The sequence below is a fragment of the Modestobacter sp. VKM Ac-2979 genome, from assembly GCF_026967995.1.
Taxonomy (GTDB): domain Bacteria; phylum Actinomycetota; class Actinomycetes; order Mycobacteriales; family Geodermatophilaceae; genus Modestobacter.
In genome coordinates this window covers 172,723-228,019 of sequence record NZ_JAPVBO010000001.1, presented here as the reverse complement: position 1 = coordinate 228,019, position 55,297 = coordinate 172,723, and the positions used below count along the sequence as shown (strand labels likewise).

The 55,297-nt window shown below is 74.4% G+C and carries 56 protein-coding genes and 1 tRNA gene (1 of these 57 cut by a window edge); 29 read left to right on the top strand and 28 right to left on the bottom strand.

Features of this window, described 5'->3' with window-relative positions; all coding sequences use genetic code 11:
• Positions 1-350, top strand: the 3' end of a protein-coding gene (locus tag O2W15_RS01105; protein ID WP_269178038.1) for a DNA polymerase domain-containing protein. 607 nt of this gene lie to the left of the window's left edge; the window shows 350 of its 957 coding nt (coding positions 608-957); the start codon falls outside the window, past its left edge; it ends in the stop codon at positions 348-350.
• A gap of 10 nt (positions 351-360) precedes the next feature.
• Here the strand turns inward: O2W15_RS01105 and O2W15_RS01100 are convergent, their stop codons facing one another.
• Positions 361-741 carry a VOC family protein gene (locus O2W15_RS01100; protein ID WP_269178037.1) on the bottom strand — a complete coding sequence of 127 codons (381 nt, stop codon included), beginning with the start codon at positions 739-741 and terminating at the stop codon, positions 361-363.
• Positions 742-936: 195 nt separating this feature from the next.
• On the opposite strand from O2W15_RS01100, the gene O2W15_RS01095 reads away from it, so the two are divergent.
• The gene (locus tag O2W15_RS01095) at positions 937-1,461 is read left to right on the top strand and encodes an AAA family ATPase (RefSeq protein ID WP_269178036.1); all 525 of its coding nucleotides are present in this window, start codon (positions 937-939) and stop codon (positions 1,459-1,461) included.
• Between the two features lie 85 nt (positions 1,462-1,546).
• On the opposite strand, the gene gndA is transcribed toward O2W15_RS01095, so the two are convergent.
• From gndA to O2W15_RS01080, 3 genes are all read right to left on the bottom strand, one after another.
• On the bottom strand, positions 1,547-2,986 hold the full coding sequence (gene gndA / locus O2W15_RS01090) for an NADP-dependent phosphogluconate dehydrogenase (protein WP_036333459.1): 1,440 nt from the start codon (positions 2,984-2,986) through the stop codon (positions 1,547-1,549).
• Positions 2,987-3,068: 82 nt separating this feature from the next.
• Positions 3,069-3,569, bottom strand: coding sequence for a thioredoxin-dependent thiol peroxidase (bcp, locus tag O2W15_RS01085; RefSeq protein ID WP_269161788.1), 501 nt, complete (start codon positions 3,567-3,569; stop codon positions 3,069-3,071).
• A gap of 49 nt (positions 3,570-3,618) precedes the next feature.
• Positions 3,619-4,023: a YjbQ family protein gene (locus O2W15_RS01080; protein WP_269161789.1), complete on the bottom strand. Its 405-nt coding sequence runs from the start codon at positions 4,021-4,023 to the stop codon at positions 3,619-3,621.
• 39 nt (positions 4,024-4,062) lie between these two features.
• Here O2W15_RS01080 and rph point away from each other — a divergent pair, with 39 nt between their 5' ends.
• Both rph and rdgB read left to right on the top strand, forming a co-directional pair.
• Complete coding sequence (gene rph, locus O2W15_RS01075; protein WP_269161790.1) at positions 4,063-4,785, top strand: ribonuclease PH; 723 nt, start codon at positions 4,063-4,065, stop codon at positions 4,783-4,785.
• The gene (gene rdgB / locus O2W15_RS01070) at positions 4,782-5,390 is read left to right on the top strand and encodes an RdgB/HAM1 family non-canonical purine NTP pyrophosphatase (protein WP_269161791.1); all 609 of its coding nucleotides are present in this window, start codon (positions 4,782-4,784) and stop codon (positions 5,388-5,390) included. The genes rph and rdgB overlap by 4 nt, the downstream gene beginning before the upstream one ends.
• Before the next feature lie 4 nt (positions 5,391-5,394).
• Here rdgB and O2W15_RS01065 read toward each other — a convergent pair whose 3' ends face one another.
• The 3 genes from O2W15_RS01065 to O2W15_RS01055 all read right to left on the bottom strand — a co-directional run bounded on the left by O2W15_RS01065 (position 5,395) and on the right by O2W15_RS01055 (position 8,877).
• Positions 5,395-6,021 (bottom strand): hypothetical protein, encoded by a 627-nt coding sequence (locus O2W15_RS01065; protein WP_269178035.1) that lies wholly within the window; start codon positions 6,019-6,021, stop codon positions 5,395-5,397.
• Complete coding sequence (locus O2W15_RS01060; RefSeq protein ID WP_269178034.1) at positions 6,018-8,096, bottom strand: glycosyltransferase; 2,079 nt, start codon at positions 8,094-8,096, stop codon at positions 6,018-6,020. The genes O2W15_RS01065 and O2W15_RS01060 overlap by 4 nt, the downstream gene beginning before the upstream one ends.
• Positions 8,097-8,187: 91 nt before the next feature.
• Positions 8,188-8,877, bottom strand: a complete 690-nt coding sequence (locus O2W15_RS01055; protein WP_269178033.1) for a hypothetical protein — start codon at positions 8,875-8,877, stop codon at positions 8,188-8,190.
• A gap of 138 nt (positions 8,878-9,015) precedes the next feature.
• Here O2W15_RS01055 and O2W15_RS01050 point away from each other — a divergent pair, with 138 nt between their 5' ends.
• Together O2W15_RS01050 and O2W15_RS01045 are read left to right on the top strand one after the other, a co-directional pair.
• Positions 9,016-9,264, top strand: a complete 249-nt coding sequence (locus O2W15_RS01050; RefSeq protein ID WP_269161795.1) for a hypothetical protein — start codon at positions 9,016-9,018, stop codon at positions 9,262-9,264.
• Positions 9,265-9,306: 42 nt separating this feature from the next.
• Positions 9,307-10,227, top strand: coding sequence for a DUF6910 family protein (locus O2W15_RS01045; RefSeq protein ID WP_269178032.1), 921 nt, complete (start codon positions 9,307-9,309; stop codon positions 10,225-10,227).
• Here the strand turns inward: O2W15_RS01045 and O2W15_RS01040 are convergent.
• The 3 genes from O2W15_RS01040 to O2W15_RS01030 all read right to left on the bottom strand — a co-directional run bounded on the left by O2W15_RS01040 (position 10,220) and on the right by O2W15_RS01030 (position 11,712).
• Positions 10,220-10,918, bottom strand: a complete 699-nt coding sequence (locus O2W15_RS01040) for a hypothetical protein (protein ID WP_269161797.1) — start codon at positions 10,916-10,918, stop codon at positions 10,220-10,222. The two genes, O2W15_RS01045 and O2W15_RS01040, sit on opposite strands and share 8 nt — an antisense overlap.
• Positions 10,919-11,044: 126 nt before the next feature.
• Positions 11,045-11,479, bottom strand: a complete 435-nt coding sequence (locus O2W15_RS01035; protein ID WP_269178031.1) for a hypothetical protein — start codon at positions 11,477-11,479, stop codon at positions 11,045-11,047.
• A gap of 152 nt (positions 11,480-11,631) precedes the next feature.
• Positions 11,632-11,712 (bottom strand) — tRNA-Leu (locus tag O2W15_RS01030).
• A gap of 63 nt (positions 11,713-11,775) precedes the next feature.
• Between O2W15_RS01030 and O2W15_RS01025 the strand changes: the two genes are divergently transcribed.
• The 6 genes from O2W15_RS01025 to O2W15_RS01000 all read left to right on the top strand — a co-directional run bounded on the left by O2W15_RS01025 (position 11,776) and on the right by O2W15_RS01000 (position 15,949).
• Positions 11,776-12,057 carry a DUF3618 domain-containing protein gene (locus O2W15_RS01025; protein ID WP_269161799.1) on the top strand — a complete coding sequence of 94 codons (282 nt, stop codon included), beginning with the start codon at positions 11,776-11,778 and terminating at the stop codon, positions 12,055-12,057.
• Positions 12,058-12,140: 83 nt separating this feature from the next.
• Positions 12,141-12,506, top strand: a complete 366-nt coding sequence (locus tag O2W15_RS01020; protein WP_269178030.1) for a GNAT family N-acetyltransferase — start codon at positions 12,141-12,143, stop codon at positions 12,504-12,506.
• A 108-nt stretch (positions 12,507-12,614) separates the two neighbouring features.
• Positions 12,615-13,112, top strand: coding sequence for a DUF427 domain-containing protein (locus tag O2W15_RS01015; RefSeq protein WP_269178029.1), 498 nt, complete (start codon positions 12,615-12,617; stop codon positions 13,110-13,112).
• 31 nt (positions 13,113-13,143) lie between these two features.
• Positions 13,144-13,437, top strand: coding sequence for a metal-sensitive transcriptional regulator (locus O2W15_RS01010; protein WP_269178028.1), 294 nt, complete (start codon positions 13,144-13,146; stop codon positions 13,435-13,437).
• Positions 13,438-13,475: 38 nt separating this feature from the next.
• Positions 13,476-13,682 carry a heavy-metal-associated domain-containing protein gene (locus O2W15_RS01005; RefSeq protein ID WP_269161801.1) on the top strand — a complete coding sequence of 69 codons (207 nt, stop codon included), beginning with the start codon at positions 13,476-13,478 and terminating at the stop codon, positions 13,680-13,682.
• Complete coding sequence (locus O2W15_RS01000; protein ID WP_269178027.1) at positions 13,679-15,949, top strand: heavy metal translocating P-type ATPase; 2,271 nt, start codon at positions 13,679-13,681, stop codon at positions 15,947-15,949. Before O2W15_RS01005 ends, O2W15_RS01000 begins: the two co-directional genes overlap by 4 nt.
• Before the next feature lie 28 nt (positions 15,950-15,977).
• Here the strand turns inward: O2W15_RS01000 and O2W15_RS00995 are convergent, their stop codons facing one another.
• Positions 15,978-16,598: a TetR/AcrR family transcriptional regulator gene (locus O2W15_RS00995; protein ID WP_269178026.1), complete on the bottom strand. Its 621-nt coding sequence runs from the start codon at positions 16,596-16,598 to the stop codon at positions 15,978-15,980.
• 120 nt (positions 16,599-16,718) lie between these two features.
• On the opposite strand from O2W15_RS00995, the gene O2W15_RS00990 reads away from it, so the two are divergent.
• Positions 16,719-17,798 (top strand): EAL domain-containing protein, encoded by a 1,080-nt coding sequence (locus O2W15_RS00990; protein ID WP_269178025.1) that lies wholly within the window; start codon positions 16,719-16,721, stop codon positions 17,796-17,798.
• Between the two features lie 10 nt (positions 17,799-17,808).
• Here O2W15_RS00990 and O2W15_RS00985 read toward each other — a convergent pair whose 3' ends face one another.
• The 3 genes from O2W15_RS00985 to O2W15_RS00975 are packed head-to-tail and all read right to left on the bottom strand — an operon-like array spanning position 17,809 to position 20,373.
• Complete coding sequence (locus O2W15_RS00985; RefSeq protein WP_269178024.1) at positions 17,809-18,588, bottom strand: phosphotransferase; 780 nt, start codon at positions 18,586-18,588, stop codon at positions 17,809-17,811.
• The gene (locus tag O2W15_RS00980) at positions 18,549-19,148 is read right to left on the bottom strand and encodes a histidine phosphatase family protein (RefSeq protein ID WP_269161806.1); all 600 of its coding nucleotides are present in this window, start codon (positions 19,146-19,148) and stop codon (positions 18,549-18,551) included. Before O2W15_RS00980 ends, O2W15_RS00985 begins: the two co-directional genes overlap by 40 nt.
• Positions 19,141-20,373 carry an MFS transporter gene (locus tag O2W15_RS00975; protein ID WP_269178023.1) on the bottom strand — a complete coding sequence of 411 codons (1,233 nt, stop codon included), beginning with the start codon at positions 20,371-20,373 and terminating at the stop codon, positions 19,141-19,143. Before O2W15_RS00975 ends, O2W15_RS00980 begins: the two co-directional genes overlap by 8 nt.
• 218 nt (positions 20,374-20,591) lie before the next feature.
• Between O2W15_RS00975 and O2W15_RS00970 the strand changes: the two genes are divergently transcribed.
• Both O2W15_RS00970 and O2W15_RS00965 read left to right on the top strand, forming a co-directional pair.
• Positions 20,592-21,446 (top strand): aldo/keto reductase, encoded by an 855-nt coding sequence (locus tag O2W15_RS00970; RefSeq protein ID WP_269178022.1) that lies wholly within the window; start codon positions 20,592-20,594, stop codon positions 21,444-21,446.
• A 99-nt stretch (positions 21,447-21,545) separates the two neighbouring features.
• Positions 21,546-22,700: an acyl-CoA dehydrogenase family protein gene (locus O2W15_RS00965; protein ID WP_269178021.1), complete on the top strand. Its 1,155-nt coding sequence runs from the start codon at positions 21,546-21,548 to the stop codon at positions 22,698-22,700.
• A 90-nt stretch (positions 22,701-22,790) separates the two neighbouring features.
• Here O2W15_RS00965 and O2W15_RS00960 read toward each other — a convergent pair whose 3' ends face one another.
• Genes O2W15_RS00960 through O2W15_RS00940 form a run of 5 tightly spaced genes read right to left on the bottom strand, consistent with a single transcriptional unit; the run spans position 22,791 to position 27,324 of the window.
• The gene (locus O2W15_RS00960; protein WP_269178020.1) at positions 22,791-23,870 is read right to left on the bottom strand and encodes an NAD-dependent epimerase/dehydratase family protein; all 1,080 of its coding nucleotides are present in this window, start codon (positions 23,868-23,870) and stop codon (positions 22,791-22,793) included.
• A gap of 29 nt (positions 23,871-23,899) precedes the next feature.
• Positions 23,900-25,717, bottom strand: coding sequence for a PP2C family protein-serine/threonine phosphatase (locus tag O2W15_RS00955; RefSeq protein ID WP_269178019.1), 1,818 nt, complete (start codon positions 25,715-25,717; stop codon positions 23,900-23,902).
• Positions 25,718-25,742: 25 nt separating this feature from the next.
• The gene (locus tag O2W15_RS00950; protein WP_269161812.1) at positions 25,743-26,588 is read right to left on the bottom strand and encodes an alpha/beta fold hydrolase; all 846 of its coding nucleotides are present in this window, start codon (positions 26,586-26,588) and stop codon (positions 25,743-25,745) included.
• Positions 26,589-26,644: 56 nt separating this feature from the next.
• Positions 26,645-27,088 carry a PPC domain-containing DNA-binding protein gene (locus O2W15_RS00945; RefSeq protein WP_269178018.1) on the bottom strand — a complete coding sequence of 148 codons (444 nt, stop codon included), beginning with the start codon at positions 27,086-27,088 and terminating at the stop codon, positions 26,645-26,647.
• A 5-nt stretch (positions 27,089-27,093) separates the two neighbouring features.
• The gene (locus O2W15_RS00940; RefSeq protein ID WP_269178017.1) at positions 27,094-27,324 is read right to left on the bottom strand and encodes a hypothetical protein; all 231 of its coding nucleotides are present in this window, start codon (positions 27,322-27,324) and stop codon (positions 27,094-27,096) included.
• A 167-nt stretch (positions 27,325-27,491) separates the two neighbouring features.
• Between O2W15_RS00940 and O2W15_RS00935 the strand changes: the two genes are divergently transcribed.
• The 4 genes from O2W15_RS00935 (at position 27,492) to O2W15_RS00920 (ending at position 33,963) form a co-directional block, all read left to right on the top strand.
• Positions 27,492-29,279, top strand: a complete 1,788-nt coding sequence (locus tag O2W15_RS00935) for a thiamine pyrophosphate-requiring protein (protein WP_269178016.1) — start codon at positions 27,492-27,494, stop codon at positions 29,277-29,279.
• Positions 29,280-29,282: 3 nt separating this feature from the next.
• Positions 29,283-32,372, top strand: a complete 3,090-nt coding sequence (locus O2W15_RS00930) for an FAD-binding and (Fe-S)-binding domain-containing protein (protein WP_269178015.1) — start codon at positions 29,283-29,285, stop codon at positions 32,370-32,372.
• Positions 32,372-33,511, top strand: a complete 1,140-nt coding sequence (locus tag O2W15_RS00925; protein ID WP_269178014.1) for an enolase C-terminal domain-like protein — start codon at positions 32,372-32,374, stop codon at positions 33,509-33,511. The genes O2W15_RS00930 and O2W15_RS00925 overlap by 1 nt, the downstream gene beginning before the upstream one ends.
• 65 nt (positions 33,512-33,576) lie before the next feature.
• Positions 33,577-33,963: a DUF2267 domain-containing protein gene (locus O2W15_RS00920; protein ID WP_269178013.1), complete on the top strand. Its 387-nt coding sequence runs from the start codon at positions 33,577-33,579 to the stop codon at positions 33,961-33,963.
• Positions 33,964-34,013: 50 nt separating this feature from the next.
• Here the strand turns inward: O2W15_RS00920 and O2W15_RS00915 are convergent, their stop codons facing one another.
• Positions 34,014-36,593, bottom strand: a complete 2,580-nt coding sequence (locus O2W15_RS00915) for an EAL domain-containing protein (RefSeq protein ID WP_269178012.1) — start codon at positions 36,591-36,593, stop codon at positions 34,014-34,016.
• A gap of 150 nt (positions 36,594-36,743) precedes the next feature.
• Between O2W15_RS00915 and idi the strand changes: the two genes are divergently transcribed.
• Positions 36,744-37,295 (top strand): isopentenyl-diphosphate Delta-isomerase, encoded by a 552-nt coding sequence (gene idi / locus O2W15_RS00910; protein WP_269161820.1) that lies wholly within the window; start codon positions 36,744-36,746, stop codon positions 37,293-37,295.
• A 75-nt stretch (positions 37,296-37,370) separates the two neighbouring features.
• Here idi and O2W15_RS00905 read toward each other — a convergent pair whose 3' ends face one another.
• Positions 37,371-38,363 carry an ATP-binding protein gene (locus O2W15_RS00905; RefSeq protein ID WP_269178011.1) on the bottom strand — a complete coding sequence of 331 codons (993 nt, stop codon included), beginning with the start codon at positions 38,361-38,363 and terminating at the stop codon, positions 37,371-37,373.
• Between the two features lie 135 nt (positions 38,364-38,498).
• Here O2W15_RS00905 and O2W15_RS00900 point away from each other — a divergent pair, with 135 nt between their 5' ends.
• The 5 genes from O2W15_RS00900 to O2W15_RS00880 all read left to right on the top strand — a co-directional run bounded on the left by O2W15_RS00900 (position 38,499) and on the right by O2W15_RS00880 (position 43,276).
• The gene (locus O2W15_RS00900) at positions 38,499-39,542 is read left to right on the top strand and encodes a methylenetetrahydrofolate reductase C-terminal domain-containing protein (protein WP_269178010.1); all 1,044 of its coding nucleotides are present in this window, start codon (positions 38,499-38,501) and stop codon (positions 39,540-39,542) included.
• Positions 39,539-40,303 carry a class I SAM-dependent methyltransferase gene (locus tag O2W15_RS00895; protein ID WP_269161823.1) on the top strand — a complete coding sequence of 255 codons (765 nt, stop codon included), beginning with the start codon at positions 39,539-39,541 and terminating at the stop codon, positions 40,301-40,303. Before O2W15_RS00900 ends, O2W15_RS00895 begins: the two co-directional genes overlap by 4 nt.
• An 87-nt stretch (positions 40,304-40,390) precedes the next feature.
• Positions 40,391-41,440, top strand: coding sequence for an NAD(P)-binding domain-containing protein (locus O2W15_RS00890; RefSeq protein ID WP_269178009.1), 1,050 nt, complete (start codon positions 40,391-40,393; stop codon positions 41,438-41,440).
• Between the two features lie 178 nt (positions 41,441-41,618).
• Positions 41,619-42,638 carry an ice-binding family protein gene (locus tag O2W15_RS00885; protein ID WP_269178008.1) on the top strand — a complete coding sequence of 340 codons (1,020 nt, stop codon included), beginning with the start codon at positions 41,619-41,621 and terminating at the stop codon, positions 42,636-42,638.
• Positions 42,635-43,276, top strand: a complete 642-nt coding sequence (locus O2W15_RS00880) for a class F sortase (protein ID WP_269161826.1) — start codon at positions 42,635-42,637, stop codon at positions 43,274-43,276. Before O2W15_RS00885 ends, O2W15_RS00880 begins: the two co-directional genes overlap by 4 nt.
• A 10-nt stretch (positions 43,277-43,286) precedes the next feature.
• On the opposite strand, the gene O2W15_RS00875 is transcribed toward O2W15_RS00880, so the two are convergent.
• Both O2W15_RS00875 and O2W15_RS00870 read right to left on the bottom strand, forming a co-directional pair.
• Complete coding sequence (locus O2W15_RS00875) at positions 43,287-45,674, bottom strand: SpoIIE family protein phosphatase (RefSeq protein ID WP_269178007.1); 2,388 nt, start codon at positions 45,672-45,674, stop codon at positions 43,287-43,289.
• A gap of 172 nt (positions 45,675-45,846) precedes the next feature.
• Positions 45,847-47,052 (bottom strand): PucR family transcriptional regulator, encoded by a 1,206-nt coding sequence (locus tag O2W15_RS00870; RefSeq protein ID WP_269161828.1) that lies wholly within the window; start codon positions 47,050-47,052, stop codon positions 45,847-45,849.
• 146 nt (positions 47,053-47,198) lie between these two features.
• On the opposite strand from O2W15_RS00870, the gene O2W15_RS00865 reads away from it, so the two are divergent.
• Positions 47,199-48,131 carry a proline dehydrogenase family protein gene (locus O2W15_RS00865; protein ID WP_269161829.1) on the top strand — a complete coding sequence of 311 codons (933 nt, stop codon included), beginning with the start codon at positions 47,199-47,201 and terminating at the stop codon, positions 48,129-48,131.
• 54 nt (positions 48,132-48,185) lie between these two features.
• Positions 48,186-49,811 carry an L-glutamate gamma-semialdehyde dehydrogenase gene (pruA, locus tag O2W15_RS00860; RefSeq protein WP_269161830.1) on the top strand — a complete coding sequence of 542 codons (1,626 nt, stop codon included), beginning with the start codon at positions 48,186-48,188 and terminating at the stop codon, positions 49,809-49,811.
• Between the two features lie 76 nt (positions 49,812-49,887).
• Here pruA and O2W15_RS00855 read toward each other — a convergent pair whose 3' ends face one another.
• Positions 49,888-50,436 (bottom strand): gluconokinase, encoded by a 549-nt coding sequence (locus O2W15_RS00855; protein ID WP_269178006.1) that lies wholly within the window; start codon positions 50,434-50,436, stop codon positions 49,888-49,890.
• A 56-nt stretch (positions 50,437-50,492) separates the two neighbouring features.
• On the opposite strand from O2W15_RS00855, the gene O2W15_RS00850 reads away from it, so the two are divergent.
• Positions 50,493-51,668, top strand: coding sequence for an MFS transporter (locus O2W15_RS00850; RefSeq protein WP_269178005.1), 1,176 nt, complete (start codon positions 50,493-50,495; stop codon positions 51,666-51,668).
• A gap of 25 nt (positions 51,669-51,693) precedes the next feature.
• On the opposite strand, the gene O2W15_RS00845 is transcribed toward O2W15_RS00850, so the two are convergent.
• The 3 genes from O2W15_RS00845 to O2W15_RS00835 are packed head-to-tail and all read right to left on the bottom strand — an operon-like array spanning position 51,694 to position 53,637.
• Complete coding sequence (locus O2W15_RS00845; RefSeq protein ID WP_269178004.1) at positions 51,694-52,065, bottom strand: hypothetical protein; 372 nt, start codon at positions 52,063-52,065, stop codon at positions 51,694-51,696.
• A gap of 14 nt (positions 52,066-52,079) precedes the next feature.
• Complete coding sequence (locus tag O2W15_RS00840) at positions 52,080-52,874, bottom strand: enoyl-CoA hydratase/isomerase family protein (protein ID WP_269161834.1); 795 nt, start codon at positions 52,872-52,874, stop codon at positions 52,080-52,082.
• Between the two features lie 37 nt (positions 52,875-52,911).
• A complete protein-coding gene (locus tag O2W15_RS00835; protein ID WP_269178003.1) occupies positions 52,912-53,637 on the bottom strand; it encodes a GAF and ANTAR domain-containing protein in 726 nt (241 codons plus the stop codon).
• Between the two features lie 433 nt (positions 53,638-54,070).
• On the opposite strand from O2W15_RS00835, the gene O2W15_RS00830 reads away from it, so the two are divergent.
• Entirely contained in the window at positions 54,071-54,724 is a 654-nt protein-coding gene (locus O2W15_RS00830) for a GAF and ANTAR domain-containing protein (protein WP_269178514.1), read from the top strand.
• A 435-nt stretch (positions 54,725-55,159) separates the two neighbouring features.
• On the opposite strand, the gene O2W15_RS23935 is transcribed toward O2W15_RS00830, so the two are convergent.
• Positions 55,160-55,297, bottom strand: a 138-nt coding sequence (locus O2W15_RS23935) for an LGFP repeat-containing protein (protein WP_442928867.1), incomplete at its 5' end; no start/stop codon positions are given.

The window sequence follows — 55,297 nt, the reverse complement described above, 5'->3', positions numbered from 1 at the left end:
CCACCGCCTACGTGGTGGCCGAGCGGGGTGGCCGCGTGTTCGTCGACTCGACCCGTTCGGGCCGGGGCACGGTGGCGGCGGCCTACAGCCCGCGGGTGCGGCCCGGTCTGCCGGTCTCGGCGCCGGTGGGCTGGGAGGAGCTGGACGACGTCCGGCCGGGGGACGTCACCGTGCGCACCGCGCGGGAGCGGATCGGGGACGGCGACCCGTGGGCGGCGGCGCTGCCCGAGCCGCAGCAGTTGCCCGCCGATCTGGTCGCCGAGGGGCACACCATCCCGGTCGCCCGGGTGGCCGCGATGCACGAGGGCAAGCGGCGCGCCCGCGCGAAAGCGGCTGAGAGCGGGTCGTGAGCGGGTGGCCTCAGCGGGCCGGATGGCCCAGGTCGACGACGCAGAAGAGGTTGCCGTCGGGGTCGGCGAGGACCACGAAGTCCGGGTCGTCCGGGTAGCCGTCCCAGTCGACCCGCTGGGCGCCCAGTCCGACGAGGCGGTCGACCTCGGCCGTCTGCTCAGCCCGGTCGGCGACGTGCAGGTCGAGGTGCGACCGCGGGTGGGCCGGCGCCGGTGTGACGCTGATCTGCAGGGCCAGTCGGGTGCCAGGGGCACCACCGGGTGGGGCCAGGACGGTGGCGCAGCCGCCGAAGCCGCCCTCGAGCAGTTCGTGGCCGAGGGCGCGCCGCCAGAACTCCGCGGCGCGCTGGACGTCGGTCACCCCGAGGACCACCTGACCGAGGGAGAGCACCGGGCGATCCTGGCACGCCGGCTCCGACCGGTCACGTGTGCCAGGTCGGAGCCGACCTCCGACTGGCCTGGCAGCACCGGACGGCTCCTTCCGTCGGACCCCGGTTGGCCGTGCGGCCCGGCGTGCCAGCCGAGGCCGGGGACGTGGCGAGCCTGACCGGGCGGGTGGGCGCAGTCGGGCTCGTACGGTGGCGCGGTGATCCTCTGGCTGCACGGGGCGTTCGGTGTCGGGAAGTCCTCGGTCGCGGCAGAGCTGCACCGCCGCCGGCCGGAAATGGTGCCGTACGACCCCGAGCTGGTCGGGTACCTGCTGCGGCGGTCCCTGCCGGTCCCGACCGGGGACTTCCAGGACCTGGCGGAGTGGCGAGAGCTCGTCGTCGCAACGGGCGCAGTGCTGGACGATGCAGGTCGCCGTCTGGTGCTGGCACCGATGACGCTGCTCCAGGAGCAGTACGCCGGTGAGGTGTTCGCCGGGCTGGCTGCCCGTGGGGTCGAGGTGCGACACGTCCTGCTCGACGTCGCCGATGACGAGCTGTCCCGCCGGATCCGCACCGATGCGGCTGAGCCGGGCGCACGATCGTGGCGGCTCGAGCGCGTTCCTGCGTACGAGGCCGCCCGGCCGTGGCTGGTCTCGGCGGCCGACCTGGTCGTGGACACCACAGCCAGGACGGTCGAGCAGGTGGCCGACGAGGTGTCGGGCGCGTTGCCCGCCGCGCGGTGATCGCCGGGCTCCCGGTGCAGTGGCCGGGCTCGCCCTGCAGGACGAGCCCGGCGACCGGGGCGCGAGCCCGGCGATCATGCGTGGGTCAGCTGGTCTGCACCTCGCGGCCGTCCTCGCCCCACATGGTGTGGAAGTTGCCCTCGCGGTCGGTGCGCCGGTAGGTGTGGGCGCCGAAGAGGTCGCGCAGGCCCTGGATCAGCGCGGCCGGGAGCCGCTCGGCGCGCAGGCCGTCGTAGTAGGCCAGTGCGCTGGCGAAGCCGGGCACCGGCACCCCGTGCCGCGCCGCCCCCGCCACGATCTGCCGCCAGCTCTCCTGGCCCTCGCTGACCGCACCGCGGAAGTAGTCGTTGGTCAGCAGCGTGGTGACGTCGGGCTCGTCGGTGAAGACCTGGCTGATCCGGTCCAGGAAGCGCGCCCGGATGATGCAGCCGCCGCGCCAGATCTTGGCCAGCGCGGCCCGGTCGATGTCCCAGCCGTGCTGGTCGGCGCCCTGGGTGATCTGGTCGAACCCCTGGGCGTAGGCCACCACCTTCGAGGCGTACAGCGCCTGGCGCACCGACTCGATGAAGGCGTCCTTGTCGGCCACCTGCTCGTCCCACTCGCGGTCGGGCCCCGGCAGCACCCGCTGCGCGGCCTGCCGCTGCTCGCGGTGCCCGGACAGTGCCCGGGCGAAGACCGCTTCGGCGATGCCGCTGACCGGCACCCCGAGGTCCAGCGCCGACTGCACCGTCCAGCGACCGGTGCCCTTCTGCTCGGCCTCGTCCAGCACGATGTCGACGAACGGCCCACCGGTCTCTGCGTCGGTGTGCCGCAGCACCTGCGCGGTGATCTCGATCAGGTAGCTCTCGAGGTCGCCCTCGTTCCAGCTGGCGAAGACGTCACCGATCTCCGCGGGCGTCAGCTCCAGCCCCTGGCGCAGCAGGTCGTAGGCCTCGGCGATGAGCTGCATGTCGGCGTACTCGATGCCGTTGTGCACCATCTTCACGAAGTGGCCGGCGCCGCTGGCCCCGATGTGGGTGCAGCACGGCTCGCCGTCGACGACGGCGGCGATCGACTCCAGCAGCGGGCCGACCAGCGCGTAGGCCTCCTTCGAGCCGCCGGGCATGATGCTCGGCCCGTTGAGCGCGCCCTCCTCACCGCCGCTGATCCCGGTGCCCATGAAGTGCAGGCCCCGGGCGGTGAGCGCCTCGGTGCGGCGGATCGTGTCGGTGAACAGGGCGTTGCCGCCGTCCATCAGCACGTCGCCCTCGTCCAGCAGCGGGGCGATCTCCTCGATCACGCCGTCGGTGGCCGCACCCGCCTGCACCATGACGATGATCTTGCGCGGGCGCTGCAGGGCGCCGACGAACTCCGCCATCGACCCGGTCGGCACGAAGTCGCCCTCGCTGCCGTACTGCTCGACGAGGGCGTCGGTGCGCCCTCTGCTGCGGTTGTGCAGCACCACCTGGTGGCCGTGCCGGGCGAGGTTGCGGGCGAGGTTGGCGCCCATGACCGCGAGCCCGGTGACGCCGATCTGATCACTCATGCCACGACCCTGCCCGAGCCGGGCCCGGCTGACCAGCGCCGTCCCAGCCCCTGGACAGCACGGGGCCAGAGGGGCGGGGCTCTCAGGCGATGCCGAGGTCCCGCATCAGCTTCGCCACGTGCCCGGTGGCCTTCACGTTGTAGGCGGCCTTCTCGATCCGGCCGTCCGCGTCGACGACGAAGGTCGACCGGATGACCCCGACGACCTCCTTGCCGTACAGCTTCTTCGGGCCGTAGGCGCCGTAGGCCGTCAGCACCTGCTTCTCCGGGTCGGAGACCAGCGTGATGGACAGCTCCTCCTGCTCCCGGAACCGGCTCAGCTTCTCCGGGACGTCGGGGGAGACGCCGATGATGTCCAGCCCGGCCTCGGCCAGGTCCCCGGCCGCGGCGGTGAAGTCGACGGCCTGGGTGGTGCAGCCCGGGGTGAGCGCGGCCGGGTAGCAGTACACGATGACCCGCCGACCGCGGAAGGACGACAGCGAGACGGGCGTGCCGTCGGCGTCCGGGAGGGTGAACTCCGGCGCCGGGTCACCGGGCGCGAGGCGGACGGGGGCGGTGTCGATGCCGCGGTCGGTCTCGGTCATGGGGTGGATGGTGCCGCAACCGACCGTCGGTTCCCAACCCGGCCGCCGGTCAGCCGGGCAGGAAGCTGAACCGCACGTGCCGTGAGGGGTTGTCGACGTTGGTGTCGACGAAGCAGATGCGCTGCCAGGTGCCCAGGGTCATCCGCCCCTCGAGCACCGGCACGGTGGCGTGCGGCGGGACGAAGGCCGGCAGCACGTGGTCCCGGCCGTGCCCGGGAGCGCCGTGCCGGTGCCGCCAGCGGTCGTCGCGGGGGAGCAGCTCGTCGAGCTGGGCGAGCAGGTCGTCGTCGCTGCCGGCGCCGGTCTCGATGATCGCGATCCCCGCGGTGGCGTGCGGCACGAAGACCTGCAGCAGGCCGTCGCTCTCGCCGCGGACGAACTCGGCGCACTCGTCGGTCAGGTCGACGACGGAGGGCACGCCCCCGGTCCGGACGGATCGCAGCTCGGAACGCATGGGGGAGAGGGTGACACGGCGGCACTACCCTCGGACCACGTGACCCGCCCCGACGGCCGCGCGGCCGACCAGCTCCGCCCGGTGACCATCACCCGCAACTGGCTCGACCACGCCGAGGGCTCGGTGCTCGTCGAGTTCGGGCGCACCCGCGTGCTCTGCGCGGCCAGCGTCACCGAGGGCGTGCCCCGCTGGCGTCGCGGCTCGGGGCTGGGCTGGGTCACCGCCGAGTACTCGATGCTCCCGCGGGCCACCCACACCCGCAGCGACCGCGAGTCGGTCAAGGGCAAGGTCGGTGGCCGCACCCACGAGATCAGCCGGCTCATCGGCCGGTCGCTGCGGGCCAGCATCGACCTGGCCGCGCTGGGGGAGAACAGCATCGCGCTGGACTGCGACGTCCTGCAGGCCGACGGCGGCACCCGCACCGCGGCGATCACCGGCGCCTACGTGGCCCTCGCCGACGCGGTGAGCTGGCTCGGTGAGCGCGGCAAGCTGGCCAGCGCGACCCCGCTGCCGAACTCGGTGGCCGCGGTCAGCGTCGGCGTCATCGACGGCGAGCCGCGGCTCGACCTCGCCTACGAGGAGGACGTCACCGCCGGCACCGACATGAACGTCGTGTGCACCGGCACCGGCGGCTTCGTCGAGGTGCAGGGGACGGCGGAGGGCGCCGTCTTCGATCGGGCCACCCTCGACGAGCTGCTCGACCTGGCGGTCGCCGGCTGCGCGGAGCTGACCCTGGCCCAGCAGGTGGCGTTGTCGGCGTGACCCAGCTGCTGCTCGCCACCCGCAACGCCGGCAAGCTCGCCGAGCTGCAGCGGCTGCTGGCCACCGCCGTCCCCGGGGTCGAGGTGCTCGGCCTGCGCGACGTCGCGGAGTACCCCGAGGCCCCGGAGACCGGGGCGACGTTCGAGGAGAACGCCCTGCTCAAGGCCCGGGAGGCGGTCCGGTACACCGGGCTGCCCGCGGTCGCCGACGACTCCGGGCTGACCGTCGACGCGCTCAACGGGATGCCGGGGATCCTGTCCGCGCGCTGGTCCGGCCGGCACGGGGACGACCCGGCCAACACCGCCCTGCTCCTCGGACAGCTCGCCGACGTGCCCGACGAGCGGCGCGGCGCGGCGTTCGTCTGCGCCGCCGCGCTGGTCACGCCCGACGGCGGCGAGCACGTGCTGGAGCGGCGCTGGCGGGGCACGGTCGTCCGGGAGCCGCGGGGCAGCAACGGTTTCGGCTACGACCCGGTGTTCGTGCCGGCGGGCCACACGGTCACGTCGGCGGAGCTGGAGCCGGCGGAGAAGGACGCGATCAGCCACCGGGGGCAGGCGTTCGCCGCGCTGCTGCCGGTCATCGGCGAGGTGCTCGGCGGGCGCTGAGCCGTCAGCGGCGCTGCATCCAGTCGATGAACCACAGCGAGAACGCCGCCAGCAGCGGGTGGAACGCCAGCACGAGGAACGCCGCGAGCACCCGGTCGGAGCGCCAGTAGTTGCGCAGCCGCACGCCTCGGCTCCAGCCGCGGCTGCGGTCGACGCTCAGCGCCCGCTGGGCGACCGCGGCCTCCTCCTCCGCGGTGAGCGGGCGGGAGTGTGCCGCCTGCCAGGCCTCGACCCGGGCCCAGCCGGGCGCGACCCCGCACCCCAGGGCCAGCAGGGCTGCGCCGCCGAGCAGTGGCAGCAGGGCGTCCGGTTCCAGCACGACCAGGCCGGCGGCCGCCGCGCCGGCGGCGAACCCGGCGACGGTGACCGCACCCAGGCAGAAGACCAGCCCGAACGCGACGAGCAGGATCAGGTAGCCGGGCAGCAGCACGTCGTGCAGTGACCGGTCGGTGGCGAGCAGGACGACGGTCTCCACCGCGAGCACGAGCGCGCAGGTCAGCAGCACCCGGCGCATCGGCACCCGGGGCGGCCCGGCCGCGGTGGCCAGCCGCATCCGCGACTCGGCGTGGCTCTCCGCCTCGGCGGGTGAGGCATCCGGGCGCAGGACGGCCAGCGGATCGGCGGCGGTCATGCCCGGTCCTCCGGCGTGGTGTCCGGTGCGGGGGGTGGCACGGGCACGGTGTGCGGGTCCATCAGCCGGACGACGTCCCGTACGACCGGCGGCGTCGCGGTGGCCGGGGCCGGCGCCGGGCGGACCGTGGCCGGGCCGTCGTCCATGCTCGGCACGTCCTCGACCTGGACGTGGCTGGACAGCCCGTGGTCCGTCTTCTCCCAGTAGAACGGGTTGACCACGAGCTGCCACAGCGCCTTGTACGAGGCGACCGAGTGCAGCAGCCAGTAGAGCGGGGAGAGCAGCGCGAACGGCACCAGGCCGTACGTGCGCCGCTTGAAGCCGGCCAGCAGCGACAGGTAGATGATCACGCCGTTGCCGAGCAGCAGGTTGGCCAGGCTGACCTGGACCAGCCACTCGGGCAGCGCGGGCGTGAGGGCCCCGGGCCACAGCAGCTCGACCGCCAGCATCGCGTACAGCCACGGGGCGGCCAGGAACATCAGCGGGGTGCCGCCGATGAGCAGCGCGAAGCCCGCCGTCTGCCGCGGGCCGACGCTGCGCAGCAGCCGCCACGGGTGCCGGGAGTGCACCAGGACGGTCTGCATGTAGCCCTTGATCCAGCGGCTGCGCTGCCGGATCCAGTTGCCGACGGCCATGTTGGCCTCCTCGTACGTCGTCGAGTTGACGACGGCGACGCGGTGGCCGCGGGCGGAGGCGCGGATGCCGAGGTCGGCGTCCTCGGTGACGTTGTAGGGGTCCCAGCCACCGAGGTCGCGCAGCATGTCGGTGCGGAAGTGGTTGCTGGTGCCGCCCAGCGGGATGGGCAGCCGCAGCTTGTCCAGCCCGGCCAGGGTGTAGTCGAACCAGGAGGAGTACTCCAGGGTGAACATGCGGGTGAGCAGGTTCTCCCGGGCGTTGAAGTAGTTCAGCGCGGCCTGCACGCAGACCAGGTCGTCCCCGCCCTTGCGGAAGGCGATGAGCGACTTCTTCAGCTGGTCGGCGTCGGGGCGGTCCTCGGCGTCGTAGATGACCACGTACTCGCCGCGGGCGAAGGCCAGCCCGACGTTGCAGGCGCGCGGCTTGGTCTTGGGCAGCGAGTGCGGGACGACGACGATGCGGACGATGTCCGGTGGCGCGGCGGCCAGTGCGGCGGCGAGCGTCTCCGGGTCGTCCTCCTCCAGCAGGAGCAGGATCTCCAGCTTCTCCCGGGGCCAGTCCAGGTCGGCCAGGTTGCGCATCAGCAGCCCGACGATCCCGGCCTCCTTGTAGACCGGGACGAGGATCGTGTAGACGGGCAGCTCGGCGTCCTCCAGCGCGGCGACCTCGGCGGCGGTGACCTGCTCGACGGTCTCCCAGGCGGTGCCGACCGTGCTGATCAGCGCCTTGGCGCCGACGGCGAGGGCGACGGCGACGTTCACCGTGCCGACCAGCACCAGCATGGTCAGCGAGGGGTCGAGCACCAGGCCGGTCACGGTGGCGACGAGGAGGGCGAGCGCGCCGGCGACCTGCGGCCAGACGAACACCGTGGACGCCGACTCGTCGGGCCGGCGTTCGGCCAGCGCGCTGACCGCGTCGTGCACCAGCTCCTCGCGCCACACGGTGCGCAGTGCCCGCTGCACGTCCCAGTCGGTGGTGACCACCTGGCGCACCCGCGGGATGCCGGTGCGCTGCACGACCACCTCGGCGATGTGCGCCGACGGTCGGCCGGCGGTGGCGACGACCACCTGGGGGAGGCCGTCGCCGTCCTCCTCGACGCGCAGCGGCACCCAGGTCTCCCGGGCCAGCATCGCGGCGGGGAAGCGGCGGGCCAGCTCCTCGTCGACGTCCACCGGGTCGACGAACGCCAGGTCGGCGCCCCAGACCGCGGCCAGACCGACGTAGAGCTCGCGCCGGGTCACCCAGCCCTTGGCCAGGACGACGGAGCCCAGTGGTGCGCCCACCCGTTCGTGCTGCGCCAGGGCCTCGGCGAGCTGGGCCTCGGTGAGCACGCCCTGCTCGACCAGGACGGTGCCGAGCCGCTCGGGCGCGGCGTGCCGGCCACCGGCACGGCGCGATGCCAGGCCGGGCGTGGCGCCACGGGGCGCGGGAACCGTCACCCCGGGGTGGTCGGCACCTGCGCCGTCCAGCTGAGCCCGGCCGGGGGAGGGATCACCCGGTCGGGTGAGCCGGCGACCCGGCGCCCGGGGGTCACCAGGGCTGCTCGGCCAGCACTGCGTGGCCGTACCCGACGATCAGGAACGGGTGGCGATCGCGGGCCGTGCTCCAGGCGTCCTGCCAGTCCTCGCCAGCGGTGTCCGCGTAGTAGCCGCCGTCGACCGTGCCGGGACTCGCTGGTCCGACCGGTGCGTCCGACGGACGGAAGCTCGCCTCGATGAACGTGCCGTCGCCGTCCGCACTCCACAGCCGGACGCCGATCACGTCGGTCACGGGCCGACGGTTCGCGCGCATCCAGTCGACGTCCACGCCGGTGCCCCAGTCGTTCCCCTGGACGAACCAGTCGATGGAACCCCACCCCTGTTCGTCCAGTGCCTCCTCGAACGAGTCGAGCCCGTCCAGGCCGCCGAACGCCGCGTCCGGTCCGGCCTCCAGGGGGAAGCCGGTCGTGATCGTCAGCCCGCACGTGGACCGGTGGGTGTCGTGGATCTTCCAGTTGTCCGTACCGGCGGTGCACCCGGTGTCGATCCGGGTGCCCAGCTCGTCACCGGCGCCGAGGTGGTCGGCGATCGCGGTCAGGCCGCCCGTCATGTGCGCGACGAGACGCTCGCGGTCGGCAGCGAGCGGCTCCTCGGTGGGGTCCAGCAGCTCGGGGTCGCCGCACCCGGTCAGCAGGGTCAGCACCGCCAGGGTCGTGGCCGCCCACGGTGCTCGCTGCGACATCGCCGGTCTCCGCTCCGGCGTGCCCCGCGGCCCGCCTCAGCGGGCATCCTGCCGGTCCGCGGCGCGGTGTGGCGGGACGCCGTTACGGTCGGGTCCCAGCGGCCGCGCCGGGCGGCCGGAGGAGTGGGGGAGGGCCCGATGGCGGACCTGGAGGCGCTGCGCCGGTTCGGGCTGGTGCTGGAGATGGCCGAGGCGGCCGGGGACGGCGACTGGCGGGCCTGGACGAAGGTGCTGGGCGGCCTGGACGAGGACACCCGCGCGGACGTCGTCCGGCAGTCGTCGCTGGTGATCGCCATGCTCTGCGAGCGGGAGGCCGAGCGTCGTGGCATCACCCGCGACCAGTTCCTGGCCCAGTTCCGTGCCGAGGCGATGGACTCCCTCGGCTGAACTCCAGGCGTGCCGAGCCGTCCGGGCGGGCAGGGCATAGGGATGCGGATCACAGTGGACGACGTCCGGACGCTGACCTTCGACGACGGGACGCCGGTGACCGCCGCGTCCGCGATCGCGCCGCTGGGCGAGGGCTGGCTGGTCGCCCCGGACGACTCGACGATCGCCGCCTGGGTGCGGCCGGGCGGGGTGACACCGGTGCGCGTGCTGCCGCCGGTCGAAGGGCTCGACCACTTCAGCGAGCCGGCGGGCACCAAGCACCTCAAGCCCGACCTGGAGGTGGCCTGCCCGGCCGAGGTGGACGGTGAGCCGGCCGTCCTGCTGCTGGGGTCGGGGTCGACGCCCCGGCGGATGCGCGGGGTGCTGGTGCGGTTGGAGGACGGCGAACCCGTCGTGCAGGCCGGCGAGCTCGGTCCGCTCTACGCCACGGTCGGGCAGCTGCTGGAGGTGCCGGCAGAGCAGCTGAACCTGGAGGGGGCCAGCCGGCACGGGGACACCGTCCGCTGGTTCCACCGGGGCAACCTCGCCGCCGGGGCGGGGCCGGCCAGCGTCGACGTGCCGCTGGCCGACCTGGTCGCCGCCGTGCTGGGCAGGGCCGGCGTCGATGCGGTGCCGGTGTCGGCGCCCCGGTCCTACGACCTCGGCCGGGTGGCCGGTGTGGGGCTGGCGGTCACCGACGCGATCGCGCTGCCCGACGGGCGGACCCTGCTCTCCGCGGCCGCCGAGGACACCCCCAACGCGGTCGACGACGGGCCGGTCGTCGCAGCGGCCCTCGCGCTGGTCGACGGCGAGACGGTGCTCGACATCGCGGCGGTGCCCGAGGTCGAGGGCCGGGTGCACAAGGTGGAGGGGCTGGCGCTGCGCGAGGTCGAGGACGCCCGGGTGCACGTGCTGGCCGTGGTGGACGACGACGTCCCGGGTGCGCCGTCGGTGCAGCTGGAGCTGCGGGTCGAGTTCAGCTGAGCCCTCCCGCCCCGGGCGTGGCCGGGTCGGCTCCCTCCGCGCGGCGTCCCTCCAGGAAGTAGGCGCCCAGCGCCCCGGCCAGGGTCGCGAACACGGCGACGGAGTAGACGGCCAGGGCGACCTCCAGGAAGCGGGCGAGGCCGTGGTCGGTGTCCAGCAGCGCACCGGTGATGGTGGCCATGGCCGCGTCGTGCAGCGCGGGGCCGTAGGTGTCGTAGGCCCCCACCACGTAGAGCAGCTGACTGCTGGCCAGGACGACGACGCCGGTCACCGCGGCGAGCCAGCCGATCCGGTTGGTGAGCAGCCGGCCGGCCGACCGGGAGCCGCGGATGGCGGCGGACAGCACGCCGCCGACGCGGGCGGTCCGCAGCAGGGTGAGGGCGCGGGCGAAGCGGAGGAACGGCAGTGCCAGGAAGATCAGCTGCCACCAGTTGCGCAGCCAGAAGCGGCGCTGGCTGGGCGCCCGGACCGCCCGGAAGACGAACTCGCTGACGAAGACCGCCCAGCAGATCCAGCCGAGGACGCTCAGCGTCGTCACCAGCCAGGGCTCCCGGGCCAGGGCCTGGCCCAGGACGATCAGCACGAACACCAGGCCGAGCACGCCCATCGGCCGGTCGAGCTTCGTGGCCAGCCCTTCCGTCTCGACCGAGGGGTCGGCGGGGCGTCGGCGGATCGTGCCCGTGTCGCGCATGGAACAGCCCCTACCCACCTGCGGCCGGAGGGCGCACCTCGGTGTCCGGCACCCCGACGGCTCCCGGGAACGAGGCCGCTCGACCCCCTCGACGTGGGGGCGGTCAGCCGAGCGTCGGCAGCGCGCTCACCGGACCGGATCGAGCATGCGATCGAAGACGGCGCCAGTGCCCTGAGCCTGTACGTACTTGCCTGCCACGTCGACGGCCCAGTCCCGCCGCGACCACGTCGTCGGGCGGTAGAGGCCCAGCGCGGTGTTGAGGAGGACGTCACCCACGTAGACGAGAGCGAACACGGAGTTGACGGCCTTCTGGCCGCGCAGCCCCTGGGAGGCGGCGACGCCGTAGGCCGCGCCCCACATGGTCCCGAGCGCGAAGTGCGTGACGTAGTTCAGACGTCGTCGACCGCTTCGTGTCCTGGGACGGGCCGGGGTGACCTTCTCGGCGAAGTCGGCCGGGGCAAGGCTCTCGTCCCGCTTGGTGAGGGGCATCTCCACGAACTCCTGGAAGGCCGTCATCACGACGGTCCCGCCCACGCCCGCGACGACGCCGCGTCCGATCATGCTCGACATCGAAGGCCGTTGTGTCCGCATGCACGGCGCGTACCCGGCTGCGCCGCAGACACACGAACTGTCATCGGGAGCGGGGCAGCCCCGGACACCGTCCGGGTGATCCGCGTGCTCACACAGCCCGTCCGGGCCAGGAGGCGTCCACGTGCGGGAGAGGGGAGTCGAACCCCTACGCCCGAAGGCACCAGATCCTAAGTCTGGCGTGGCTGCCGTTACACCACTCCCGCGTTGGGGGCAGTGTAGGAGCCTCCCGCTCGGCCGCGGTCGGACCGATCTGGCAGGCTGTCGCCGTGCCGAGGACCCCCGAGCAGATCCAGCAGGAGATCGACGCCGCCCGCGAGTCCCTGGGGGCGACCCTGGACGAACTGGCGTTCCGCACGAACCCGCAGCGCCTGGCCGACCAGGGCAAGGCGAAGGTGCAGGAGTTCCTACAGAGCCCGCCCGGGATCGCGATCGTCAGCGTGGTCGGCCTGACCATCACCTTCGTCGTGACCCGGAAGGTCGTCCGCCGCGTCCGGGGCACCGACCGCCGACGGGTCGAGCCCGTGGTCACCTACCGCCGGGTGCGCTGACCCCGGACGTCGGCGTCCGCCGGGCCACGGTCCGGGACGCTGACGCGGTCACCGCCGTCTTCCTCAGCTCGCGGGCCGCGGCCATGCCCTGGCTGGCGCGGCCACACTCCGACGACGAGACCCGCTGGTGGGTCGAGCACGTCGTGCTGACGCAGCACCGCACCTGGGTGGTGACCGACGAGGACGACGTCCTGGGCTTCGCCGCCGTGGGCGCCGGTCACCTGGAGCACCTCTACCTGCGCCCGGACCGGCGCCGTCAGGGGATCGGCTCGCTGCTGTTCCGGCAGGTGCAGGCGGCCGAGCCCACCGGGTTCACCCTCGTCGTCTTCGCGCGCAACACCGCGGCCCGGGCGTTCTACGAGCGGCACGGCTGCCGGGTGGTCAGCGCCGGGAACGGGAGCGGGAACGAGGAGCGCGAGCCCGACGTCACCTACCGCTGGGCGCCCTGAGCCGGGTGCCGACGTCGAGTGTCGAGTCGTGCACGCCTCACCTGCGGGGGAGACGTGCACGACTCGTCACTCGGCGAGCGCTGACGGGTGAGGCGCACACTCGGCGGCGTGTACCCACCGCCCCGTGACCGCGTCGGACCCGGCCAGGAGTCGGTCTGGAGCTACCCGCGCCCGCCGTCGGCCGAGGTGACCGGACGACGCCTCGAGCTCACCCTCGGCGGGCGGGTCATCGCCCGCACCGACCGGGCCGTGCGGGTCTGCGAGACCAGCCATCCGCCGGTCTTCTACGTCCCCCGGGACGACGTGGCGGCCGGCGTCCTGGAGCGCGGCGCCGGCTCGTCGTGGTGCGAGTTCAAGGGGATGGCCACCTACTGGGACGCCGTCGTCGACGGCGTGCGGCACGACTCGATCGCCTGGTCCTACGAGCAGCCCACGGCCGGCTACGAACAGCTGCGCGGCGCACTCGCCTTCTACCCGAGCCGGCTGGACGCCGCGACCGTCGACGGCGAGCCGGTACGGGCGCAGGCCGGTGACTTCTACGGCGGCTGGATCACCGACGAGGTGGTCGGCCCGTTCAAGGGCGAACCCGGCACGCGCGGGTGGTGAACCCCTACCCCCCAGGGGTATGCTCAACGGCATGACGGGCTACGCCAGCGACAAGGACCAGGTGCTCGCGCGCCTCAAGCGGGTCGAGGGCCAGGTCCGCGGCATCGCGCGGATGGTGGAGGACGACACGTACTGCATCGACGTCCTCACCCAGGTCTCGGCGGCCACCAAGGCCCTGCAGGCGGTCGCGCTCGGCCTGCTCGACGACCACCTCGGCCACTGCGTCCGCGACGCGGTGGCCAGCAGCGCCGACGACGACGGTGCCGCCGCCGACGCCAAGATCGCCGAGGCCTCGGCCGCCATCGCCCGGCTCGTCCGTTCCTGACCCCGCTCCCTGACCCAGCTCCCGAGGAGAGAACCACCGTGCAGACCCTGGACTTCACCGTCACCGGCATGACCTGCCAGCACTGCGTCGCCTCCGTCACCGAGGAGGTCACCGAGCTCTCCGGCGTGCAGGAGGTCGACGTCGACCTGGCCACTGGCCGGCTGCGCGTCGTCGGCGACGTCACCACCGACCAGGTGCAGGCCGCCGTGTCCGAGGCCGGCGACTACACCGCCCAGCCGGCATGAGCGCCGGGCCCCAGGCGGAGCCGTCTGCAGCCGGGGGCCCGGCCGCCGGAGAAGAGGTCCGCCTCGACATCACCGGCATGACCTGCGCGAGCTGCGCCAACCGGATCGAGCGCAAGCTCAACAAGCTCGACGGCGTGCAGGCCAGCGTCAACTACGCCACCGAGGCCGCGACCGTCCGGTTCGACCCCGCCCGCGTCGACCCCGACCAGCTGGTGGCCACCGTCGCGGCCGCCGGCTATTCCGCCGCACTGCCGGCACCGCCGGTCACCGAGGACGACGCCGGGGCCCCGGACGAGGTGGCCCGGACGCCGGAGACCGCGCTGCGGCAGCGGCTGCTGGTCAGCGCCGCGCTCACCCTGCCGGTGCTGGTGCTGTCCATGGTCCCGGCGCTGCAGTTCGACAACTGGCAGTGGCTCGCGCTCACCCTGGCCAGCCCGGTCGCGGTGTGGGGAGCCTGGCCGTTCCACCGCGCCGCGGTGGTCAACGCCCGGCACGGGGCCAGCACCATGGACACCCTGGTCTCGATCGGGATCAGCGCCGCGTACCTCTGGTCGCTGTGGGCGCTGTTCCTCGGCGACGCGGGGATGCCGGGCATGCGGATGGAGTTCACGCTCCTGCCCGAGCGCGGCGCCGGCACGCACGAGATCTACCTGGAGGTCGCCGCGGCGGTCACCGTCTTCCTGCTGGCCGGCCGCTGGGCCGAGGCCCGCGCCAAGCGCCGCTCCGGTGCCGCGCTGACCGCGCTGCTGGAGCTGGGGGCCAAGGACGCCGCCGTGCTGCGGGACGGGCGCGAGGTGCGGGTGCCGATCGGCCAGCTCGTCGTCGGCGACCGCTTCGTCGTCCGGCCGGGGGAGAAGGTCGCCACCGACGGCGTCGTCGTCAGCGGCAGCTCCGCGGTCGACCTGTCGATGCTGACCGGCGAGAGCGTGCCGGTCGAGGTCTCCGCCGGCGACCGGGTCACCGGTGCGACGGTCAACGTCGGCGGCCGGCTGGTCGTCGAGGCGACCCGGGTGGGCACCGACACGACGCTGGCCCAGCTCGGCCGGCTGGTCACCCAGGCGCAGAGCGGCAAGGCGCCGGTGCAGCGGCTGGCCGACCGGGTCTCGGCGGTCTTCGTCCCCGTCGTCCTGGTCATCGCGGTGGCCACCCTGGTCACCTGGCTGGTCGTGACCGGCGACGTCACGGCGGCCTTCACCGCCGCGGTCGCCGTGCTCGTCATCGCCTGCCCGTGCGCGCTGGGCCTGGCCACGCCCACCGCCCTGCTGGTCGGCACCGGCCGTGGCGCCCAGCTCGGCGTGCTGATCAAGGGCCCGGAGGTGCTGGAGAGCACCCGCCGGGTCGACACCGTGCTGCTGGACAAGACCGGCACCGTCACCACCGGGCAGATGAGCCTGGTGGAGGTCGCCGGGCACCCGGAGACGCTGCGGCTGGCGGCCGCGGTGGAGGCCGGCTCCGAGCACCCGATCGCCCGGGCGATCGTCGCCGCCGCCGGTGAGCTCCCCGAGGTCGAGGGCTTCGCCAGTCAGCAGGGGATCGGTGTGCAGGGGCGGGTGGACGGCCGGGACGTCGTCGTCGGGCGGGCATCGGCGATGCCCGGCCCGGTGCCGGCCGACCTGGCCGCGGTGGTCGAGCGGGCCGAGCAGGCCGGGCAGACCGCCGTGCTGGTCGCCGTGGACGGCGCGGTCGCCGGGGTCTGCGTCGTCGCCGACACCGTCAAGCCCACCAGTGCGGCGGCGATCGCACGGCTGCGGGAGCTGGGGCTCGCGCCGGTGCTGCTCACCGGTGACAACGCCGGTGCCGCCGCCGCGGTGGCCCGCTCGGTCGGGCTGGACCCCGACCGGGGCGAGGTCGTCGCCGGCGTGCTGCCCGCGGGCAAGGTCGATGTCGTCCGGGAGCTGCAGGCCCAGGGTCGGGTGGTCGCCATGGTCGGGGACGGCGTCAACGACGCGCCCGCGCTGGCCCAGGCCGACCTGGGGCTGGCGATGGGCTCGGGCACCGACGTCGCCATCGAGGCCAGCGACCTGACCCTGGTCCGGGCCGACCTGGACGCCGCGGTCGACGCCGTCCGGCTGTCCCGGCGGACCCTCGCGGTGATCAGGGGCAACCTGTTCTGGGCCTTCGCCTACAACGTCGCGCTGGTGCCGCTGGCCGCCCTCGGGTTCCTCAACCCGCTGCTGGCCGGGTTGGCGATGGCGGCGTCCTCGGTGCTGGTGGTCACCAACAGCCTGCGGTTGCGGGCCTTCCGGTCCAGCGCGCCGGCGGCCTGAGGCCGCCGGCGCGGGTCAGGAGGCCGGCTCAGGCGGTGCGGCGGGCGGTGACCAGCGGCAGGACGACGTCGGTCAGCACCTCGTCGGCGAACTCGGGGGAGACGGGCTCCCCGCCGAAGAGCCAGCGCTGCAGGATCGGCGAGCTCGCCGTCGAGGCGACCGCGGTGCCCAGTGCCGCCGGAGAGACCTCGCCGCGGGCCTCGGCCCGCTCCCACACCTGGCGGAACGCCGAGCCCCAGACCTCCATCGGGCCGCTGTGGAAGGCCTCGCGCAGCTCCGGCTCGTGCGGCAGCGCCGACAGCAGCGACAGCGTGGCCGCCCCCAGGGGGCCGTTGACCGCATCGACCAGCCAGTGCAGCAGGAGCCGGAGGTCGCCCTCGAGCGAACCGGTGTCGGGCGGCTCGATCGACGTCTGGCTCAGCTCGGCGACCGCGTCGGCGACCAGCTCGGACTTGGTCCGCCAACGGCGGTAGATCGTGGCCTTGCCGACCCCGGCGGCCGAGGCGACGGCGTCCATGGTCAGGGCCGCGTAGCCGGACTCGGCCAGCACCTGCAGGATCGCCTGCCGGATGGCCCCGTCGCGGGAGGGGTCACGAGGCCGCCCGCCGCGACCGGGGCGTGCAGCATCGGCGGGGGGCAGGGGAGGCACACCTGGGACACTAGCCGAGTTGATCTTCAATGGCGTGTGACCTCCCCCGTGCTGGGGACGGGCGGGACCCGGCCCGCGCGCCTGCGTGTTCGTGGGGTCACCGTCGGTCATCCTGCAGGCGTGAACGAGCCTGTGGACGTCGTTCGTCCCTCCTGGGAGACCCCCCAGCGTGCCCGCCGGCTGCTGCTGGCCAGCACGCTCAGCCACGTGCTGCCCAGCATCTCCCGGATCGCCGGCGCGATGGGGCTGCGGATCGGCACCGCCCCCGGACTCCTCGACATCGTGGACGACGAGGGTGGCCGGCGGATCGACCGGCTGTTCCAGCGGCTGGCCCGGGAGCTCACCGCTGCCGAGACCGAGGCCGTCCGGGTGACCGCCGACCCGCCCAGCGACGGCGTCGCCCTGGCCACGCGGCTGCTCACCGCACCCACGCTCGCCGTCGAGCTGGCCCGCCGCGGGGTGACCGTGGAGATGGCGCTGCTCACCGATGCGGAGCTGTGGCCGGTGTACCAGCCGATCATGTCCCTCACGACCGGCGGGATGGTGGGCCACGAGGCGCTGCTGCGCGGCCGGGTCGACGGGCGCGAGGTCGGCGGCGGCGACCTGTTCTTCCTCGCCGAGCGGGCCGGCTGGCTGCGTCGGCTGGACCGGGTGGCCCGGGAGGCCGCCATCCGCGGCGCGGCCGGGTGGCTGGGCAGCGCGGACCTCTACGTGAACTCCGACCCGGCGGCGGTCCACCGGCCCTCGGTGTGCCTGGCCAGCACCGAGCGGGCGGTGCACGACAGCGGCATCGACCCCCGGCAGCTGGTGTTCGAGGTCGTCGCCTCGCACGCGGTGATCGACCACGAGCACCTGCTCTCGGTGCTCGAGCACCACCGGTCGCTGGGCTGGCGGGTCGCGCTGGACGACGTCGGCGTCGGCTGGTCCAGCCTGGCGCTGGTGAGCGTGGTGCGCCCCGACGTCGTCAAGCTCAGCAAGACCCTGGTCTCCCGGCTGCAGGAACCCGGTGCCCAGGCCATCGCCCGGGCGCTCACCGAGCTGACCCACCTGCAGGGCGGGGTCGTGGTGGCCGAGGGCATCGAGTCCGAGCGGATCGCCGACCAGGCGCGCGCGGTCGGGGCCGACCTGGGTCAGGGCTGGCTGTTCGGCCGCCCGGTGCGCCCCGAGCCCGAGGCCGAACCGGAGCTCGTCTTCGCCTGAGGGGGGCGGTTCAGCCCAGCGCCGCGGCCCAGTCGTCGGTGTGGGCGGCCAGGTGGTCGGCTGTCCGCTGCCAGTACGGCCCGTCCTCGGTCCAGATGCGCGCCCATGGTCGCCGGCCGTTCGCCGCCCCGGAGCGGAGCAGCTCGACCATCGCCGTCACCCGGCGGTGCAGCATCGGCACCAGTGCTGCGCGCCCGGCGTCGTCCAGGCCGTAGCCGTCCACGACCGCACGCAGCCGCGGCAAGGTGGGTGCGAGCGGTCGGTCCGCCCGCAGAGGCACCGCGGTCTGCGCCGTGTAGGCCAGGTCCCACAGCCGTGAGCCTGGTCCGGCGGCGTCCCAGTCGATCAGCGCCCACCCGGCCGGTCGGCGTACCAGGTTCCACGGCGCCGGATCGTGGTGGACGACGAGGTCCTCGCGGTCGGCGGGGATGGCTGTCTGCCACACCGCGTCCGGAGGTGGGGCGAAGTCAGCCGCGGCGTCGTGGAAGTCGCGCAGCAACCGCCCGACCGCGCCCAGGTCCGTGGTGCTCCATCGGGGATCGGGAGAGCCGGCCTCGCCAGCGAGGAACTGCAGCACCTGTCGCCCCTGCTCGTCGCGCCCGAGCGGGCGGGGCGCGCCAGGGAAGCCCACGGCGTGCAGGTGCGCCAGGAGGGCGTCGACGGAGTCGGTCCAGGGCCCGGCCGGGCGGCGGACGGTGTCGCCCACGCGCACCACGCCGCTGCTCGCGTTGGTCGGCAGCGGCTCCTCGGTCACGGGCAGCCGGTGTTCCAGCCGGTCAGTGCCTGCCACTCGTGGTCGAACCCGAGCGTGCCGTACCGGCCGGTGGCGAGGGGGAGCAGTGCGCCCTGCTCCGGGCCGAAGCCGATCCAGCGGGCGGCGAGGACCCGCAGCACGTGGCCGTGCGCCACGAGGGCGACGTCCCCGTCGGCCAGCAGCGGGCGGGCCTTCTCCAGCACCCGGTCGACCCGTTCGGCCACCTGCGCCAGCGTCTCGCCCGGGGTCTCGCCGGGGATCGTGCCGTCGTGCCACAGCGACCACGAGCGGCCGACCCGCTCGCTGATCTCCGGCGTCGTCAGCCCCTCCCAGCCGCCGTAGTCGACCTCGACGAGGTCCGGTTCCAGCTGGGCGTCGATGCCGCCCTCGAACAACCCGGCGAGCTCGGCGGTGTGCCGGGCCCGGATCAGCGGGCTGACGAAGGCGTGCGTGATCTCCCGCTGCCCGAGCACCGGGCGCAGCCGCCGGCCGTCGTCCTCACCGTGCGGCAACAGCGGCAGGTCGGTCAGGCCGGTGTGCTGCCCGCTCGCGCTCCACTCGGTCTGCCCGTGCCGGACGACCACCAGCTCACCCACGACGTTCCTCCCCTGCGGGGACCGGTACCGGTCCCGCCTCGCTTGCTGCCTCGGTCCGGCCACCGGCGGATGCCGTGCCGGCCACGGCCATGACGATCACAGACCCCAGGATGACCAGCAGCGGCGCACTCCAACCACCGCTCGCCTCGTGCACGGCGCCGATCACCAGGGGTCCGGTCGCGGCCACGACGTAACCGCCACCCTGCACCATCGCCGAGAGGCGGCGGTTCTCGGTCAGGTCCCGGGACCGGCGCACGATCGCGATGAAGACCACGGTGATGCCACCGCCCTGGGCGATCCCGGCCAGCGAGCACCACAGGGCCCACAGCGACGGGGCGGTCAGCAGCCCCAGCGGCAGCGCCGCCCAGACGACGGTGACCGCCAGCAGCACCATGGACGGGCGCTTCCACCAGGCCACCAGCGCCGGGACGGCGAAGGCGCCGACCACGGCGAACACCTGGAACAGCGCGGAGCTGGCCCCGGCCGCCGCCCGGGTCATCCCGTTCACGTCGGCCAGCAGGGTGGGCAGCCAGGCGGTCGCCCCGTAGTAGCTGAACGCCTGGCCGGCGAACGCCAGCGTCAGGCCCCAGGCCGCCGGCTGTCGCCAGACCGAGCGGCCGGGCGCGACCGGTGCCGGCGGGGGCGGCGCGGTGCCCGCCGCCTCGGCCGCGGCGGTGCGGGCGACCTGCTGGCGCAGTGCGGCGGTCCAGACGGTGGCGGCGACGACGACCAGGAGCCCCCAGGCGGCCAGCGCCACCTGCCAGCCGACCAGGTCGGCGAGTGGGGCGGTGAGGGCGGAGGTGAGCGTGGAGCCGATGTTCAGCGCCGCCGTGTAGGCAGCGGTGACCACGTTGGTGGCGCCGGGGAAGTCGCGGCCGATGACGACCGGGACGACGACGTTCCCGACCGTGATGGCCAGGCCGATGACGACGGTGCCCGCGATCGCGGCAGTGGGGCTGCCGAGTGAGCGCAGCAGCGTGCCGGCGAGCACCCCGGCCATCGACACGACGACCGCGCGGTGGACCCCGGTGCGGGCGATCAGCAGCGACGCCAGCGGGGCGGCCAGCCCGAAGCAGAGCACCGGGATGCTGGTCAGCAGCCCGATCGTGCCGGTGGAGACGCCCAGGTCGGCCCGCATGGCGTCGACCACGGGGGCGATCGCCACCAGCGGCCCGCGCAGGTTGAGTGCGACCAGCACCACCCCGGCCAGCAGGAGGAGCGGCACGGCCGTCGTCCCGGCCCGCCCCCTCGGTCGCGCCAGACCGCTTCGTTGCACCGGTCCACCTTCCTCCAGCTGCAGGTGCCGGTCGACGGCGGGGGACGGCGGGTGGCACCGGTCACAGTCGGGTGACCCGGGAAGGGTCGACGACCGGAACACCTTGTGCACAACGAGTCCCGCAGGCACGGCCGCGGGCACCGGACACCCGATGCGCAGGAGGACCCATGACCACCGCCACCACCCCGCTCACCTTCGACCTCGGTGGGGACCTGACCGTCCACCGCCTCGGCTACGGCGCCATGCAGCTGACCGGCCCCGGTGTCTGGGACCAGCCGGCCGACCGCCCGGGCGCGATCGAGGTCGTGCGGGCCGCGATCGAGGCGGGGGTCGACTTCATCGACACCGCCGACTCCTACGGTCCGCAGGTCAGCGAGCAGATCATCGCCGAGGCCGCGTTCCCGTACCCCGACGGGCTCGTCATCGGCACCAAGGCGGGCCTGACCCGGACCGGCCCCGGCGTGTGGCCGGTGTCCGGGCGCCCGGAGTACCTCACCCAGCAGGTCGAGCTCTCGCTGCGCAACCTGAAGGTCGACCGGATCGACCTCATCCAGCTGCACCGGATCGACCCGCAGGTGCCGCTGGCCGACCAGCTCGGCGCCTTCGCCGACCTCAAGGAGCAGGGCAAGGTGCGGCACATCGGCGTCTCCGAGGTCTCCGTCGACGAGCTGAAGGCGGCCCGCGCGATCACCGAGATCGTCAGCGTGCAGAACCTGTACAACCTGACCAACCGGCAGTCCCAGGACGTGCTGGAGTACGCCGAGGCCGAGGGCATCGCCTTCATCCCGTGGTTCCCGATCGCCACCGGTGACCTGGCCAAGCCCGACAGCCCGGTCGCGGCCGTGGCGGAGGAGCTCGGCGCCACCCCGTCGCAGGTCGCGCTGGCCTGGCTGCTGCAGAAGTCCCCGGTCATCCTGCCGATCCCGGGCACCAAGTCGGTCGACCACCTGACCGAGAACCTCGGCGCGGCCCAGCTCACCCTCTCCGCCGACGAGATGGCCCGCCTGGACGCGCTCGCCTGACGAAGGCCCCCGTTCTCCTCGCACGCTCGGGGCGAGCCTCTGGACGGGGCCATGGACCCCCGGTCGCGCTGTGCGCGGCCGGGGGTTCAGCATGTCGGCATGGACAACGATGTCTTCCGCCAGGTCAAGGACGCCGTCCGCCAGCTGGTCCGGGAGGTGGTCGTCCCCCGCGAGGAGGAGATCGACCTCGACGACCGGATCCCCGACGAGCTGCGCAGCGCCGCCGCGGAGATGGGCCTGTTCGGCTACGCGCTGCCCGAGGAGCACGGCGGCCTCGGCGTCACCATGAGCGAGGACGTCCAGCTGGCCTTCGAGTTCGGCTACACGACCCCGGCGTTCCGGTCGCTGTTCGGCACCAACAACGGCATCGCCGGACAGGTGATCGCCAAGTTCGGCAACGAGGAGCAGCAGAAGACGTACCTGCCCCGGCTGGCGGCCGGTGAGCTGATCGGCTCGTTCGCGCTCACCGAGGCCGAGGCCGGCTCCGACCCGGCCGGGCTGCGCACCGCCGCCCGCCGGGACGGCGACGGGTGGGTGATCAGCGGCGGGAAGCGCTACATCACCAACGCGCCGATCGCCGACCTGTTCGTCGTCTTCGCGCGCACCGACCCGGCCGAGCGCGGTGGCCGCGGCATCTCCACCTTCGTCGTGGACGCGACCGCCCCCGGGGTCACCGTCGGCCCGAAGGACAAGAAGATGGGCCAGTCCGGCGCATGGACCGCCGAGGTGTTCTTCGACGACGCCCGGGTCGACGCCGATGCGCTGATCGGCGAGGAGGGCCGCGGCTACGCCAAGGCGCTGACCGTGCTCTCCCGCGGCCGGCTGCACATCGCCGCGCTGTGCGTGGGGATGGCGCAGCGGGTGCTCGACGAGTCGGTCGCCTACGCCGCCACCGCGAAGCAGGGCGGGGCGCCGATCGGCCGGTTCCAGCTGGTGCAGGCGATGCTCGCCGACATGCACACCGAGCTGCTGGCCGCCCGCAGCATGGTCATCGACGTCGCCGCCCGGTACGACTCCGGCGAGGACACCTCCGTCGGCCCCTCGGCGGCGAAGCTCTTCTGCAGCGAGATGGTCGGCCGCGCCACCGACCGCGCCGTGCAGGTGCACGGCGGGCTGGGCTACCTGCGGACGACACCGGTCGAGCGCTTCTATCGCGACGCCCGCCTCTACCGGCTCTACGAGGGCACCAGCGAGGTGCAGAAGGTGATCATCGGCAACGCGCTGCTCCGCGCCGCCGGCATGCCCCGCAGCTGAACGTCGTAACCCTCGCGCCGTTCCCGCCGCTCTCCCGCTGCTGCAACGGCGGGGGAGCGGCGGGAACGGCGCACGAGTGATCGGTATCACCTACGCGGGCGTGTGCTCGGGGCCGGTGCCGGGGTGCAGCAGCGGGCCGGTGTGACCTTGCCCCGTGCTCAGTGCGGCCACGAACTCGCGCAGCAGGTCGCCGCCGTTGTGCCGGGCCCGCCAGTCCAGCTCGATGCGGGCCCGGGTGGTGTCCAACGGTGGCACCCCCATCCCCAGGTCCAGCCAGCCTGGCTCGATCTGCAGCAGGTGGGCGAGGAAGGCCGCCTGCATGCCGGTGCGCAGCACGACCGCCGGCACCGGCACCCGCCGCGCGCCCAGCGCGCCGGCCAGCCCGTCGGCGTCGAAGTTGGGCGGGGCCGTGAGGTTGAACGCGCCCGGTACCCGGCGGTCGATGATCCGGGAGATCGCGTCGGCGACGTCGTCGGCGTGCACGAACCCGAGGTGCAGGGAGCTGGGCAGCGGCAGGGGGAGCAGCTTGGCCACCGCGCCGGGCAGGGCCCGCGCGGCCGGGAAGAAGACGGGGCCGAGGAAGTACCGGCCGATCTCGCTGGCCGCGTCGGGCTGCAGCACCAGCGTCGGGCGGGTCACCGAGACGGTGACGTCGGGGTGCGCTGCGTCGAAGTCCCGCACGAACTGCTCGCACTGCACCTTCTGCCGGCTGTACTGGGAGCTGGGGACGCCGGTGGCGGGCCAGTCCTCGCCGACCGGGTGGGTCTGCGGGCCGGCGGCGTACGTGCCGATCGAGGACATGTGCACCACGTGCCGGACGCCGGCGGCACCGGCGGCGGCGAGCACCCGGCGGGTGCCCTCGATGTTGACGGCGTGCAGCACGTCGGGCTCCCGATCCGGGATCAGCGCCCAGGCCAGGTGCACGACGACGTCGACGCCGTCGAGGAACTCGGCCAGCACCGGCTCGCTGTCCGGGGAGCCCAGGTCGGCGCGGAACCACCGCACCCCGGCGTAGGGCTCGGTCTCCGGTGGGCGGCGGCGGGCCAGCCCGCGCACCTCGGCCACGCCGGTGTCGGCGAGGGCGCGCAGCAGCGCCGTCCCCACGTTGCCGCTCGCGCCGGTGATCGCCACGGTCATGCCCGGGAGGAGTCCGCTGTTCAGCTCAGCCATGCCCCGGCGCTACCCGCGCGACCCCGTCGTCACCCGTCGCCGGTCGAGCGGGCCGGACCGGGAGGGCGCGGTCGGTCCTCCGGGTGGAACCGCACCGCGATCAGGGCCACGTCGTCGGTGACGTCCGCGGGCACCAGCCGGGCCAGCAGGGTGTCGCACAGCTCGTCCACCGGCCGCTGCCCCAGGTCGGCGACCGCGGCCTGCAGCGCGGCCAGCCCCTCGTCCAGGTCCGCCCCGCGCCGTTCGATGAGGCCGTCGGTGTACAGCAGCAGGGTGGCGTCGTCCGGCATCGCCGCCTGGTGACCGGTGCGGGCGACGTCGGCCTGGACGCCGAGCATCAGGTCGGGCCGGGTGTCCAGCACCGTGCTCGTGCCGTCGGGGGCCAGCAGCAGCGGCGGGGGGTGGCCGGCGCTGGCCCAGCGCAGCAGGCGGGTCGGGCTGCCCGGCAGGTCGGGCCGCCGCTCGATCCGTGCCAGCAGGGCGGTGGCGAGGGTGCTGACGTCGAGCCCTCGCGCGGTCCGCTCGGCCCGGCGCAGGACCGCGGGCAGGTCGCCGTCGTCGTCGTAGGCCAGGGCGCGCATCAGCCCGCGCCACTGGCCCATCGCCGCGGCCGCGCGGCTGTCGTGCCCGACGACGTCGCCGATCACCAGGACCGTGGACCCGTCGTGCTGCTGGAACGCGTCGTACCAGTCGCCGCCGACCTGGGCGCCGTGCGCGGCCGGCTGGTAGCGGACGGCGACGTGCAGGTGGTCCGGCTCCGGTGGCGGGGTGAGCAGCGCCTGCTGGAGCCGGTCGGACAGCGCCCGCTCCTGGGCCGCCTGCTCCTCGAGCCGGCGCAGCTCGGCTCCCTGCGCGGCGGCGGCCCGCCGGTCGGTGAGGTCGCGGAAGGAGACCACGACACCGGTGACGGCGCCGTCCTCGACCGTGGGCACGGCGACCAGCTCGACCGGCACCGGGGTGCCGTCACGGCGCCAGAACACCTCGTCGTCGGCGACCACCGGGACACCCGTGCGCAGTGCCCGCCAGGTGGGGCACTCCTCGCGCGGGTAGGGGGAGCCGTCGCGGCGGTGGCGGTGGATCAGCGCGTGCTGCTCACCGCCGAGCTGCTCCTCCCGGCTGTGGCCGGTGATCCGGATGGCCGCCGGGTTGACGAACTCGACCCGGCCGTCGGTGTCCAGCCCGTAGATGCCGTCGGCGGTGTTGGCCAGCACCTTCTCCGACAGCTCGAGCGCCCGGGACAGCTGCGCCTCGACCGCGCGGAGGTGGGCGAGGTCGGCCGAGCGGGCCGCGTCCAGCCGGCGCAGGGCCTCGGCCTCCTCCTGCGCGGCGGTGGCCTGGGCGGCGGTGTGGGCGGCGGCCAGCCGGTCGGTGACGTCCGTGCCGTTGGGCAGGAGGTAGGCGGTCCCGGTGGCCTGGTCCTGGACCAGCTGCAGGGTCAGGTCCAGCGTCCGCTCGCTGCCGTCGGCCTGGAACCAGGGGGTCTGTGCGCGCACCGGGGCGCCGCCGGCCGCCACCTCGGCGCACCAGGCGCGGACCCGCTCGGCCACCGCGGTGCTCCCGCTCCACCAGCCGGTGGCCCAGAACGGCCGACCGACCTCCTCGGCCGGGGTCAGGCCACTGCCCTCGAAAGCCTGCCGGTTGGCGGCGAGCAGGGTGCCGTCGGTGCGGCAGATCGCGAGCAGGGCGAGGCTCGTGTCGTCCAGGGCGTGGAACCAGGCCGGCGCGCCGCCCACGGCGACAGCGCCGTCGGCCGGTGGGCTGGGCTGGGGGATGTCGATGAAGGGCTCCTGGTCCGGGTGGGGGTGTGACTGTCGGCTGCTGCTCAGGACGAGCATGCCGGGACCCACCGACGAACGGTGCGGACGGGGCCGGTCAGCGGGGCGGCGTCCCGGCCGTGCGCACGTGTGCGGTGACGAGCTCCGCGGTCCGCTCGGCGGCGAGTTCGGGGATCCAGTGGCCGACGTCCTCGAGCACCTCCAGCGCGTACGGGGCGGCGACGAACGAGGCGCTCGCCTCGGTCGCGGTCCGGCCCAGGAAGGGGTCGCGGGCGCCCCAGAGGTGCAGGGTGGGCACCCGCACCGTGCCCACCGGGGCGCCGCCGGCGAGCGGCAGGGCCCGGTACCAGTTCAGCGCGGCGGTGAGCGCGCCCGGCTCGCGCATCCGCTCGACGTAGCGGTCCACCAGCTCGGCCGGCAGCCCGCCCTGGCGCAGCGTCCGGCGCAGCACCGCGCCGCGGCCGGCCAGCAGCACCGCCTCCGGGACGGCGGGCAGCTGGAAGAACCCGACGTAGGCCGACCGCACCCCCTGGTCGCTGTGGCCCAGCGCCTGGCTCATCGCCGCGGGGTGCGGCACGGACAGGGCGGTCAGCGTGCGCACCCGCCAGGGGTGCCAGGCCGCCAGCGCCCACGCCGCGATCCCGCCCCAGTCGTGGCCGACGACGTGCGCGCTGGGCAGGCCGGCGGCGTCCAGCATCGCCAGGACGTCGTCGACGACCGTCCGCAGCCGGTAGGCCGAACGCCCGCTCGGCCGGGCACCGGGGGAGTACCCGCGCTGGTCCGGGGCGAGCGTGCGCAGCCCGGCCGAGTGCAGGGCCGGGCTCAGCCGGTCGAAGGCACCGGCGTCCTGCGGGAACCCGTGCAGCAGGACGACGGGCTCGCCGTCCGCCGGCCCGGAGTCGCGGACGTCGAAGACGAGGTCGCCGTGGCGGAAGGTGTCCATGCCCGGCTCACTGCCCGCTCCGCTCCCGCCTCACGCCGGGTCGCCGGATCAGGCCCTCAGGAGGCGTCCGGGTCGATCAGCGCCAGGCCGGAGGTCGGGTCGTGCCGGCGCTGGAGGTGGCGCGCGCCGGTGGTGACCACCAGCTCAAGGGTCGGGCGGGTCACCGCACGCAGCAGGTGCCCGCCCACGGTGGACCCGTCCCGCCGGCCGCACACCACGTGCGCGTGCACCTGCCAGCCGCCCTCGCCGTCCCGGGTGATGTCGCCTGCCAGGGTCAGCACCTCCACCTGGTCGGGCACCGGGATCTCGTCGTACTCCTGCTCGTCGAGGTCGTAGTACCCGACCGTCGCCGAGGAGAAGGCGCCGATGCCGGTGAAGGAGCTGCCCGGCAGGTCGTTCTGCTCGGCCCAGCCGGTGAGCCCGCCCACGACCTCGTCGCCGGTGTCGAAGACGACAACGTGCTGTCGGGGCGGGCCGTCGGTGAGCAGCGTCGTCCGCATCCGGGTCAGCTGCCCAGGCGGGCCTTGAGCATGGCCTTGCCCTGCTCGCCGCCCTTGCGGCTCTCGTTCTGCGCCTTGCGGAAGAACTCCGCCAGCTCGGAGTCGCCCGCGCGCTCGGCGTCCTGGACGTAGGTCTCCAGGCGGAGCGCGTTGTCCAGGCTGGCCTGGGTGAACCAGAGCAGGTTGTAGTCCTTGTCAGCGGTGCCGGTGACGTTGCCGGCCTCGTGGGTGCTCATGGCGTGGTCCTCCGTTCCGTGTGATCTGGACCACTCATCCCTACCCCGAGATCTCCGCACAAGCAACTGACCGCGGTCGGCCCGATTTCGGGCCCGTCGTCGTTTTCTGTCCCGGGTCAGGGGTAGGCGGCCGGTGGACGATGAAGTCGACGCGAGGGGATCTCGCCATGAGTCGCACTGTCGCTGACGTCCTGCTGGAACGACTGACCGAGTGGGACGTCGAGAAGGTCTTCGCCTATCCGGGGGACGGGATCAACGGGATCCTGGCCTCCTTCGGGAAGCAGGACCGCCTGCAGTTCATCCAGTCCCGGCACGAGGAGATGTCCGCCTTCGAGGCGGTCGGCTACGCCAAGTTCACCGGCCGCGTCGGGGTCTGCCTGGCCACCTCCGGTCCGGGCGCCATCCACCTGCTCAACGGTTTGTACGACGCCAAGCTGGACCACGTGCCGGTCGTCGCGATCGTCGGGCAGACCGACCGCAGCGCCATGGGCGGTTCGTACCAGCAGGAGGTGGACCTCCTGTCGCTGTTCAAGGACGTCGCCCACCACTACGTGCACGTGGTCAACGTGCCCGAGCAGCTGCCCAACGTCCTGGACCGGGCCATGCGGACAGCAGCGGCGGAGCACGCGCCGACGGCGATCATCATCCCGGCGGACGTGCAGGAGCTGGAGTACAGCCCGCCGACGCACGAGCACAAGATGGTGCCCTCGAGCGGCGTGCACACCTCCACGCCGAGGGTGACCCCGGACGACCCCTCGATCCGCGCCGCGGCCGACCTGCTCAACGCCGGGGGCAAGGTGGCGATGCTCGTCGGGCAGGGCGCCCGGGGTGCCCGCGACGAGGTGGTCGAGGTCGCCGACCTGCTCGGCGCCGGGGTGGCCAAGGCGCTGCTGGGCAAGGACGTGCTCCCCGACGACCTGCCGTTCGTCACCGGGTCGATCGGGCTGCTGGGCACGCGTCCCACCTGGGACATGATGAAGGACTGCGACACCCTGCTGACCGTGGGCTCGAACCTGCCCTACAGCGAGTTCTTCCCCGAGTACGACCAGGCCCGCGCCGTGCAGATCGACCACGACGCGAAGTACATCGGGATGCGCTACCCCTACGAGCTCAACCTCGTCGGCGACGCGGCGGCCACGCTGCGCGCGCTGGTCCCGCTGCTGGAGCGCAAGCAGGACCGGTCCTGGCGGGAGGGCATCGAGGACGACGTCCGACGGTGGTGGGAGACCATCCACATGCGGGCGATGACCGACGCCGACCCGGTCAACCCGATGCGGCTGTTCTGGGAGCTCAACGACCGGTTGCCCGGCAACGCGATCCTCACCGCGGACTCCGGGTCGGCGGCGAACTGGTACGCCCGGCACCTCCGGTTCGGCCCGGACAACCGGGGATCGCTGTCGGGGACCCTGGCCACCATGGGCCCGGCCGTGCCCTACGGGATCGGTGCCAAGTTCGGCCACCCCGACCGGCCGGTCATCGCCTTCGCCGGGGACGGCGCGATGCAGATGAACGGCCTGGCCGAGCTGATCACCATCTCCCGCTACTGGCAGGAGTGGACCGACCCGCGGCTGGTCGTGGCGGTGCTGCACAACAACGACCTGAACCAGGTGACCTGGGAGATGCGGGCCATGGGCGGGGAGCCCAAGCTCGCGGAGTCGCAGACCCTTCCGGACGTCTCGTACGCGGCCTTCGCCGCCGGGCTGGGGTTCGAGGCGATCACCGTCGACGACCCCGAGCAGGTCGGCCCGGCCTGGGACCGCGCGCTGGCCGCCGGGAAGCCGGCGGTCATCGACGTGCTGTGCGACGCGGACGTCCCGCCGATCCCGCCGCACGCCACGCTCGACCAGATGACCGAGACCGCGAAGTCGCTGTTCAAGGGCGACGAGAACGCCTGGGGAGTGGTCAAGCAGGGCGCCAAGACCAAGATCCAGGAGTTCCTGCCGCACCGGAGCTGAGCCGTGGCCACCACCGACCTCCCCGATCCGCACACCGTGTGGCCGAGGCCAGCCGGCGAGCAGGACGTCGACGTGGTCGCGCTGGAGGCGGAGCTGGCCCGCCGGGTCGACGGCGAGGTCCGCTTCGACGCCGGTACCCGGGGCGCGTACTCCACCGATGCGTCCAACTACCGCACCCCGCCGCTGGGTGTGGTGGAGCCCCGCACGGTGGAGGACGCCGTCGAGGCCGCGGCCGTCTGCCGTGAGCACCGGGTCCCGCTGCTGTCCCGCGGCGGTGGGACCAGCCTGTCCGGCCAGACCACGAACGCCGCCGTCGTCCTGGACTGGAGCCGGCACTGCAACCGGCTGGAGTCCGTGGACGTCGAGGGCAGGACCTGCGTGGTGGAGCCGGGCATGGTGCTCGACCACCTCGACGACCAGCTGGCCGAGCACGGTCTGACCTGGGGGCCGCAGCCGGCCACCCACTGGACCTGCACGGTCGGCGGGATGCTCGGGAACAACGCGTGCGGCTCGTCGGCGCAGGTCTACGGCAAGGCCGTGGACAAGGTGTCCCGGTTGGAGGTGCTCCTCGCCGACGGCACCCGGATGTGGACGGGCCCCACGTCGGACGAGGAGTACGCCCGCGTCGTCGAGGCCGGTGGGCGCCCGGCCGAGGTGTACCGGGGTCTCCGTGCGCTGCGGGACGAGCACCTGGCGCAGATCCGGACGGCGTACCCGCAGATCCCGCGGCGGGTGTCGGGCTACAACCTGGACTCGCTGCTGCCGGAGCACGGCTTCGACCTGGCCCGGGCGCTGGTCGGCAGCGAGGGGACGCTGGTGACCGTCCTGCGCGCCGAGCTGCAGCTCGCCGAGCTGCCCCGGCACCGACGGCTGGCCGTGCTCGGGTACCCGGACGTGGTGACCGCCGGCCGGGAGGTCACCCGGGTGCTGCCCTGGCGGCCGCACCGGCTGGAGGGCGTCGACGACGTCCTGCGCCGGAACCAGGCCGAGGAGGGGATGAACCCGCGGGCACTGGAGAAGCTGCCCGAGGGGGACGGCTGGCTGCTCGTCGAGCTCGCCGACGACGACCCCGACGAGCTCGGCCGGCGGTTGGACGGGCTGGTCGCCGACGTCTGTGCGGCGCCGGAGCCGCCGTCGGTCCTCGTCCTGGACGACCCCGCGGAGCAGGCAGACCTCTGGGCCTTCCGCGAGGCGGGGCTGGGCGCGACGGCGCACCCGCCGAGTGGGCGCGACACCTGGCCCGGCTGGGAGGACTCCGCGGTCGCGCCGGAGGACCTCGGGCCCTACCTCTCGGAGCTGCGGGACCTGCTGGACCGGCACGGGCTGACCCCGGCGTCCACGTACGGGCACTTCGGGCACGGCTGCGTGCACCTGCGCATCCCGTTCGAGCTGGGTTCCCCCGGCGGCGCCACGGGCTACCGGTCCTTCCTGGAGGAGGCCGCGGACCTGGTCACCCGCTACGGCGGGTCGCTGTCCGGCGAGCACGGTGACGGCCAGGTCCGCGGCGAGCTGCTCGCCCGGATGTACCCCCCGGAGCTGATCGGCGCCTTCGAGCGGATGAAGGAGCTGTTCGACCCGGAGAACCGGATGAACCCGGGCAAGGTGGTCCGCCCGCGGCCCCTGGACGCGGACCTGAGGCTCACCACCGAGTACCCGGCGTGGCAGCCGGAGGTGGCGTTCGGCTACCCGGAGGACGGCGGCTCCTTCGCGCAGGCGGCCGCCCGCTGCGTCGGCGTGGGCAAGTGCCGGGCCACGCTCGGCGAGGGCGCCGAGGGTGCGGTGATGTGCCCGAGCTACCAGGTGACCGGCGACGAGGTGCACTCCACCCGGGGTCGGGCCCGGCTGCTGTTCGAGATGCTCCGTGGCGACGTCGTCCGGGACCGGTGGCGCTCGACCGCCGTCCGGGACGCCCTGGACCTGTGCCTGGCCTGCAAGGGGTGCAAGAGCGACTGCCCGGTCGACGTCGACATGGCGACCTACAAGGCGGAGTTCCTCTCCCACCACTACGCCGGCCGGGTGCGCCCGCGCACCCACTACTCGCTGGGCTGGCTCCCGCTGGCGGCCCGCGTCGCGGCGCTGGCCCCCGGGGTGGTGAACGTGGCCACCCAGACGCCGGGTCTGCGCCGGCTCGTGCAGGCCGCCGCCGGGATCACCCCCGAGCGGGAGCTGCCGCTGTTCGCGCCCGAGCGGTTCACCCACTGGTACCGGGAGCGTGGTCCGCGCGGGGACGGTCGGCACGGTGAGGTGCTGCTCTGGCCGGACACCTTCACCGAGTTCTTCCACCCGGCCATCGGTCGGGCGGCGGTGACGGTCCTCGAGGACGCCGGCTTCCGGGTGCGGCTGCCGGAGCAGGAGCTCTGCTGCGGGCTCACCTGGATCTCCACCGGCCAGTTGGACGTGGCCTCCCGGGTGCTGCGTCGCACGGCGCAGGCGCTCGGCCCCGCGGTGCGGGACCGGCTGCCGGTCGTCGGGCTGGAGCCCAGCTGCACCGCGGTGTTCCGGGCCGACGCGCCCGAGCTCCTCCCCGACGACGACGACGTCCGCCGGCTCGCCGAGAGCACCCGGACCCTCGCGGAGCTGCTCGCCGAGCGGGCCCCGGACTGGTCGCCGCCACCGGCCGAGCGCACGGCGATGGTGCAGACCCACTGCCACCACCACTCGATCATGGGGTTCGACGCCGACCGCGAGCTGCTGCGCAAGGCCGGGTTCGACGCGGACGTGCTGGACTCCGGCTGCTGTGGACTCGCCGGCAACTTCGGGTTCGAGCGCGGCCACCACGAGGTGTCGATGGCGTGCGGGGAGCAGGTGCTGCTGCCGGCCGTGCGGGACGGCGATCCCCGCGCGGTGGTGCTGGCGGACGGCTTCAGCTGCCGCACCCAGATCGAGCAGGGCGACACCGGACGGCGGGCGGTGCACTCCGCAGAGGCGCTGGCCGGCCTGGTCGAGGGTGCCCGCCTGGCCGAGCACCCCGAGCAGGTGCTAGCCGGGCGCCCGCGGCCGCCCGGCCGGGTCGCCCAGGGTGCGGCCCTGGCCGCCACGGCTGCGCTCGGCGTCGCCGCGGCGGCCACCGGACTGCGGCGGGTGCGCGGCTGATGGCCACGGACCGGGGCCCGGCCGCGCACAGCGGGACGTCGTCCGACCCGCGGGTCGACGCGCTCGAGGTCGCCGTCTACCGGCTGCCCACCGACCGGCCCGAGGCGGACGGCACGCTGAGCTGGGACGCCACCACCGCCGTGGTGGTGCACGCCTCCGGCGGCGGCAGCACCGGGGTCGGCTGGACCTACGCCGACGCCACGGCGGCCGCCGTGGTCCGCAGCCTGCTCACCGAGGTGGTCGTCGGCTGCCCGGTGCTCGACCCCCCGGCAGCCGCGTTCGACATGGCCCGCGCCGTCCGCAACGCGGGCGCGCCGGGCCTGGTGGCGATGGCGATCTCGGCCGTCGACGTCGCGCTGTGGGACCTGAAGGCGCGGCTGCTCGACGTCCCGCTCACGGGCCTGCTCGGTGCGGTGCGCCGGGACTCCGCGGTCTACGCCAGCGGGGGGTTCACCACCTACGACGACGCCGCCACCCGCGACCAGCTCGACGGCTGGCTGGCGCGCGGCCACGACCAGGTGAAGATCAAGATCGGGGAGTCCTGGGGGACGGCGGTGCCCCGGGACCTCGCGCGCACCCGGCTGGCCCGCGAGGTGCTGGGGGACGACGCCGCCCTGCTCGTCGACGCCAACGGTGGCTACACCGCGAAGCAGGCGGTCCGGGTCGGTCGGGAGCTCGACGACCTCGGCGTCGTCTGGTTCGAGGAGCCGGTCTCCTCCGACGACCTGGCCGGGCTGCGGCTGGTCCGCGAGAGCCTCGACTGCGACGTCGCCGCCGGGGAGTACGGCGCCCGGTTGCCCGACTTCGCGGCCATGTGCGGCGCCGGGGCGGTCGACTGCCTGCAGGTGGACGCCAGCCGCTGCGGCGGGGTGACCGAGTGGCTGCGGGCCTGTGCCGTCGCTGCCGGGCACCAGCTGGAGGTGTCGTCGCACTGCGTGCCCACCCTGCACGCGCACCTCGGGCCGGCGACGCCGAACCTGCGGCACCTGGAGTGGTTCCACGACCACGAGCGGTTCGAGCGTCGGCTCTTCGACGGCGTCGTCGAGCCGGTGCACGGTCGTGTCCGTCCGCCGGGTGAGGCGCCCGGCCTCGGGCTGACGGTGCGCACCGAGGACGTCGAGGACCTCCGCATCGGCTGACCGGTGCGGTCCGGTGCCCGCGGACCTCGCGGGCGCGTCATCCGAGGAACGAGGAGGAACGACCGATGCAGGAACACGAGTTCGTCTCCGCCGTGCAGCAGTCCGCCCGCATCCCCGACCACGAGCACGCCGTGCAGGCGGTCCGGGCCACCCTCATGGTGCTGGGCCAGCGGTTGTCCACCGAGGCGGCCGACCTGGCGGCGCAGTTGCCAGGAGGGCTGGCCGAGGCGGTCCCGACCGACGGGTCGGTCGAGCGCTTCGACCTGGCGGAGTTCTACCGCCGGGTGGCCGACGCGGAGGGCCAGGGCTGCACCCCCGAGCAGGCGCGGCAGCACGCCCGTGCGGTCACCGCAGCGCTGCGGGAGGCGGTGGGGGCGGAGTACCTGCACGTGCTCGACCAGCTGCCCGCCGACTACGGCGACCTGACGCACACGGAGAACGCCCAGCACTGACCGGGCAGCCACCGTCGGCGGCCTGGCTCACCGCCCGCTGCGGGTTCCGATCACGCAGCGGGGACGGTGGCCGGCGCCGGCTCGGGCAGCACGTGGGAGAAGACCGACGTCGGTTCCCCGGCCTGGTCCCGGACCACCGAGACGCGCACCAGCACCGGCACCTCGTGGCCGTCGGCGTGCCGGAAGCGGGTGGAGAGCTCGGTGACGCCGATGAACTCGGTGAACAGCCCACCGACCGCCGCCTGGCCGTCGGCCGGGGTCAGGTCCTGGACGCGGCGGGCGCCGAGCGCCTCGGTCGTGGTCCCCAGCAGCGCCGCGAACGCCTTGTTCACCCGGACCAGCGAGCCGTCCATCCGGGTCAGGGTCATGCCGATCGGGGCGTCGTCGAAGGCGTGCCGGAACATCAGCTCGCTGTCGGCCAGGTCGCGCCGCGCCTCGACCGTGGCGGTCACGTCCCGGGAGACCGAGAGGACCTCCCGCACCGTGCCGTCGTCGGCGACCAGCCGCCGGGTGTCGCTCTCCAGCCAGCGGACGCTGCCGTCCCGGTGCAGCACCCGGTGCACGCCGAGGCCGTCGGCGTAGCGGGCGGCCAGCTCGGGGTCCGCGCGGACGCGCGCGAGGTCGTCGGGGTGGAAGAACTCACCCACGGACCTGCCGACCAGCTCCTGCGGCAGCCAGCCGAGGATCGGCCCGCTGCTGGCCGAGGCGTAGGTGATGACCCGCTCCGGGGTGGTCACCAGGACCAGTTCGTCGTTGCCGCCCAGTGGCAGCACGGCGTCGGTGGCCAGCGGTTCGGCCAGGGTGCGGGAGGTGAGCAGTCCGGCGAGCCGGGGCGAGGCCGGCTCGGGGCGGCCGAACAGCCAGCCCTGCGCCGAGTCGCAGCCCATCGACACCAGCTGCTGTGCCTGCTCGGCGGTCTCGACGCCCTCGGCGCAGACCCGGCGGCCCAGGCTGTGCGCCGCCTCGATGACCAGCCGGACCAGCACCGCGTCGGCGGTGTCGCTGGCGACCCGCTCGATGAACGAGCGGTCGATCTTGACCAGGTGCACCGGCAGGGCGCGCAGCAGCGTCAGCGCGGAGTGCCCGGCTCCGAAGTCGTCCAGGGCCAGTCGCACGCCGAGGTCGCGCACCTGGCTCAGCCGCGCTGCGGTGGCGGTGAGGTCGGTGATCGCCGCGGTCTCGGTGATCTCCAGGCACAGCCGGTCCGGAGCCAGCCCGCTGTCGGCCAGCGCCCGGGTGACGTCGTCGATGAAGCCCCGCTGGGCCAGCTGCACCGGGGAGACGTTGACGGCCACGCTCGGGGGCATCCCGGAGGGGCCGGCCGGCCAGCCCGCGGCCTCCCGGCACGCCGTCTGCAGCACCCAGCGCCCGAGGTCGACGACCAGGCCGGTCCGCTCGGCGAGCGGGATGAACTGGTCGGGGGCCACCCTGCCCAGCTCGTCGTCCTCCCAGCGGGCCAGCGCCTCCACCCCGGTCACCTGACCGGAGGGCAGCGTGACGACCGGCTGGTAGTGCAGGGAGAGCGAGCGCGACTCGATGGCCAGCCGCAGCCGCCGTTCCATCCGGTGCCGGGCCCGCACCGCGTCGGTGGTCTCGGTGTCATCCAGCAGTGCGGTGTCGAAGTGGGCCACCCGGCCCCGCCCCAGCGACTTCGCCCGGAACATCGCCAGGTCGGCCCGGTGCAGCAGCTCGTCCGGCGAGCGCACCTCCATCGAGCAGCTGGCCACCCCGACGCTCGCCCCGAGGCTGGCCAGCTGTTCGGCGTCCCGGTGGGCGCCGCGCGGGAGGACGACGAACGGCGCCGCCGCGGTCAGCACGATCCGCTCCGCCAGCGCGGTGCTCTGCGCGGTGGTCAGCGCCGGCGTCAGCAGGGCGAACTCGTCGCCGCTGAGCCGGACGACCAGGTCCTCGCTACGGGCGACGGTGCGCAGCCGGTGCGCGAACTCGGTCAGCACGTCATCACCGGCCGCGTGACCGAGATGGTCGTTGACGTCCTTGAACCGGTCCAGGTCGATGACGAACAGCACGGCGGAGGACCCCGGGCAGACCGCCTGCCGCAGCCGCTCGAGCAGGAGCAGCCGGTTCGGCAGGCCGGTGAGGGGGTCGTGCAGGGCCTGGTGGGCGTACTCCTGGGCGAGCTGTTCGAACACGGCCGTCACCGGTGCGACGCCCAGTCGGCCGTCGGGCCAGGAGACCAGCACGCCGTCGAGCAGGTCCTCGCCACCGGAGCGCCGTTGGATGACGGCAGCAGCCGCGCGGGCGACGGGGCAGTCGGCGGGGTACCGCAGCGTCTCCGGTGGTGCGGCGTCCCGCACCCGGCGGCGCTGCTGCAACAGGCGGCCGTAGCCCAGCCGGCCGGTCATGGACAGCTCGAACCACGATCGGCTGACCAGCACCGGGTCGCCGGGCCCGTCGACGACGACCCAGCGGAGGGTGGCATCGCGCCGGAACAGCGCGTCGACCGAGGCCATCGTCGCGCCACCGGGCACCCGGTGGACGGGCTGCGCGAGCTCGCGGAGGGTGCCGCCGGCGTCGGTGCGGGCCAGATCGGCGGAGAGCGCGACCTGGAGTGCTCCGTCGGGGAGGGCGACGTCGGCGAGTGCGGCGGTCGCCGTCGCGGTGCTGCTCATCCGTGCTGGTCCTCTCGGGTCGCCGGCCATGGTGACGCCGACGAGTGTGCAGATGATCGCTGTGCGTGACGACGCCCTCTCACCCGTCCGAGTCGATCTTGATCGACGGTCCTCTGCGCGCGATGGACCCGCGTCGGGGATCATGGGGGTGTGGTGGCATCCCCGACGGCAGAGCTGATCGTGCTGGTCGACGAGGACGGGGCGGAGATCGGCACCATGCCGAAGCCGCTGGTGCACACCGGCGAGACGCCGTTGCACCGCGCGTTCTCCGCCTACCTCTTCGCCGACGACGGCCGGCTGCTGGTCACCCGCAGAGCGGAGGACAAGGCCACCTTCCCGGGGATGTGGACCAACACGGTCTGCGGGCACCCGGGGCCGGGTGAGGACGACCTGCAGGCGATCGCCCGACGCGCCCGCTTCGAGCTCGGGCTCGACGTGGCCGACCTGCGCCCGGCGCTGCCCTCCTACCGCTACCGGGCCGAGTTCCGGGGCGTCGTGGAGAACGAGATCTGCCCGGTCTACGTCGGCCGGTTCACCGGCACGCCGGCACCCGAGCCCACCGAGGTGGGGGAGTGGGAGGTGCTGGACTGGGCCACCTTCCGCGACCGCCAGGAGACCCAGCAGTACGACGCGTGGTCGCCCTGGTGTCGCGAGCAGGCCCGCCTCATCGAGGCCGCCGGGCTGCTCCCCGTCGCCGGGTGACCGCGACGGCCGCGCTGCGCAGCCCCCTCACGAGGCTCGCCCGTGCGAGCGCGGGCGAGCCTCGGGAGGGGGCTGTCAGCAGGCGTTGACGACCAGGCGGACGGTGCAGCCGTCGCCGGAGTCGTCGGCCGGCGACGCGGTCAGGCTGTCGACCGAGCGGCGGGCCAGCCACAGGCCCATCCCGCCGACCCCCATGTCCCCGTGCGCCGGTCCGTAGCCCACCAGCGGGTCGTCGAAGGCGGTGCCCCGGTCGGTGACCGCGCACAGCAGCCGCTCCGGCGTGCACCACAGCCGCACGTCGACCGGCGGCACGCCGTGCTCGGAGGCGTTGGCGGTCACCTCGTCTATGGCCAGCACGAAGTCCTGCGCGGCGTCCGGGGACAGGGCGCTGTCGGCCAGCACCCGGTTCAGAGCCCGGCGCAGCGCCCGCATGTCGTCGAGGTCGACCATGGACAGCGTGGGCTCGGTCTCCTCCAGCGGATCGGGGATCGTGGCCCGCTGCACCTCGCGGAGGATCTCGTCGGGCGCCCGGAAGTCCGGGCTGCGGACGACGCCCTCCTCGGTCAACAGCCACGGGTGGGTGGCCCGGGCGACGGCGTCGACGTCCGGGCCACCCTCGACGGGCGGACCGAGCAGGCAGATGTGCTCGACCGGGCGCTCGGCGAGCACGTGGTTCAGCAGGGCCTCGGTCTGCAGCCACATCGCCGGATCGGCGTCCGCTCCGCCGGGCCCGGTCACCAGGTGCAGGCGGCGGCCAGCCACCGGGGCGCACTCGTCGACCAGCCCGGTGATCGCCGCGAGGACGGCCGGTGGTCGGCCGTCGACCGGCTGGGTCGGGGCGACGTGCACGTCCCCGGCCTCCCGCAGGGCGGTCACCAGCGCACTCGCCACCTTCTCGGGGCAGGCGATCACCACCGGCTCCCCGGCGGCCAGGGCCTTCCGGAGCACCGGGCCCACGACCCGGGTCAGGTCCCTGCCCGGCTGGAGCACGTGCCCCACGTGCCGGTACCCCTGGTGCTCGACCCGCTGGTGCTGGGGCGTCTGGTGCTCTTGGTTGCGCTGCGTCACGGGTCACCTCCTCGTCGTCTTCTCCGACTGAGCCCCCTGTGCCCGAAGACGGTGATCGGGACACATCGGTGCCTGCGCGGCCACACAGCGGGCGCCCAGGGTTTCGGCCGGGGTGCGCCGGGTCAGCGACCAGGGGTGGGCGCAGCGGAGCAGAGGAGCGCCATCCGCGCCGAGGAACGGCCCGGTTGCCCCAAGCGGATGGTCTTCGGGCCGTGCGGCGGGGTGCGCGACGACGGGGGTTGTGAGCTGGCGCCGCACCCCTGCGTCTTCCTGGCCCCGCCGTTGCCACGCTGGACCGAGCCGACCCCGTCGGCGCCGCTGCCTCCACCGGGTGGCCTGCTGGACCGGGCCCGGATCGGCCCCGTCGTCCTCACCGACCTGACGGTGCGCCCGTTCGACCCGGCCTCGGTGCGGGCGGTCGTGGCCGCGTTGGCGCCGGTCAGCGACGGGCTGCTGGTCGGGGAGCACCAGAACCGGCCCGACCTCCCGCCCACGCTGATGGCCCAGGAGGTGCTGGGCGCCGGCGGTCGGCCGTGGACGACGCTGGCCTGCCGGGACCGCAACCGCGTGGTCCTGGAGCAGGAGCTCGCGGGCCTGGCCGCGGTGGGCGTCGACGGGGTGCTCTGCGTGACCGGCGACGGCCGCGGCCCGGGCGTGCGGCCCGGCGTCAGCTCGGTGTTCGACCTCGACGGCACCCGGCTCGCCGCCCTGGCTGCCGCGGCCGGGCTGACCGCGGCGGTGCCGGAGTCACCGGATGCGCCGCCGGTACCGCTGCGCCCGCAGCGGGTCGCCGAGAAGGAGCGCGCCGGCGCCCGGCTGTGCGTGCTCAACCACGTGGCCGGCCCGGCCCGGCTCGCCGCCTTCACCACCGCCGCCCGGGCGGCGGGGGCGACCCTCCCGTTCCTCGCCTCGGTCGCCGTCTACACCGACGAGCGCTCCGCGCGGGTGCTCCAGGCCTTCCCCGGCCTGCACCTCGACGACGCGGCCGTCGAGCGGGTGCTCGCCGCCCCCGACCCTGTGGCCGCCGGCATCGAGTCCGCGGTCGGGGAGGCGCGGGCCCTGCTCGCCGTGCCGGGCGTGGTGGGGGTCAACCTGTCCGGGCTGGCGTCGGCCGGCGGGCCGGCAGCGGCCGCAGCAGTCAAGGCCGAGGTGGCCACCAGGATCCGGGAGGGCACGTGAGCGAGATCGCCAGCGAGGCGATGGAGTCGGAGTTCGGCACGGTGGCCGGCTGGACCGAGGAGGCGGTGCGCGCGCTCGGGCCGGAGCACGCCGTGCCGGCCGGCTGCCGGGGCAGCGGCAGCGAGGGTGCGCTGCGCTGGCTGGCCGACGCGCTGGCCCTCCGCGCCGGGGACCGGGTGCTCGACGCCGGCGCCGGGGTCGGCGGGCCGGCCGGCTGGCTGGCCGCCGACCGGGGGGTGCGAGCGGTCTGCGCCGAGCCGATGGTCGAGGCCGTGCACGCCAGCCGCGCGCTCTTCGGGCTGCCGTCGGTGGTGGCGCTGTCCCAGGCACTGCCGCTCGCCGATGCCTCCTTCGACGCCGCCTGGACCCTCGGCGTGCTCTGCACCACCGAGGAGAAGCCGGCGATGCTCGGCGAGCTGGCCCGCGTGCTGGTGCCCGGCGGCCGGCTCGGGCTGCTGGTGTTCGTGGCTGAGGCGCCGCTGCCGCCGCCGCTGCCGGAGGGCAACAGCTTCCCGACCCCCGCGGAGGTCGACGCCCTGCTGGCCGGGGCGGGCTTCGCGGTCACCGGCACCGCCGATGCCGATCTCGGCGACAGCCCGCCGGAGTGGCAGCGACGGGCCGACGCGGTCGACGCCGAGGTCCGGCGCCGGCACGGGGACCACCCGGCGTGGGCGCAGGCCGAGGAGCAGTCCGGCCGGGTCGGCCGGCTGCTGGGCTCGGGTGCACTGCGGCCCCGGCTGCTCACCGCCGTCCGCAGCTGAGGGAGGAGCCTCTCCGCCGCACCCCTCGCAGGAGAGGGCCGGGCGGCACCGTGGCATGCGACGGGCCTCTGCGGTGTTCGGCCGGGCGTGCACAACGACGTGGTGGTGATCGGTGCCGGTCAAGCCGGGTTGGCGGCGGCGCATGCGCTGCGGCGGGCCGGTGCGGACTCCGCCCTCCTCGACGGGAACGCCGGGCCGGGCGGCGCCTGGCAGCACCGCTGGCCCTCCCTGCGGCTGGACGCGGCCCACCGGATCCACCCGCTGCCCGGCCTGCCCCTGCCCGCTGCCGACCCGGCGGCACCGGCCAGTCAGGTGGTCGCCGACTACTTCGCCGACTACGAGCAGCGCTTCGACCTGCCCGTCCACCGGCCGGTCGCTGTCCGGTCGGTGCGCCGCACCGCCGAGGGGTTCGCGCTGGACACCAGCGCAGGGGAGTGGACGGCGCACGGGCTGGTCAACGCCACCGGCACCTGGACCCGGCCGTTCTGGCCGACCTATCCCGGGCGTGAGCTGTTCGGTGGTCGCCAGCTGCACGCCGCCGACTACCGCGGTGCCGAGGAGTTCCGCGGCCGGCACGTGGTCGTCGTCGGCGGCGGCACGTCGGCGGTGCAACAGCTGATCGAGATCAGCGCGGTCGCCGACACCACCTGGGTCACCCGGCGCGAGCCGGTCTGGCGCAGCGGCGGGTTCGACGAGGACGCCGGCCGGGCCGCGGTGGCGCTGGTCGACCAGCGCGTGCGCGCCGGGCTGCCCCCGGGCAGCGTCGTGGGCGTGACCGGGCTGGTCGAGACCGACGCGGTGCTCGCCGCCCGGGCCCGGGGGGTGCTGGACCGGCTGCCGGTGTTCGACCGGCTCACCGCCGACGGGGTGGTCTGGAACGGCGACCCGGGGCGCTTCGTGCCGGCGGACGTCGTCCTGTGGGCCACCGGTTTCCGGCCGGCGCTGGAGCACCTGGCGCCGCTGCACCTGCGGGCCTCAGGCGGGGGCATCGCGATGGACGGGACCCGGGTGGTCGCCGAACCCCGGCTGCACTTGGTGGGCTACGGCCCCTCGGCGAGCACGATCGGGGCCAACCGGGCCGGCCCGAGCGCGGTGCGAGAGCTGCTCCGCACGCTGCGGGGCGACGTCGCGGCCTGAGCAGATGGTGCCAAAGGGAGCCGGTCAGTCCGTCACCCATTGGGACTACAAAGAGTCATTGCACGACTACGCTTCCGTACTGTTCGGGGGGAGGGCACCCCGAGCACCGGCACCCACGCCGATGACGTCCCCAGCGCACCGCGAGTCCGACCCCCGCGTCGGAGACAGGAGCGCCGACGTGGCGTCGGTCCCCAGCACACTCCCCAGCCCCACCCGCCGGACACGTCGTGACCCGTTCCGGTCGGTCGGCGTGCGGCGCACCACCCTCTGCGGCGTCGCGATGGTGGCCGCCTCGTCCCTCGTCCTCGTCACCGCGGGCAGTGCCCAGGCAGCGCCAGCGGCGACCGCCGTGCCCCTCGGCACGGCAGAGCCGTTCGCCGTGTTGTCCGGATCGTCGTTCTCGAACACCGGGCCCACCGTGATCGCCGGGGACATCGGCGCGTCCGACCCCTCGATGGTCGGCACCACCTCGATCGCGCTCACCGGCACCAACCACGGCAACGACAGCGTCACCGCCAGCGCGAACGCCGCCCTGACCAACGCCCTGGTGTCGGCCGCCGGCCAGGGACCCGGTGACACCATCTCGGCCGACCTGGCCGGACAGACGCTCACCCCCGGCATCTACACGTCGCCCTCGGCGATCAGCATCGCCGGCCCCACGCCGCTCGTCCTGGACGGCCAGGGCGACCCCAACGCGGTCTTCCTGTTCCAGGCGGGGTCCACGCTCATCACCCAACCGGGCACATCGGTCAGCCTCGTCAACGGGGCGACGGCGTGCAACGTCTTCTGGCAGGTCGGCAGCTCGACCACGCTGGGCGTGAACTCGGTCTTCCGGGGCGTCGTGCTGACCCTGACGGACACCACGATGAACACCGGCGCGACGCTGGAGGGCTCGGTGCTCTCCAGCGGTGCGGTGACCCTGGACAGCAACACGATCATCCGGCCGGCCTGTGCGACACCCCCCACGACGCCGCCCACGACGACGCCGCCCCCGACGACGACGCCGCCCACCGCGACGCCGACCGACACGCCCGCACCCACCGCGACGCCGACCGGTACCCCCACACCCACCGCGACGCCGACCGGCACGACGGAACGACCCACCTCCTACGGCCAGGTCGGCCGGGTGCCGGTCGGCTCCGTGGACACCGGTGACGGCAGCAGCACCCCCCAGGGGTCGACGTCGACCACGCCGTGACCTCCGGCCGCGCGGCCGGAGCACGCCGGCGACCGGTTCAGCTGCGCCTGGTCGGCCTGGCCGCGCTGGTCGCCCTCGGGGCGACCGGTTGCGCCGGTGGGACGCCGACCGCGCCCTCGGCCGGAGCGGCGGCCACCTCGACGTCGGCCGGTTCGGCTGCCACCCCCGAGCTGCCCGCCGTGCTGACGGCGTCCGTCCCGGTACGGGTGCAGATCCCGGCCATCGGGGTGGACTCGGAGCTGATGGACCTCGGCCTGCAGGCCGACGGCACGATGGAGGTGCCGGCCGGCGGTTTCCCGGCCGGCTGGTACACCGGGGCGCCGACGCCTGGGGAGCGGGGGCCGGCGGTGCTGGCGGGCCACGTCGACTGGGGTGGCGCGCCCGGGGTCTTCGCCGAGCTGCGCGACGTGGTGCCCGGCGACGAGATCACCGTGTCCCGCGCCGACGGGAGCACGGCCGTGTTCGCCGTGCGGGAGGTCGGGCAGTACGACAAGGACGACTTCCCGACCGCCGCCGTGTACGGCGACCTCGACCACGCCGGACTGCGGGTGATCACCTGCGGAGGGGTGTTCGACGAGCTGGCCGACAGCTACCTGGACAACACCGTCGTCTTCGCGGACCTGGTACCGCCCGCCTGACCGGTGCCGGTCAGGCGGGGCGGTCCTGCGGGTTGAGCCGCACGGCGACGAGCGCGACGTCGTCGTCCGCGCGGTCGGGGAGCATCCGGGCCAGCAGCTGGTCGGCCAGCTCGCCGACCGGTGCCTGCCACACCCGGCCGAACTCCTCGCGCAACCTCTCGACCCCGGTGTCGAACAGCTGGTCCCGGCGCTCGACCAGACCGTCGGTGTAGAGCAGCACGGTCGACCCGCGGGGGATGGTCCGGACGTGGTCCTGGCGCTGGGCCGTGGGTTCCACGCCGAGCAGCAGGTCTGCGCGGGCGCCGTCGTACACCTCGATCTCCCCGTCGGGGCCGGCGACCACCGGCGGCAGGTGCCCGGCGTTGGCCCAGCGCAGCCGGGTGACCCCGCGCTGGACCTCGTCGTCGGTCTGCTCCAGCCGGGCGACCAGCACCGACGCCATCGTCTTCAGCTCCAGACCGGCCATGGCCCGGTCCAGTCGCCGGAGCACACCGGCGGGGCTGTCGTCGCTGTCGTAGGTGATGCCGCGCAGCAGCCCGCGCAGCTGGCCCATGCAGGCGGCGGCCTCGGTGTCGTGCCCGACGACGTCGCCGATCACCAGCACCGTGGCGCCGTCGGGCTGCTGGAACACGTCGTACCAGTCGCCGCCCACCTGCGCCTCCCGCGCCGCGGGTACGTACCGCACCGCGAAGTCCAGGTGGTCGGGGTTCGGTGGCTCGGACAGCAGGCTGCGCTGCAGGGTCAGCGCGGTGCGGGCCACCCGCCGGGAGCGGGCGTACAGCGCCTCCAGCAGGTTGTTGCGCAGCTCGCCGGCCTCGGCCAGCTCCGCCGGCGTCCAGGGCTCGGCGCGGTTGCGCACCGTCTCCCGCCAGCGGTCGAAGGACTTGCGCGGCGAGAGCCGCACGGAGTCGCCCTCCCGCTCGGCGATCGCCTTGTTGTGCGGGTCGCCGCCCCAGTCGACCGAGTGCACCTGTTCCGCGCGGGTCCAGATGACGTACTGCCCCTCGGGCAGCGGCAGGGCCAGCACGCCACAGGCCAACTCGGCCGGGGCGTCCAGCTGGGGCGCGACCAGGGGCAGCCGATCGGTGCTGACGACGTCGCTGGACTGCCGTCCGGCCCAGCGGGCCAGCACACCGGCCGTCTCCGGGGACAGTGGGACGCCGGCGCTGCCGGAGTGCCCCTGCAGGTTGACCACCACCGAGGAGGCCGGGACGACGTCGAGCAGACCCGGGCGGCCGAGCATGGTCTCCGCCAGCGGCCGGTCCTCGTCCAGCGCCGCAGCGGTCAGCCACGCCATCGTCGAGCGCACCCGCAGGGCCCGCCGGTGCTCCTCGTCCTCGGTCCGGTCGACCAGCCGCAGCGACAGCGCGGAACCCAGGAACTCCGCCGCAGCCCTGGTGGCATAGGGCGGGGCGTGCGGGCCGGTGTAGTGGTGACAGGCGATGAGCCCCCAGAGCTTCTCCCCGCGCATCAGCGAGATGGACATCGAGGCGCGCACGCCCATGTTCTGCAGGTACTCGCAGTGGATCGGCGAGACGCTGCGCAGCGTGGCGTAGGTGAGGTCGAGCGGCTGACCCGTCGCGGGCAGGTCGACCGGTTCCAGCGGCGACGGCGTGTAGTCGACGTCGGAGATCAGCCGGATCCAGCTCTTCTCGTACAGCGCCCGGGCCTGGGCCGGGACGTCCGAGGCGGGGTAGTGCAGCCCGAGGAAGGAGTTGAGCTCGGGGAGCTTCGCCTCGGCGACGACCTCGCCGTTGTACTCGGCGTCGTAGCGGTAGACCATCACCCGGTCGAAGCCGGTGAGCGCCCGTACCGCCTCGGCGGTGATGTCGAAGAGGCCCTGCAGCGAGCCGGCCCGGTTGAGGTCGGCGATCGTCCCGCGCACCGCCTGGTAGGTGTTCGGGAAGGAGAACGGCCGCGGACCGAAGGCAGGCTCGAGCTCGATGACCAGCGTGCTGGCCGAGGGGGTCACCGCCTGGTCGCTGAGCGGCGGGGCGGCTGCCGCGTCGGGGACGACGCTGCCGTCGGGGGCGTGGGTCGCCCGGTGCAGGATCGCGTCGACCGGGCAGGGGGTGCCGTCGCAGTCCAGGATCAGCTCGACCGGGTTGCGCTCGCGCAGGTCGCCGAACGCGCTGGCCGACCGGGCGATCGCCTCGGCCGGCGCCAGTCCGACGACGTCGGCGAGGGGACGCCCCAGGGCGTCGTCCCAGGCGATGCCGACGACGTCGGCGAGGTTGCGGGACACCTGACGGACCACCATGTCCGGCTCGCTGACCGCCAGCAGCACACCGCGGGGCTGGATGCTGCCGGGCACGTGGATCGGCTCGCGCTCGCAGTTGCTCAGGTCGACGGGCTCACCCGGCGCCAGCCAGGGACCGGCCTGTAGTTGGTCCGTCATGCGGAGGCCCCGTTCGTCGCCGGAGTGGAGGGCCGCCGCGTCTCGACGGGCTGGTGCTCTGCCGGCGCCCCGGTTCGCGGGCGGCGCGGCACGTCGGCGTCGTCGGCCACGCGGTCCCCGTCGGTCGTGGCGTCGTTCCCGGACCGGGCAGACGCTCGTCGAGCAGAAGTCATCAGCCTGTTGAGCTTAGGTCACCGTTGCGGCGGGCGAGTTCCGGAACCGGGTTCGTGGATGTGAGCCGCGCCGCACGCACGCCCAGGTGCAGCAGCAGCCGGTCGGCGCCGTCGGCGAGGTCGAGCCCGGTCAGCTCGGAGATCCGGCCGAGCCGGTAGTAGAGCGTCTGGCGGTGGATGCACAGCTGCGCCGCCGCGCGCTGCGGGCTGCCGGCGCAGTCCAGCCACACCTCGGCGGTGCCGGTGAGCACCGGGTCGGCCAGCAGGCGGGCCAGTGCGGGGTCCGGTCCGGGCAGCGCGGCCACCTGCCGCCACGGGCCGAGCTCGGACCAGGACGCCGCCGGGGCGAGCCGGGGGTCGACGGCGGCGACCCGCGCCGCGGTGCGCGCCTCGTGCCACTGGGCGGGCAGCTCCAGGCAGCCGCGCCGTGGCGCGGCGACGCCGGCCGTGCTACCCGCAGGCAACTGCCCCAGGGCAGCCGCACTCAGCGCCCCGGCCGGACGGGCGTCGGCGTCCCCGGGCAGGGGGAGCAGGACCGCCACCGCCGCGGCAGGCCCGCCGCCGGAGGGAAGGACCGCGCTGACCGCCCCGGCCCCGGGCGGCGTCCAGTCGGTGGGCAGCCCCGGCGGAGCCGGGTGCAGCGCCACCAGCGTCACCGTCGTCCGGTCGCCCCCCAGGGCGTCGGTCAGCTCCCGCAGCGACCGCCCGGGGGCGTTGCCGGTGAGTGCAGCGCGCAACGCCGCCGACAGGTCGGCGGTGCCGGGCCGGCCCTCCGCGAGCAGCCGACCGGCCTCGGCGGCCAGCGCCACCGCCTCGGCCAGGCCCGGGGCGGCCGGGTCCTCGACGTCGGTGCGGCCCTCGTCGAGCAGCCAGAGGTACCCCTGCAACCGCCCGCCCGCGCGCACCGGCAGGCACAGCCGGGTCAAGATGCCGGCCGCCGGGTCGGCCGGGACCCGCAGCGGGTCCAGGGCGTCGGCGATGCCGAACTCCTCGAACCGGTGACGCACCTCCGCCGTCGAGCCCCGACCGAGGATCGACCGCGCCCGGACGGCGTCCATCATGGCGCCGGCGCTGCCGGCCGCCGTGCTCGCCGGCTCGTCGTGCGCGCAGAACGCGAGCATCGTGAAGTCGCGGTCCTCCAGCGTCGCCGGGGCGGCGAGCAGACGGGACACCTCGTCCACCAGGTCCTGCAGGTCGTCGCGCACCGGGACCTCCTCTCGCCGTCTCAGACGATCGTACGAGGGTTCCCCGGCGAGTCCGGACATCTGTCGCTGGTGCGCGGTGGGTCGGCGTCCCTAGCGTTCGGGGCACCGCACCACCACGCAGCAGACCGCCCCGTCGGAGGCCCCCCGTGCTCACCCAGAAGGCACTCCTCGCCGCCGCCCGCCGTCCCGGGCTCCGCCGCGTGGTCACCGGCACGCCCGTGACCCGCCGGGTGGTCGAGCGCTTCGTCGCCGGGGAGTCCCTCCCCGAGGCGATCGAGGTCGTGCAGGCCCTGTCCGCCGACGGCCTGGCGGTCACCCTCGACCACCTGGGCGAGGACGTGACCGACCGCAGCGAGGCCCGGCGCACCCGCGATGCCTACCTGGCCGCGCTCGAGGCCCTGGCGCCGCTGGGCCTGGGCCGGGCCGCCGAGGTGTCGGTGAAGCTGTCCGCCTTCGGCCAGGCGCTGCCAGTGGGTGGGGACGACCTGGCGCTGGAGCTGGTGCGCCCGGTCGTCGAGGCCGCCACGGCGCTGGGCACCACGGTGACCCTGGACATGGAGGACTCCCGCACGGTCGACGCCACCCTCGCCGTCCTGGCCGAGCTGCGGCGCGAGCACCCGGCCACCGGTGCGGTGCTCCAGGCGATGCTGCACCGCACCGAGGACGATGCCCGAGCCCTCGCCGTCCCCGGGTCGCGGGTGCGGCTGGTCAAGGGCGCCTACCACGAGCCGGCCTCGGTCGCGTACCAGGAGAAGGCGGACGTCGACGCCGCTTACGGCCGCTGCCTGGAGACGCTGGTCCGCGGGCCCGGCTACCCGATGGCCGGCACCCACGACCCGCGGTTCGTCCAGCAGACGTTGGACCTGGTCGCCGAGACCGGCCGCTCGTCCGACAGCTACGAGTTCCAGATGCTGTACGGCATCCGCCCCGACGAGCAGACCCGCCTCGCCGCCGAGGGGCACACCGTCCGGGCCTACGTGCCCTACGGCGGCGACTGGTACGGCTACTTCATGCGCCGCCTCGCCGAGCGCCCGGCCAACCTGCAGTTCTTCCTCCGCTCCCTCGCCACCAAGTCCTGAACCGCCCCACCAAAATGGCCATTTTGGTGCCACCCGTCTCCTGAGGAGCACCCCATGGACGCCGTCACCCAGGTCCCCGCGCCGCGCAACGAGCCGGTCGGCGACTACGCCCCCGGCTCGCCGGAGCGGGCCGCCCTCCAGCAGCGGCTCACCGAGCTCGCCGCCTCGCCGGTCGAGCTGACCGCCACCATCGGCGGGCAGCAGAAGACGGCCGGCGGCGCGGCCTTCGACGTCGTCGCCCCGCACCGGCACGCCCAGGTGCTCGGCACGTCGGCCGCCGCCACCGCCGCCGACGCCCAGGAGGCGGTGCGCTGCGCCAAGGACGCCGCCCCCGGCTGGTCGGAGCTGTCCTTCGACGACCGGGCCGCGGTGTTCCTCAAGGCCGCCGACCTGCTCGCCGGGCCGTGGCGGCAGACCCTCAACGCCGCCACGATGCTCGGGCAGAGCAAGACGGCGTTCCAGGCCGAGATCGACGCCGCCTGCGAGCTGATCGACTTCTGGCGCTACAACGTGCACTTCGCCCGCCAGGTGCTGGCCGAGCAGCCGGTCTCCGGCCCGGGCGTCTGGAACCGCGTCGACCACCGCCCGCTGGAGGGCTTCGTCTACGCGGTCACCCCGTTCAACTTCACCGCCATCGCCGGCAACCTGCCCACCGCGCCGGCCCTGATGGGCAACACGGTCATCTGGAAGCCGGCCCCCACCCAGCAGTTCGCCGCGCACTTCCTGATGCGGCTGCTCGAGGCCGCCGGCCTGCCGCCGGGTGTGATCAACATGCTGCCGGGCGACGGGGTCGCGGTCTCCGACGTGGTGCTCGCCGACCGCGACCTGGCCGGCATCCACTTCACCGGCTCGACCCCGGTGTTCCAGCACCTGTGGCGCACGGTGGGGGAGAACATCGCCGGTTACCGCGGCTACCCGCGGATCGTGGGGGAGACCGGCGGCAAGGACTTCATCGTCGCCCACCCCTCCGCCGACCCGGACGTGCTGCGCACCGCGATGATCCGCGGCTCCTTCGAGTACCAGGGCCAGAAGTGCTCGGCGGCGTCGCGGGCCTACGTGCCGCGCAGCCTCTGGGGCCGGATCCGTGACGACCTGATCGGCACCGTCGAGGAGATCCCGATGGGCGACGTCACCGACTTCTCCAACTTCATGGGCGCGGTCATCGACCGGAAGTCGTTCACCAAGCTGTCGAAGGTGCTGGAGTCGGCGAAGGACGACGACGCGCTCACCGTCGTCGCCGGCGGGACGGCGGATGACAGCGAGGGCTTCTTCGTGCGGCCGACCGTCATCGAGGGCACCGACCCCGAGCACGACGTCTTCACCACCGAGTACTTCGGCCCGGTGCTGGCCGTGCACGTCTACGACGACGCCGACTACGACACGGTGCTGAGGCAGATGGAGTCGGTGGCGCCCTACGCGCTGACCGGTGCGGTCATCGCCCAGGACCGGACGGCGATCGCGCACGCCCAGCGGTTCCTGCGGCACGCGGCCGGCAACTTCTACGTCAACGACAAGCCCACCGGCGCCGTCGTCGGCCAGCAGCCCTTCGGCGGTGGCCGCGGCTCTGGCACCAACGACAAGGCCGGCGCGGCGCAGAACCTGCTGCGCTGGACCAGCACCCGGTCGCTCAAGGAGACGTTCGTCCCGGCGACCGACCACCGCTACCCGCACATGGGGTAGCAGCCGCAGCGTCGATCATCGGCGAGTGGCTGCCCGTGCCGGCGGGTCGGGCAGCCGCTCGCCGATGATCGACGGCTCAGCGGGGGAGGGGGATCTGCCGCTCGTCGCAGAGCTCGGAGAGCATCTGGCCGACCGTCTCCTCCACCGAGCCCTCACCGGGGACGACGGCGCCCGGCTCGTCGTCGCCCAGCGGCTGCAGGGTGTCCAGCTGGCTGCGCAGCAGGCTCGGCGGCATGTAGTGCCCCTTGCGCGCGGCGAGCCGCTCGGTGAGCACCTCCTCGGAGGTGTCGGCGTGCGCGAACCACACCGAGGGGTGGCCGTCGCAGAGCAGGTCGCGGTAGCTGCGCTTGAGCGCGGAGCAGGTTAGGATGAACGACGTCCCGGCGGCCTCGTGCTCGCCGATCAGCTCGGCCATGCGGCGCAGCCACGGCCAGCGGTCCTCGTCGTCCAGCGCGGTGCCGCTGCGCATCTTCTCGACGTTCTCCGGCGGGTGCAGGTCGTCGCCCTCGATGAACTCCCACTGCAGGCGGCGGGCGAGCTCGTTCGCGACGGTCGACTTGCCGGAGCCGGAGACCCCCATGACGACGATCGAGGTGGTCGCCGGGATGCTGTCCGTGGTTTCCATGCCCCGACCGTATTGAGTCGAGGGAGGAGTTGGGAACCGGGACGGGGGCACGGGACGTGACGACGACGGAGCGACGGCCCTCGCTGTGGCGACTGCCGGCCGTCCGGTCGCTGTTCGCGCTCAACGCCCTCGGGTTCCTCAGCTACTCGCTGCTGCTGTCGGCGCTGCCCGCGCACGCCGCCGCGCTGGGCGCCGGGCTCACCGCCGCCGGCTCGGTGACCACGGTGTTCCTGGTGGCCACCGTGCTCGCCCAGATGGCGGTGCCGGCGCTGGTCGCCCGGCTGGGCATCGCCCCGGTGCTGGCCGGTGGGCTGATCGCGCTGGGGGCGCCGTCCCCGCTCTACCTGCTGGCCGACGACGTGCGCTGGTTCGCCGCCGTCTCGGTGGTCCGGGGGTTGGGGTTCGCGGTGCTCACCGTGCTCGGCTCGACGATCGCCGCCCAGGTGGTGCCGCCGGAGCGGCGCGGTGAGTCGATCGGAATCTACGGGCTGGCGATCTCGGTGCCGACGCTCGCGGCGGTGCCCGGCGGGACGGCGCTCACCCTGGCCGGCCACTTCCCGTGGGTCGCCGCGATGGCGGCCGCGCCGGTGCTCGCGCTGGCGTTCGTGCCGGGGCTGGTGCGGGCGCTCGGCCCGCCGGAGGTGCCCGCCCCGGGTGGGTCGCGTGCGGCCGTGTGGGCCGCGGCCGCGCCGTCGCTGGTGCTGCTGGTGGTGACCCTGGCCGGTGGCGGGCTGGTCACCTTCCTGCCGATCGAGCTGCCCGACGGCGCGCTGGCGGTGGTGGCGCTGCTGGTGTTCGGGGTCAGCACCGCCCTGTTCCGGTGGGGCGCGGGCGTGCTGGTCGACCGGCTGGGGGCGCGGGTGCTGCTGCCGGCCACGCTGGCCAGCGGGGTCGTCGGGATGCTGCTGGTCGCGCTCGGGCTCCAGGTCGAGGGCGCCGGCGGGGCCACGGCCGTGCTGACCGGGGCCTTCGCGCTGGGCGTCGCCTACGGAGCGGTGCAGAACCTCACGCTGGTGATCGCGCTGGCCCGGGCCGGGGCTGGGCAGACGACGACGGTCAGCGCGGTGTGGAACGCCTGCTACGACACCGGCACCGCGATCGGTGCGCTGGCGGTGGGGGCGGTCGCCGCGCAGGTCGGGCTGCCGCTGAGCTACGTGTTCGTGGCGGTGCTGCTCGCGTTGGCGCTGCCGCTGGCGGTCACGCTGCCCCGCGCGCTGCGCGCCACCAGCTGAGCGCGCTGCGCGCCACGAGCTGAGCTCAGCGGGCGGACGCCTGGTCGCCCAGCCGCTGCCGGGCCGCCTCGGCCAGCCGCTCCACGGTCTGCACCTCGGCGGCGGCCTCCCGCAGCCAGGTGCGCAGCCCGTCGACGTCGTACCGGTTGCGGTCGCGCAGCTGGCCGAGCAGCACCTGCCGGGCGCTGGACTGGGCGCGCATCGCCGTCGGCAGGGTGCGGCCGGTGCGGCGGGCCCGGGTGGTGAGGCCGGCGCCGAGGAAGACCAGCTCCCGGACGTCGGACAGCCCGGCGAGGAGCGCCTCGGCGTCCTCGGGCCGGCCGTCGGCCAGCAGCTGCAGGTACTCGTCGGCGCGGCGGGCGCCAGCGTCGGCGGGCTTCTCAGACGGTGCGGTCACCCCTCCACTGTCCCTCACCGGCCGGACCACTGCGGCGGCCGCTTCTCCAGGTACGCGGCGATCCCCTCGCGCCGGTCCTCGCTCAGGTAGGGGTTCGGTCCGACGTCCAGCCGCAGCGCCGCGGCCAGCGGCAGCTCGAGCCCCTTGACCGCGGTCTCCTTCATCCGGCGCACCGAGATCGGGGCGTTGCCGGCGATCCGCTCGGCGAGGGCCAGGGCCGTGGGGAGGACGTCGTCGACCGGGACGACGCGGTTCACCAGCCCCCAGCGGGCGGCGTCCTCGCTGGTGACGTACTCGCCGGTGAAGAGCATCTCCAGCGCGATGCCGGTCGGGATGCGCTTGGGCAGCACGACGGACCCGTAGTTGGCGCCCATGCCGATCGTCGCCTCCGGCAGGCCGAGCTTGATCCCGGGTGCGGCGATCCTGATGTCACAGGCCAGCGCCAGCTCGAAGCCGCCGGCGACGGCGTGCCCGCCGAGGGCGGCGATCACCGGCACGTACGTCTCGCCGAGCACCTCGAACAGGTTGCGCCCGGGGCGGTTCATCGGTGGCCGGAAGGGCTCCCCGCGCTGGTCGCGCTCCCGGATCTCCTTGAGGTCGAACCCGGCGCAGAAGGCCGGCCCGTTCCCGGTGAGCACGATGGCCCGGACGTCGGCGTCCTCGGCGCAGGCGAGCAGCTCGTCGACCAGGTCGGCCTGCAACGCCGAGGACAGCGCGTTGCGCCGCTCGGGCCGGTCGAGGGTCAGTACGCGGACGTGCCCTCGGGTCTCGACGGTCAGTCCCGACTCGCGGCGCTGCGGTTCGCTCATGGCCGCGATCCTGCCCGCACCGCTCAGGCCCGGCAGGTCAGGCGGAGGGGAGCTCGCCGGTCTGCACGAACTGCTCGGCGATGTCGCGGACCTTCCGGTTGGTCTCCATCGACAGCTCGGCCAGGGCGGAGAACGCCCGGTCGGCCGGCCACTTGTAGCGCTCCATCAGGATGCCCTTGGCCTGGTCGATCACCGCCCGGGAGTCCAGCGCCGCGCGCAGGTGCTCGGCTCGGCCGACGGCGGTCTCGTAGAGGTACATGTTCGACACCGGGACCACGGCGTAGGCCGCGAACCGGGCCGCGGTCCGACGGGTCTGCTCGTCCAGTGGCCGGGTGGTGCGCGCGTAGACGTTCAGCCCGCCGGTGATCAGCTCCTGCGGCGGCAGCGGGAAGGACAGCACCCCGCGGCACCCGCGCTCGGCAGCGGCCTGCGGGAACGGGCCCCACCGCTGCTCCGCGGCGGTGTCCAGCAGCTCGACCACCGCACCCGTCGTCGCCGCCTCCATGCAGGGCCCGGAGCCCTGCGCGTACTGCACGAGGTCCAGGTCGAGGGCGAGGGGGTCGCTCGCGGCAACGGTCGACGAGCGGCCGTCGGCGACGATGGTGACCGAGATCGCGGGGTCTCCGGAGAGCACCCGGGCGGCCAGGTCGGTGACCCGCTGCAGCACCGACTCCAGGGAGTGCTCGGCGAACGACATCCGGCCCAGCTCGTCGAAGGCGAGCTGGACCAGGTCGGCGTCGGGATCAGGGGTGGGGCGAGTCAACGTCGTACTCCGGCGGCAGGTGGCACCGGGCAGCTGCATGCGCCGGCGGGGAGACGGGCCCTGGGAGATCACCGAGGACCCGCTGAGAACGGGGTCGACGACCCCGCTGCCGCACGCCGGCTGTGTGACGCTGTGGCACCCGGAGCATAGCCGGGGCCGGTGAACGAGTCGGGCCGCGTGCGAACGGTGTCGATCATGCTCCGGCAGGTAACGTTGTCATCGGTGCCGTCATCGGTGCCGTCATGCGGCACTGACGTGCGTCAGACAGCGGCGTGCACGCGAGCGGGGCCTCAGTGCGGGGCCCTCGCCGAGGTCGCCATCCCCGGTGCTCCACCGACCGGAGGTCGACCTGTCCATCTCTGACGGACCCCTGTCCCGTGACGCCACCGACGCGCTCGCACGCCTGGGCAACCTGGCGCTGAGGGACCACTCGATGGAGTCGGTGCTGCAGACCGTCGCCGACCTGGTCAAGCAGGTGCTGCCGGGCGAGATCGAGGCATCGATCTCGCTGCTGGTCAACGACAAGGCGACGACCACGGTCTACACCGGCCAGCTCGCCCTGGACCTGGACGAGAGCCAGTACGGCCGCGGCTACGGCCCCTGCCTGCACGCTGCCTCGACCGGCGAGCTGGTCGAGATCGCCGACGCGCGCGTCGAGGACCGCTGGCCCGACTACGGCCAGGCCGCCTGGCAGCGGGGCAGTGGCAGCTCGCTGTCGGTGCCGCTGCCCGTCCAGGAACAGGTGGCGGGCGCACTCAACATCTACGCCCGCAAGCCGTACGCCTTCGACGAGGAGGCCCGGTCGGCCGCGGTGCGGTTCGCCCCCTATGCCGGGGTCGCAGTGGGGAACATGTACGCGTACCAGAGCGCCCGGGAGATGGCGGAGAACCTGCAGATCGCCCTGGAGTCCCGGGCGGTGATCGACCAGGCCAAGGGCATCCTGATGGAGCGGCACAAGCTCACCGCCGACCAGGCGTTCCAGGCGCTGGCCGCGGTCTCCATGCGGCGCAACCGCAAGGTCCGGGAGATAGCCGAGACGCTCGTCCGCACGGGGGAGTTCCGGGTCGACGGCCCGGCGGCCGGCTGAACGTCCGCTGCCCCCGATCCGGTTGGGCCACGACGCGCACGGGCAGAACCCGAGCAGGGGCCGTCTGCGTGCCGGCACACAGAGGACCCCAGGCTCGGTGGTCGAGACGCCGGCCACCGGGCCGCTCCCATCCGCGGACGGCGTCCGGGCCGAACACCCTCCGGTCGCGTCGTCCCCCTGCCCCCGGGTCGGCGCGGCCGCCCGGCAGAGACCACGCCGGCGCATCCCGTGGGCCGCTGGCCGGCGCCCGGGTGCCCCGTCGGCCGACTGTCGGTGCCCCCGTGAGCCGACGGGCCGGGAACGACGACGCGGCGCCGTCCCGGGAGACGGAGGAGGGCCGTCGCGCGCGGCGCCATCGGGGACGCGCATCGGCTCCCGGGACGCGGGTGCGGCTCCGCCCGCCTGCCGTGGCCGCCCGCGGCGACAGCCGCGGGTTCAGCCGGCCCGGTGGACGACGGTGCCGCCCGACGGTGTCCAGGTGATGTAGCCGTTCTGAAAATCGCTGCGGCGGCCGCCGTCGACGCTGTACTCGTTGGTGGTGGGGAAGCCGAGCGTGGAGTTCTCCCAGCCGAG

What these genes read in the sequence shown, in the direction of transcription:
- O2W15_RS01045 (WP_269178032.1), top strand. Translation starts at nt 9,307, where the DNA reads ATGCGGATCACAGTGGACGACGTCCGGACGCTGACCTTCGACGACGGG.
- O2W15_RS01010 (WP_269178028.1), top strand. Translation starts at nt 13,144, where the DNA reads ATGACGGGCTACGCCAGCGACAAGGACCAGGTGCTCGCGCGCCTCAAG.
- O2W15_RS00970 (WP_269178022.1), top strand. Translation starts at nt 20,592, where the DNA reads ATGACCACCGCCACCACCCCGCTCACCTTCGACCTCGGTGGGGACCTG.
- O2W15_RS00840 (WP_269161834.1), bottom strand. Translation starts at nt 52,874, where the DNA reads ATGAGCGAACCGCAGCGCCGCGAGTCGGGACTGACCGTCGAGACCCGA.
- O2W15_RS00950 (WP_269161812.1), bottom strand. Translation starts at nt 26,588, where the DNA reads ATGGACACCTTCCGCCACGGCGACCTCGTCTTCGACGTCCGCGACTCC.
- O2W15_RS00855 (WP_269178006.1), bottom strand. Translation starts at nt 50,436, where the DNA reads ATGGAAACCACGGACAGCATCCCGGCGACCACCTCGATCGTCGTCATG.
- O2W15_RS01065 (WP_269178035.1), bottom strand. Translation starts at nt 6,021, where the DNA reads ATGACCGCCGCCGATCCGCTGGCCGTCCTGCGCCCGGATGCCTCACCC.
- O2W15_RS00945 (WP_269178018.1), bottom strand. Translation starts at nt 27,088, where the DNA reads ATGCGGACGACGCTGCTCACCGACGGCCCGCCCCGACAGCACGTTGTC.
- O2W15_RS00935 (WP_269178016.1), top strand. Translation starts at nt 27,492, where the DNA reads ATGAGTCGCACTGTCGCTGACGTCCTGCTGGAACGACTGACCGAGTGG.
- O2W15_RS00920 (WP_269178013.1), top strand. Translation starts at nt 33,577, where the DNA reads ATGCAGGAACACGAGTTCGTCTCCGCCGTGCAGCAGTCCGCCCGCATC.
- O2W15_RS00915 (WP_269178012.1), bottom strand. Translation starts at nt 36,593, where the DNA reads ATGAGCAGCACCGCGACGGCGACCGCCGCACTCGCCGACGTCGCCCTC.
- O2W15_RS00965 (WP_269178021.1), top strand. Translation starts at nt 21,546, where the DNA reads ATGGACAACGATGTCTTCCGCCAGGTCAAGGACGCCGTCCGCCAGCTG.
- O2W15_RS01080 (WP_269161789.1), bottom strand. Translation starts at nt 4,023, where the DNA reads ATGCGTTCCGAGCTGCGATCCGTCCGGACCGGGGGCGTGCCCTCCGTC.
- bcp (WP_269161788.1), bottom strand. Translation starts at nt 3,569, where the DNA reads ATGACCGAGACCGACCGCGGCATCGACACCGCCCCCGTCCGCCTCGCG.
- O2W15_RS01050 (WP_269161795.1), top strand. Translation starts at nt 9,016, where the DNA reads ATGGCGGACCTGGAGGCGCTGCGCCGGTTCGGGCTGGTGCTGGAGATG.
- O2W15_RS01000 (WP_269178027.1), top strand. Translation starts at nt 13,679, where the DNA reads ATGAGCGCCGGGCCCCAGGCGGAGCCGTCTGCAGCCGGGGGCCCGGCC.
- O2W15_RS01055 (WP_269178033.1), bottom strand. Translation starts at nt 8,877, where the DNA reads ATGTCGCAGCGAGCACCGTGGGCGGCCACGACCCTGGCGGTGCTGACC.
- O2W15_RS00875 (WP_269178007.1), bottom strand. Translation starts at nt 45,674, where the DNA reads ATGACGGACCAACTACAGGCCGGTCCCTGGCTGGCGCCGGGTGAGCCC.
- O2W15_RS00925 (WP_269178014.1), top strand. Translation starts at nt 32,372, where the DNA reads ATGGCCACGGACCGGGGCCCGGCCGCGCACAGCGGGACGTCGTCCGAC.
- O2W15_RS01020 (WP_269178030.1), top strand. Translation starts at nt 12,141, where the DNA reads ATGCCCTGGCTGGCGCGGCCACACTCCGACGACGAGACCCGCTGGTGG.
- O2W15_RS00960 (WP_269178020.1), bottom strand. Translation starts at nt 23,870, where the DNA reads ATGGCTGAGCTGAACAGCGGACTCCTCCCGGGCATGACCGTGGCGATC.
- O2W15_RS01035 (WP_269178031.1), bottom strand. Translation starts at nt 11,479, where the DNA reads ATGATCGGACGCGGCGTCGTCGCGGGCGTGGGCGGGACCGTCGTGATG.
- gndA (WP_036333459.1), bottom strand. Translation starts at nt 2,986, where the DNA reads ATGAGTGATCAGATCGGCGTCACCGGGCTCGCGGTCATGGGCGCCAAC.
- O2W15_RS00940 (WP_269178017.1), bottom strand. Translation starts at nt 27,324, where the DNA reads ATGAGCACCCACGAGGCCGGCAACGTCACCGGCACCGCTGACAAGGAC.
- pruA (WP_269161830.1), top strand. Translation starts at nt 48,186, where the DNA reads ATGGACGCCGTCACCCAGGTCCCCGCGCCGCGCAACGAGCCGGTCGGC.
- O2W15_RS01040 (WP_269161797.1), bottom strand. Translation starts at nt 10,918, where the DNA reads ATGCGCGACACGGGCACGATCCGCCGACGCCCCGCCGACCCCTCGGTC.
- O2W15_RS00830 (WP_269178514.1), top strand. Translation starts at nt 54,071, where the DNA reads ATGGAGTCGGTGCTGCAGACCGTCGCCGACCTGGTCAAGCAGGTGCTG.